53 protein-coding genes and 1 tRNA gene (1 of these 54 running past the window's edge) are annotated in these 57,671 nt (G+C 55.7%); 37 read left to right on the top strand and 17 right to left on the bottom strand.

Going from position 1 to position 57,671, the window contains the following annotated elements:
* Window positions 1–47 (top strand) — tRNA-Pro (locus ACOTYN_RS18625); it begins 30 nt to the left of the window's first position.
* A 506-nt stretch (window positions 48–553) separates the two neighbouring features.
* Here ACOTYN_RS18625 and ACOTYN_RS18620 read toward each other — a convergent pair.
* The 5 genes from ACOTYN_RS18620 to hemC all read right to left on the bottom strand — a co-directional run bounded on the left by ACOTYN_RS18620 (window position 554) and on the right by hemC (window position 6,026).
* On the bottom strand, window positions 554–1,765 hold the full coding sequence (locus ACOTYN_RS18620) for an MFS transporter (RefSeq protein WP_071922791.1): 1,212 nt from the start codon (window positions 1,763–1,765) through the stop codon (window positions 554–556).
* 169 nt (window positions 1,766–1,934) lie between these two features.
* Window positions 1,935–3,134, bottom strand: a complete 1,200-nt coding sequence (hemY, locus tag ACOTYN_RS18615; protein WP_014885656.1) for a protoheme IX biogenesis protein HemY — start codon at window positions 3,132–3,134, stop codon at window positions 1,935–1,937.
* A 2-nt stretch (window positions 3,135–3,136) separates the two neighbouring features.
* Window positions 3,137–4,327, bottom strand: coding sequence for a uroporphyrinogen-III C-methyltransferase (gene hemX / locus ACOTYN_RS18610; RefSeq protein WP_071922792.1), 1,191 nt, complete (start codon window positions 4,325–4,327; stop codon window positions 3,137–3,139).
* Between the two features lie 20 nt (window positions 4,328–4,347).
* Entirely contained in the window at window positions 4,348–5,088 is a 741-nt protein-coding gene (gene hemD / locus ACOTYN_RS18605; RefSeq protein ID WP_014885654.1) for a uroporphyrinogen-III synthase, read from the bottom strand.
* A complete protein-coding gene (gene hemC / locus ACOTYN_RS18600; protein ID WP_071922793.1) occupies window positions 5,085–6,026 on the bottom strand; it encodes a hydroxymethylbilane synthase in 942 nt (313 codons plus the stop codon). The genes hemD and hemC overlap by 4 nt, the downstream gene beginning before the upstream one ends.
* A 350-nt stretch (window positions 6,027–6,376) precedes the next feature.
* Here hemC and cyaA point away from each other — a divergent pair, with 350 nt between their 5' ends.
* Entirely contained in the window at window positions 6,377–8,920 is a 2,544-nt protein-coding gene (gene cyaA / locus ACOTYN_RS18595) for a class I adenylate cyclase (protein ID WP_071922794.1), read from the top strand.
* 91 nt (window positions 8,921–9,011) lie between these two features.
* On the opposite strand, the gene cyaY is transcribed toward cyaA, so the two are convergent.
* Window positions 9,012–9,332 (bottom strand): iron donor protein CyaY, encoded by a 321-nt coding sequence (gene cyaY / locus ACOTYN_RS18590; RefSeq protein WP_014885651.1) that lies wholly within the window; start codon window positions 9,330–9,332, stop codon window positions 9,012–9,014.
* A 135-nt stretch (window positions 9,333–9,467) separates the two neighbouring features.
* On the opposite strand from cyaY, the gene lptM reads away from it, so the two are divergent.
* The 8 genes from lptM (at window position 9,468) to corA (ending at window position 16,427) form a co-directional block, all read left to right on the top strand.
* Entirely contained in the window at window positions 9,468–9,671 is a 204-nt protein-coding gene (gene lptM / locus ACOTYN_RS18585; protein WP_014885650.1) for an LPS translocon maturation chaperone LptM, read from the top strand.
* A 35-nt stretch (window positions 9,672–9,706) separates the two neighbouring features.
* A complete protein-coding gene (gene dapF / locus ACOTYN_RS18580; protein ID WP_014885649.1) occupies window positions 9,707–10,531 on the top strand; it encodes a diaminopimelate epimerase in 825 nt (274 codons plus the stop codon).
* Window positions 10,528–11,235, top strand: coding sequence for a DUF484 domain-containing protein (locus ACOTYN_RS18575; RefSeq protein ID WP_071922795.1), 708 nt, complete (start codon window positions 10,528–10,530; stop codon window positions 11,233–11,235). Before dapF ends, ACOTYN_RS18575 begins: the two co-directional genes overlap by 4 nt.
* Window positions 11,232–12,134: a tyrosine recombinase XerC gene (xerC, locus tag ACOTYN_RS18570; protein WP_014885647.1), complete on the top strand. Its 903-nt coding sequence runs from the start codon at window positions 11,232–11,234 to the stop codon at window positions 12,132–12,134. The genes ACOTYN_RS18575 and xerC overlap by 4 nt, the downstream gene beginning before the upstream one ends.
* Window positions 12,134–12,850, top strand: coding sequence for a 5-amino-6-(5-phospho-D-ribitylamino)uracil phosphatase YigB (yigB, locus tag ACOTYN_RS18565; RefSeq protein ID WP_071922796.1), 717 nt, complete (start codon window positions 12,134–12,136; stop codon window positions 12,848–12,850). Before xerC ends, yigB begins: the two co-directional genes overlap by 1 nt.
* A 107-nt stretch (window positions 12,851–12,957) precedes the next feature.
* Entirely contained in the window at window positions 12,958–15,120 is a 2,163-nt protein-coding gene (gene uvrD, locus ACOTYN_RS18560) for a DNA helicase II (protein WP_014885645.1), read from the top strand.
* Between the two features lie 149 nt (window positions 15,121–15,269).
* Window positions 15,270–15,326, top strand: a complete 57-nt coding sequence (gene ysgD, locus ACOTYN_RS18555; RefSeq protein ID WP_212743980.1) for a YsgD/CorL family protein — start codon at window positions 15,270–15,272, stop codon at window positions 15,324–15,326.
* 150 nt (window positions 15,327–15,476) lie between these two features.
* Entirely contained in the window at window positions 15,477–16,427 is a 951-nt protein-coding gene (gene corA, locus ACOTYN_RS18550) for a magnesium/cobalt transporter CorA (RefSeq protein WP_008501540.1), read from the top strand.
* 84 nt (window positions 16,428–16,511) lie between these two features.
* On the opposite strand, the gene rarD is transcribed toward corA, so the two are convergent.
* Together rarD and yigI are read right to left on the bottom strand one after the other, a co-directional pair.
* Window positions 16,512–17,408, bottom strand: a complete 897-nt coding sequence (rarD, locus tag ACOTYN_RS18545; protein ID WP_014885644.1) for an EamA family transporter RarD — start codon at window positions 17,406–17,408, stop codon at window positions 16,512–16,514.
* Window positions 17,409–17,459: 51 nt separating this feature from the next.
* Window positions 17,460–17,927 carry an acyl-CoA thioesterase YigI gene (yigI, locus tag ACOTYN_RS18540; protein WP_023331568.1) on the bottom strand — a complete coding sequence of 156 codons (468 nt, stop codon included), beginning with the start codon at window positions 17,925–17,927 and terminating at the stop codon, window positions 17,460–17,462.
* Between the two features lie 160 nt (window positions 17,928–18,087).
* Between yigI and pldA the strand changes: the two genes are divergently transcribed.
* From pldA to rhtC, 3 genes are all read left to right on the top strand, one after another.
* Entirely contained in the window at window positions 18,088–18,957 is an 870-nt protein-coding gene (gene pldA / locus ACOTYN_RS18535; RefSeq protein ID WP_014885642.1) for a phospholipase A, read from the top strand.
* A gap of 90 nt (window positions 18,958–19,047) precedes the next feature.
* Window positions 19,048–20,877: an ATP-dependent DNA helicase RecQ gene (gene recQ, locus ACOTYN_RS18530; protein WP_071922797.1), complete on the top strand. Its 1,830-nt coding sequence runs from the start codon at window positions 19,048–19,050 to the stop codon at window positions 20,875–20,877.
* Between the two features lie 61 nt (window positions 20,878–20,938).
* Complete coding sequence (rhtC, locus tag ACOTYN_RS18525) at window positions 20,939–21,559, top strand: threonine export protein RhtC (protein ID WP_023331566.1); 621 nt, start codon at window positions 20,939–20,941, stop codon at window positions 21,557–21,559.
* Here the strand turns inward: rhtC and rhtB are convergent.
* Window positions 21,556–22,176: a homoserine/homoserine lactone efflux protein gene (gene rhtB, locus ACOTYN_RS18520; protein ID WP_014885639.1), complete on the bottom strand. Its 621-nt coding sequence runs from the start codon at window positions 22,174–22,176 to the stop codon at window positions 21,556–21,558. The genes rhtC and rhtB overlap by 4 nt on opposite strands.
* A gap of 111 nt (window positions 22,177–22,287) precedes the next feature.
* Here rhtB and pldB point away from each other — a divergent pair, with 111 nt between their 5' ends.
* The 3 genes from pldB (at window position 22,288) to ACOTYN_RS18505 (ending at window position 25,094) form a co-directional block, all read left to right on the top strand.
* Complete coding sequence (gene pldB, locus ACOTYN_RS18515) at window positions 22,288–23,280, top strand: lysophospholipase L2 (protein ID WP_032629594.1); 993 nt, start codon at window positions 22,288–22,290, stop codon at window positions 23,278–23,280.
* A gap of 31 nt (window positions 23,281–23,311) precedes the next feature.
* Window positions 23,312–24,112, top strand: a complete 801-nt coding sequence (yigL, locus tag ACOTYN_RS18510; protein WP_023331564.1) for a sugar/pyridoxal phosphate phosphatase YigL — start codon at window positions 23,312–23,314, stop codon at window positions 24,110–24,112.
* Between the two features lie 82 nt (window positions 24,113–24,194).
* A complete protein-coding gene (locus ACOTYN_RS18505) occupies window positions 24,195–25,094 on the top strand; it encodes a carboxylate/amino acid/amine transporter (protein ID WP_014885636.1) in 900 nt (299 codons plus the stop codon).
* On the opposite strand, the gene metR is transcribed toward ACOTYN_RS18505, so the two are convergent.
* A complete protein-coding gene (gene metR / locus ACOTYN_RS18500; RefSeq protein WP_023331563.1) occupies window positions 24,982–25,935 on the bottom strand; it encodes an HTH-type transcriptional regulator MetR in 954 nt (317 codons plus the stop codon). The two genes, ACOTYN_RS18505 and metR, sit on opposite strands and share 113 nt — an antisense overlap.
* A 115-nt stretch (window positions 25,936–26,050) precedes the next feature.
* Here metR and metE point away from each other — a divergent pair, with 115 nt between their 5' ends.
* Complete coding sequence (gene metE / locus ACOTYN_RS18495; protein ID WP_071922798.1) at window positions 26,051–28,312, top strand: 5-methyltetrahydropteroyltriglutamate--homocysteine S-methyltransferase; 2,262 nt, start codon at window positions 26,051–26,053, stop codon at window positions 28,310–28,312.
* Between the two features lie 32 nt (window positions 28,313–28,344).
* Here metE and ACOTYN_RS18490 read toward each other — a convergent pair whose 3' ends face one another.
* From ACOTYN_RS18490 to ACOTYN_RS18480, 3 genes are read right to left on the bottom strand one after another with little or no spacing between them, the layout of a single operon-like run.
* Complete coding sequence (locus ACOTYN_RS18490; protein WP_071922799.1) at window positions 28,345–29,427, bottom strand: ABC transporter ATP-binding protein; 1,083 nt, start codon at window positions 29,425–29,427, stop codon at window positions 28,345–28,347.
* The gene (locus ACOTYN_RS18485; RefSeq protein WP_332958443.1) at window positions 29,424–30,812 is read right to left on the bottom strand and encodes a phosphomannomutase CpsG; all 1,389 of its coding nucleotides are present in this window, start codon (window positions 30,810–30,812) and stop codon (window positions 29,424–29,426) included. Before ACOTYN_RS18485 ends, ACOTYN_RS18490 begins: the two co-directional genes overlap by 4 nt.
* Before the next feature lie 29 nt (window positions 30,813–30,841).
* A complete protein-coding gene (locus ACOTYN_RS18480) occupies window positions 30,842–31,882 on the bottom strand; it encodes a LacI family DNA-binding transcriptional regulator (RefSeq protein WP_045281886.1) in 1,041 nt (346 codons plus the stop codon).
* 186 nt (window positions 31,883–32,068) lie between these two features.
* On the opposite strand from ACOTYN_RS18480, the gene ACOTYN_RS18475 reads away from it, so the two are divergent.
* Genes ACOTYN_RS18475 through ACOTYN_RS18455 form a run of 5 tightly spaced genes read left to right on the top strand, consistent with a single transcriptional unit; the run spans window position 32,069 to window position 37,697 of the window.
* Window positions 32,069–33,358 (top strand): ABC transporter substrate-binding protein, encoded by a 1,290-nt coding sequence (locus tag ACOTYN_RS18475; protein WP_071922801.1) that lies wholly within the window; start codon window positions 32,069–32,071, stop codon window positions 33,356–33,358.
* A gap of 8 nt (window positions 33,359–33,366) precedes the next feature.
* Complete coding sequence (locus ACOTYN_RS18470) at window positions 33,367–34,233, top strand: carbohydrate ABC transporter permease (protein WP_081367696.1); 867 nt, start codon at window positions 33,367–33,369, stop codon at window positions 34,231–34,233.
* Window positions 34,234–35,061 (top strand): carbohydrate ABC transporter permease, encoded by an 828-nt coding sequence (locus tag ACOTYN_RS18465; RefSeq protein ID WP_014885628.1) that lies wholly within the window; start codon window positions 34,234–34,236, stop codon window positions 35,059–35,061.
* 10 nt (window positions 35,062–35,071) lie between these two features.
* On the top strand, window positions 35,072–36,655 hold the full coding sequence (locus ACOTYN_RS18460) for an alpha-amylase family glycosyl hydrolase (protein WP_045281884.1): 1,584 nt from the start codon (window positions 35,072–35,074) through the stop codon (window positions 36,653–36,655).
* On the top strand, window positions 36,639–37,697 hold the full coding sequence (locus ACOTYN_RS18455; protein WP_071922803.1) for a glycoside hydrolase family 130 protein: 1,059 nt from the start codon (window positions 36,639–36,641) through the stop codon (window positions 37,695–37,697). Before ACOTYN_RS18460 ends, ACOTYN_RS18455 begins: the two co-directional genes overlap by 17 nt.
* A gap of 41 nt (window positions 37,698–37,738) precedes the next feature.
* Here ACOTYN_RS18455 and ACOTYN_RS18450 read toward each other — a convergent pair whose 3' ends face one another.
* On the bottom strand, window positions 37,739–38,542 hold the full coding sequence (locus ACOTYN_RS18450) for a dienelactone hydrolase family protein (protein ID WP_047626220.1): 804 nt from the start codon (window positions 38,540–38,542) through the stop codon (window positions 37,739–37,741).
* Window positions 38,543–38,797: 255 nt separating this feature from the next.
* Here ACOTYN_RS18450 and udp point away from each other — a divergent pair, with 255 nt between their 5' ends.
* From udp to tatD, 9 genes are all read left to right on the top strand, one after another.
* Window positions 38,798–39,559, top strand: a complete 762-nt coding sequence (gene udp, locus ACOTYN_RS18445) for a uridine phosphorylase (protein ID WP_003860792.1) — start codon at window positions 38,798–38,800, stop codon at window positions 39,557–39,559.
* A 139-nt stretch (window positions 39,560–39,698) separates the two neighbouring features.
* Window positions 39,699–41,156: a DNA recombination protein RmuC gene (rmuC, locus tag ACOTYN_RS18440; RefSeq protein WP_071922804.1), complete on the top strand. Its 1,458-nt coding sequence runs from the start codon at window positions 39,699–39,701 to the stop codon at window positions 41,154–41,156.
* A 66-nt stretch (window positions 41,157–41,222) separates the two neighbouring features.
* On the top strand, window positions 41,223–41,978 hold the full coding sequence (gene ubiE, locus ACOTYN_RS18435) for a bifunctional demethylmenaquinone methyltransferase/2-methoxy-6-polyprenyl-1,4-benzoquinol methylase UbiE (RefSeq protein ID WP_014885623.1): 756 nt from the start codon (window positions 41,223–41,225) through the stop codon (window positions 41,976–41,978).
* A gap of 13 nt (window positions 41,979–41,991) precedes the next feature.
* Entirely contained in the window at window positions 41,992–42,597 is a 606-nt protein-coding gene (ubiJ, locus tag ACOTYN_RS18430) for a ubiquinone biosynthesis protein UbiJ (protein ID WP_014885622.1), read from the top strand.
* A complete protein-coding gene (gene ubiB, locus ACOTYN_RS18425; protein WP_014885621.1) occupies window positions 42,594–44,234 on the top strand; it encodes a ubiquinone biosynthesis regulatory protein kinase UbiB in 1,641 nt (546 codons plus the stop codon). Before ubiJ ends, ubiB begins: the two co-directional genes overlap by 4 nt.
* A 76-nt stretch (window positions 44,235–44,310) precedes the next feature.
* A complete protein-coding gene (tatA, locus tag ACOTYN_RS18420) occupies window positions 44,311–44,565 on the top strand; it encodes a Sec-independent protein translocase subunit TatA (protein ID WP_014885620.1) in 255 nt (84 codons plus the stop codon).
* 3 nt (window positions 44,566–44,568) lie between these two features.
* Window positions 44,569–45,111, top strand: coding sequence for a Sec-independent protein translocase protein TatB (gene tatB, locus ACOTYN_RS18415; RefSeq protein ID WP_023331551.1), 543 nt, complete (start codon window positions 44,569–44,571; stop codon window positions 45,109–45,111).
* A 2-nt stretch (window positions 45,112–45,113) separates the two neighbouring features.
* Window positions 45,114–45,884 (top strand): Sec-independent protein translocase subunit TatC, encoded by a 771-nt coding sequence (gene tatC, locus ACOTYN_RS18410; protein ID WP_014885618.1) that lies wholly within the window; start codon window positions 45,114–45,116, stop codon window positions 45,882–45,884.
* Between the two features lie 41 nt (window positions 45,885–45,925).
* Entirely contained in the window at window positions 45,926–46,708 is a 783-nt protein-coding gene (tatD, locus tag ACOTYN_RS18405) for a 3'-5' ssDNA/RNA exonuclease TatD (protein WP_050863003.1), read from the top strand.
* Here tatD and rfaH read toward each other — a convergent pair.
* Window positions 46,705–47,196 carry a transcription/translation regulatory transformer protein RfaH gene (rfaH, locus tag ACOTYN_RS18400; RefSeq protein WP_014885616.1) on the bottom strand — a complete coding sequence of 164 codons (492 nt, stop codon included), beginning with the start codon at window positions 47,194–47,196 and terminating at the stop codon, window positions 46,705–46,707. The two genes, tatD and rfaH, sit on opposite strands and share 4 nt — an antisense overlap.
* Window positions 47,197–47,366: 170 nt before the next feature.
* Between rfaH and ubiD the strand changes: the two genes are divergently transcribed.
* Together ubiD and fre are read left to right on the top strand one after the other, a co-directional pair.
* The gene (gene ubiD / locus ACOTYN_RS18395) at window positions 47,367–48,872 is read left to right on the top strand and encodes a 4-hydroxy-3-polyprenylbenzoate decarboxylase (RefSeq protein WP_071922805.1); all 1,506 of its coding nucleotides are present in this window, start codon (window positions 47,367–47,369) and stop codon (window positions 48,870–48,872) included.
* A gap of 30 nt (window positions 48,873–48,902) precedes the next feature.
* On the top strand, window positions 48,903–49,604 hold the full coding sequence (gene fre, locus ACOTYN_RS18390) for an NAD(P)H-flavin reductase (RefSeq protein WP_014885614.1): 702 nt from the start codon (window positions 48,903–48,905) through the stop codon (window positions 49,602–49,604).
* Between the two features lie 183 nt (window positions 49,605–49,787).
* On the opposite strand, the gene fadA is transcribed toward fre, so the two are convergent.
* Together fadA and fadB are read right to left on the bottom strand one after the other, a co-directional pair.
* On the bottom strand, window positions 49,788–50,951 hold the full coding sequence (fadA, locus tag ACOTYN_RS18385; protein WP_008501515.1) for an acetyl-CoA C-acyltransferase FadA: 1,164 nt from the start codon (window positions 50,949–50,951) through the stop codon (window positions 49,788–49,790).
* Between the two features lie 9 nt (window positions 50,952–50,960).
* Entirely contained in the window at window positions 50,961–53,150 is a 2,190-nt protein-coding gene (gene fadB / locus ACOTYN_RS18380; RefSeq protein WP_332958451.1) for a fatty acid oxidation complex subunit alpha FadB, read from the bottom strand.
* 190 nt (window positions 53,151–53,340) lie between these two features.
* Here fadB and pepQ point away from each other — a divergent pair, with 190 nt between their 5' ends.
* Genes pepQ through hemG form a run of 4 tightly spaced genes read left to right on the top strand, consistent with a single transcriptional unit; the run spans window position 53,341 to window position 57,335 of the window.
* Window positions 53,341–54,672 carry a Xaa-Pro dipeptidase gene (gene pepQ / locus ACOTYN_RS18375; protein WP_014885612.1) on the top strand — a complete coding sequence of 444 codons (1,332 nt, stop codon included), beginning with the start codon at window positions 53,341–53,343 and terminating at the stop codon, window positions 54,670–54,672.
* Window positions 54,672–55,286, top strand: coding sequence for an IMPACT family protein (locus ACOTYN_RS18370; RefSeq protein WP_014885611.1), 615 nt, complete (start codon window positions 54,672–54,674; stop codon window positions 55,284–55,286). Before pepQ ends, ACOTYN_RS18370 begins: the two co-directional genes overlap by 1 nt.
* 41 nt (window positions 55,287–55,327) lie before the next feature.
* The gene (gene trkH, locus ACOTYN_RS18365) at window positions 55,328–56,779 is read left to right on the top strand and encodes a Trk system potassium transporter TrkH (RefSeq protein ID WP_332958454.1); all 1,452 of its coding nucleotides are present in this window, start codon (window positions 55,328–55,330) and stop codon (window positions 56,777–56,779) included.
* 10 nt (window positions 56,780–56,789) lie between these two features.
* The gene (gene hemG, locus ACOTYN_RS18360) at window positions 56,790–57,335 is read left to right on the top strand and encodes a menaquinone-dependent protoporphyrinogen IX dehydrogenase (RefSeq protein ID WP_014885610.1); all 546 of its coding nucleotides are present in this window, start codon (window positions 56,790–56,792) and stop codon (window positions 57,333–57,335) included.
* Window positions 57,336–57,671 lie beyond the last annotated feature (336 nt).

Raw genomic sequence — 57,671 nt, 5'->3', positions numbered from 1 at the left:
GGTTTGGGACCAGTGGGTCGGAGGTTCGAATCCTCTCTCGCCGACCAATTTTGAACCCCGCTTCGGCGGGGTTTTTTGTTTTCTGTGATGTTTCTTTCCTGTAGTGATTCCCCGACAGCGCCCTTTTTCAGTGTCGCGATTCAGCGACATGTAATCCGTTGAAAATAATAGAAATATTTATTTAAGGGCTTTGCTGTCTCTTTCTGACGACATATTTCTGCATTTAGCGATACGTTATGAAGCTTCAGACAGTGCTTAACAGCATAATTTCCTTTTATCTTAAAATGTTGCGTCATGTAAACGTTTTGCGTGTAACTCTGGCACGTTACGTGCAATAATATACGTGTAGATGCTCATTCCATCTCTTATGTTCGCCTTAGTGCCTCATAAACTCAGGAATGACGCAGAGCCATTTACGGTGCTTATCGTCCACTGACAGATGTCGCTTCGGCCTCATCAGACACCATGGACATAACGTTGAGTGAAGCACCAAATATGTTGTCTTACAGACCTGTTTTAACGCCTGCTTTTATAGCAGGCGTTTTTTTATGCCTTATTCCTGATAAAAGCGCATGATGAGAGCAACTATCAGCAGAGCCGCTGACGAAACCATATATAGCGCCTGTACTGAGCCAACCCCGGAAGCCACCACAGCTGCAATGCCAGTGAAAAGTGAGGCGCTGAGCGTTTGCCAGCGCCAGGCTTTACCGCTGGCAACAGCGATTTGCCTGGCCTGAAAATGGCTGAGCATGCCAAACGTACCCGCTGCAAAAAGCACGTTTGAGGCCAGATGTGCGACAAAGATCATCCCAGGCGCATAACCTGCCCAGTTGGCCATAAACGGCAGCATTCCATAAGCGGCCAGAAAGATGCCAAGGCAAAGTAATAATCGCGGCGTACGAGCCGCAAAACGCGCCAGACTGTCTCTTTTAAGCAGCAAAGGGCCGCAAAGCTGCCCCATGCTCCTCGCAAAAAGCAGGGGCAGAGCAAGGCCAGCCGCATCCTGAGGGCGTAGCTGCTGGGCCAGTGCCGGAAGAAGTGCCATAGCGGGTGACCCGACAGCGGCCAGCGCAGGCAAAATGAGCAAGCTGCGTTTCTGCCGAACGGTCAATGTCTGCCAGCGCAATTTCGTAGAAACCCCCTTTTCTTCAGGGGCGGCGTGTGGAGCTGGTGAAAACAGGCGTTCCGCCAGCCATAACATGACCAGCGACCCGAGGAAACTGATGGCATCAATGGTCAGCAAGGCGAGCACGGGCATCTTCTGAAAAAGCACTACGCCCAGCCCGGTACCTAATAGCACCTGAGACGCAAAAATAACATTTTCCAGACAGGTGGCGGCAGGCAGTTCCGTTTCGCTGAGGCCGCGCTTGAAGAGCAACGTCAGGGCGGGCCAGCTCATCCCGCTGAGTAGCGCTTCGGTGGATTGCACGGCGAGTAACGCGACAACGCTATGATAACCCACGCCAAGCAGGGGAAAGAGCAGGACAAGTAAGCCGAGTCCTTCGGTCAATATCAGCAGGGATATCGGAGAATAGCGCGAGCATAGCCTTTCACCGAGCATGCTGCCGAAAAACCCTGGTACCGTGGCGAAAAGAAAGGCGAGGGTAAGCAGGGCTGGCGGGGCTGACCACGCTAACAGCAGCCCGAAGACTACAACCTGGGTTAACCCATTTCCCAGTGAAGAGAAGATAAAAGCACAGGCAAGCAGGCGCAGCCAGCGATGGCAGCGCAGCGCTACAATAAGCGCATACAAAAGCGAGTTCATGACGATTTCCTTTCAGAAACGATTTAGTCCACGCGCAATTCGCGCATGTGCGAAAAAAAGTTAATGAAAAGGCATCGTTACATTGGCGGGTTCGTTTGTGGCTTGAGGTGTAAAGAATGTAGCAGGAGAAAAGCGATAAAAAAAGGAGGCCGTCTGGCCTCCCTGTTAATTACTGCTGCGTGCCGTTGTTCTGCAACGTTAACAGCAACCCATCTCGCCGCATGGCAGCAGCCTCTTCTGGCTTATGCTGTTTGTCGAGCGTATCGGCAAGCCACGCGTAGTCATAGGCGTCCGGACGCTGTTTCAGTGCCGCACGGAAGGCGAGGCTCGCCTCCTGCCATTCGCCGTGCTTCATCAGCGACTGGCCCAGCGTGCTCCACAGCAGCGGGCGGTCACCGACGGTTTTGATCTGCTGACGCAGCACTTTCTCGACTTGCTCTGGGTTATTGGTTTTCAGGCGCGGGATCACCATGACCAGACGATCGTCGTACTGGCGCTTGAGACCGTCGAGGAGGATCTCCTGGGCGGTGTCATGATCGTCACATTCAATAAGATGTTCCGCCATCGCCACCTGCAGAGGAACCTGCTGACGCGTTTTCCGGCTCTGATTTTTCCACCAGGTCTTCAGGCCGTCGCTACCCAGGTCGGCGCGTGCCTGATCCATCAGGCCAATCCATGCCAGACGCTGAAGCTCGTCACGATGCTCGTCATCACCCACTTCGGCCTTCGCCATTGACGGAATGATGTCCAGCAGCGAGCCCCACGCACCGGTACGAATATAAGCCTGTTCGGCAAGACGCAGGACTTCAGGATGGCGGGGAGCGATTTCCAGCAGGCGGTCAATGCCATGGCGCGCCGCATGGTTCTCATTGCGAGCCAGCTGCAGACGAACGCGGGTGATCTCAACCGGAATCGGGTCACCGGAAGCCAGTTCTGACGCACGTTCCAGATGCTGATTCGCACGGGCTTCATCACCGCGCTGCTGCGCTGCTTCGGCAGCCAGAAGATAGTTCACCACCGGCTGTTCTGCATGGTCGGCATTTTTCGACATCAGCTTTTCAACCTGCTGATAATCGCCTTCGGCGAGCTTAAGCAGCGCCTGCTCGGTTTGCTTACGCGCACGACGACGCTTGCGGCCAACGAACCAGCCGCGCGTATGCGCGCCGGTACGAAAAATACGGCGCAGGATCCATTCGACTGCCAGCAGTACTACGACGCCGAGGATCAGAATAATCACCAGACCCGTTACGCTGGTTTCGATGTTGTAATTATCGGTCTGGATCAGAACGTATCCCTGATGACCGGCAAGCATCGGTCCCAGGACGATCCCGGCGATCAACAAGATGAAGAGTAAGAGAACTTTTAGCATCATTACTCTCCTTGTGGCGCGCTGTCAGGCGCTGGCGCTGGTGCCGCTCCGCCTGTTTGCTCTGCCGGAACGCCCGGCTGTGCCAGCAGGTTACGCACGCGCGTCTGCATCAGTTTCTCCAGAATCGGCTGGCTGGCCAGCTTATCCGGTACGTTCATCGTGATGTTCTGCTGGCTCAGCTTATCGATGTCTTCGAGGAAAGCGGTGGTCGTCGCGTCATCGGTATTGTAATACGCACGCACCCACGTCGAGACGTTATCCAGCGCCTGTTTGTAGGTCTCTTCCTGATGACGAGGCACAGCCTGAGCCGCCACCAGCAGGCGGGAACGGATGTTTTCGCGCAGATAGATATCCTGATTCGGCGCTAACAGCGGTACAGCGGTTTCATCGCGACGACGGATGGTGATAAAGCTGTCCATAAAGTTCTGCCAGCTTTTCTGCAGGTTAATGCGCCATTCGCTCAGAGAGCTGGAAAGCTCGGTACCGTCGGAATCCATGGGGGAGTCGTCGTCGTTGTTATCCGCCAGCTGCAGGTTATCAATCTGATTCGAAAGCTGGTTCACCTTGAGGATAATGCCGTCGTAATCCACCTGCGAAACGGCGGAAAGACTCGCGATATCTTCGGTGATCGCGCGACGTGCGGTAATGAGGCTGGGATCGTTCATGTCTGCCAGGCTTGCATCGGCGCTTTTCAGCAGTGCGGCGGCGGTGGTAACGTCCTGGTCGCTCCAGAGCTTACGCCCGGCGAGTTTTACGAGGAAATCGGCCTGAGAGAGCAGCCAGGTTTTGGCATCGGTACCGGAAATCGTGGCGACTTTCTGCTGTACTTCGTCCAGTTGTTTGGTCAGCTCTTGCTGTTTGTTGTTTGCCTCGGCCAGCGCGGCAGCCTGCTGCTTAATCACCGCTTCCAGCTCGGTTTTCTGCGTTTCCTGCGCTTTTTGCAGGGAGGTAAGCTGATTGACCAGCGTATCGCTGGTGGCCGTCTGGTTAGCGCCCTGTTGCTTCACAAGGCCGTACAGGCCAACACCTGCCGCCAGTGCAATGGCGATGGCAATTGCGCTCAGCGCGAGGCTGGTTTTGTTGCTGCCGTTTTTCTTCTCAGCGGTTTTCTCAGTCGTCTCTGGCTGTGGCGTGGTGTCCACAGTCTCCCTGGTCTCTTCAACCACGGCGGAGGATTTTTCGTGTTCCGTCATTATGGCTTCCCATTTGAGAGTTATTGTAATGCGCGCAGCAGCGCATCGTTGTCGGCGTTATCAGCGATCCGAATATCCTGCCAGCCCAGTTCCCGGGCGAGGTTCGCCAGACGCTCACTGACGACCAGAAGCCGACAGCGGAGTAACCAGTTTTCGCGATACCAATGCGGTATCAGCGACCAAAGCTGTTGTAACATTTCACCGCTGGTGACCACCAGCGTATTAATGCCGCGCGCGTGCCAGCGCATCGCTTCTTCCGCGCCATCGTAGTGCTTTGCGCAACGCTGATAGCACTCAACGAACGTCACGTCGGCACCCCGTTCACGCAGCGTTTCGCCCAGCAGCTCGCGGCCACCATTGCCGCGCAAAATGAGCGCGCGCTTTCCGGCAATAGTTTGTAATTCAGGTAATTGTAGCAAGACTTCGCTAATTTCCCGATCTAACGGGTAGCGAACATCAGCGCCGCTTACGGTATGCAGCGCCAGCGCTGTTGAGCGACCAATGGCGAAATAGCGTGGGGCAGTTGTCCAGGACAGACTTTGCTGTTGCAGCTGGGCGTTGGCGAATTCCACGGCATGTTGCGACAACGCAAACAACAGATCGCCTTCCTGCAGGGTATTTATCCGATCGGCGAGCGCAGAGAGCTCGCGACCGGGGGAGAATTCAATCAGCGGAAAACTCCAGGCCACCTGCCCCAGTGTGCGCAGACGGCTCACTAACTGCTCTCCTGCGGGAGAAGGGCGGGTGACAAGAATACTCATGCAGGGGGTTCTCCGTTATAGACCTCAGCCAGGATTTCACGCGCGCCGTTATTCAGCAGCTCTTCCGCCAGCGACACGCCAAGCTGTTCGGCATCTTGCGGATTGCCACGACGTTCGCCGCGTACCATCTGTGAACCGTCCGGGGCACCCACCAGCGCGCGCAGCCAGAGTTTCCCTTCGGTTAATTCAGCATAGCTGCCAATCGGCACCTGGCATCCGCCTTCGAGGCGGGTATTCATCGCCCGCTCGGCTTTTACGCGGATAGCGGTCTCGTCATGGTTCAGCGGCGCGAGCAGTTCGCGTGTACGCACATCGTCCAGACGGCACTCAATGCCGACGGCACCCTGGCCCACGGCCGGCAGCGACAGTTCTGGTGGTAGCGCCACGCGAATGCGTTCCTCCAGCCCCAGACGCTTCAGTCCAGCGACGGCAAGAATAATGGCATCGTATTCACCGTTATCCAGTTTGCCCAGGCGTGTGCCGACGTTGCCGCGCAGCGAGCGGATGATCAGGTCAGGGCGACGCTCCGCCAGCTGACACTGACGGCGTAAACTGGAGGTGCCAACTACGCTACCTTCGGGCAACGCATCAAGCGAGTCATAGCGGTTAGAGACAAACGCATCACGCGGATCTTCGCGCTCGCAGATGGTCACCAGCCCCAGCCCTTCCGGGAACTCGACGGGCACATCTTTCATGGAGTGCACGGCGATATCGGCGCGGTTCTCAAGCAATGCCAGTTCCAGTTCTTTGACAAACAGGCCCTTGCCGCCCACCTTCGCCAGTGGCGTATCCAGGATCACGTCACCGCGCGTGACCATCGGCACCAGCTCGACGTGCAATCCATTGTGGCAGGCTTCAAGGCGCTGCTTAACATAATGTGCCTGCCAGAGCGCGAGAGGGCTTTGGCGTGTGGCAATTCTCAAAACATTGTCTAACATGCTTGTTACCGTCATTATCAATCGCTAACCATCCTAACATTGTTGACTCTGGGATGGCAGTTTTACGGTTGATGAAGCGCGAGAGGGACACGGTGGCGTATTCGCCAGCCATAGCCGTATTCAGGAATTTACACGTACAGAACGGTGCTACACTTGTATGTAGCGCATCTTTCTTTACGGTCAACCGGCAAGGTGTTAAATTGATCACGTTTTAGACCATTTTTTCGTCGGTACCACCATAATGATAAGGGCGAAAAAAGGGTAACGGTTATCTTTTTGAAATACTGCGGGCTCGCGGTTATTCGTGTTTTGAATGGCTTACGACACCCGGAAACATCAGGCGATACGTCTTGTACCTCTATATTGAGACTCTGAAACAGAGACTGGATGCCATAAATCAATTGCGCGTGGATCGCGCGCTTGCTGCCATGGGCCCTGCTTTCCAGCAGGTATACAGTCTGCTGCCGACATTATTGCACTATCACCATCCGCTGATGCCTGGGTACCTTGACGGTAACGTTCCCAGAGGCATATGTCTTTTCACGCCTGATGAAACCCAACAGCATTATCTGAACGAGCTGAAACTCTACCGCGGTATGCCGCCGCAGGAATCACCGACAGGTGAACTGCCGATTACCGGCGTTTACACGATGGGGAGTACCTCATCGGTAGGGCAAAGCTGTTCTTCAGATCTGGATATCTGGGTCTGCCATCAATCCTGGCTCGATAACGAAGAGCGGCAGCTGCTGCAGCGTAAATGCAGCCTGCTGGAGAGCTGGGCCGCGTCGCTTGGCGTGGAAGTGAGCTTCTTCCTGATTGATGAAAACCGTTTCCGCCATAACGAAAGCGGCAGTCTGGGTGGTGAAGACTGCGGCTCGACTCAGCACATTTTATTGCTGGATGAATTTTATCGTACTGCTGTGCGTCTGGCCGGGAAGCGTATTCTGTGGAATATGGTGCCGTGCGATGAAGAAGAGAATTATGACGACTACGTCATGTCGCTTTATTCGCAGGGCGTTCTGACGCCAAACGAGTGGCTGGATCTGGGCGGCCTTAGCTCCCTGTCCGCAGAAGAGTACTTCGGCGCTAGCCTCTGGCAGCTCTATAAGAGCATTGATTCACCGTACAAAGCGGTGTTGAAAACGCTGTTGCTTGAAGCCTACTCCTGGGAATACCCCACGCCGCGTCTGCTGGCGAAAGATATCAAGCAGCGCCTGCACGATGGTGAGATTGTCTCCTACGGGCTTGATGCCTACTGCATGATGCTGGAACGCGTTACCGAATACCTGAAAGCCATTGATGACTCCACGCGTCTTGACCTAGTGCGTCGATGTTTTTATCTCAAAGTTTGTGAAAAACTGAGCCGCGAGCGCGCCTGTGTGGGCTGGCGTCGTGAAGTGGTCAGCCAGTTAGTGAAAGAGTGGGGATGGGACGAAGCGCGTCTGTCCATGCTCGACAACCGCGCTAACTGGAAAATCGATCAGGTGCGTGAAGCGCATAACGAACTGCTCGATGCGATGATGCAAAGCTACCGTAACCTGATCCGCTTTGCGCGCCGCAACAACCTTAGCGTCTCCGCCAGCCCGCAGGACATTGGCGTACTGACCCGTAAGCTCTATGCCGCGTTTGAAGCGCTGCCGGGCAAAGTCACCCTGGTGAACCCGCAGATTTCGCCTGACCTGTCAGAACCGAACCTGACCTTTATCTATGTACCGCCGGGCCGCGCAAACCGCACCGGGTGGTATCTTTACAACCGTGCGCCTAGCATGGACTCGATCATCAGCCATCAGCCGCTGGAATATAACCGCTACCTGAACAAACTGGTGGCCTGGGCGTGGTTTAACGGTCTGCTGACTTCACGCACCCGCCTGTTTATCAAGGGCAACGAGGTCGTCGATTTAGCCAAGCTGCAGGAGATGGTGGCGGATGTTTCGCACCACTTCCCACTGCGTCTGCCTGCGCCAACGCCGAAAGCGCTTTACAGCCCCTGTGAAATTCGCCATCTGGCGATTATCGTCAACCTGGAATACGACCCGACGGCAGCTTTCCGTAATCAGGTAGTCCATTTTGACTTCCGCAAACTGGACGTCTTCAGCTTTGGCGAACAGCAAAACTGTCTGGTGGGCAGCGTGGATCTGCTGTACCGCAACTCGTGGAATGAAGTGCGTACTCTGCATTTCAACGGCGAGCAGGCGATGATCGAAGCGCTGAAAACTATTCTGGGCAAAATGCACCAGGACGCCGCGCCACCGGACAGCGTCGAAGTGTTCTGCTACAGCCAGCACCTGCGCGGCTTAATTCGTACCCGCGTGCAGCAGCTGGTCTCCGAGTGCATCGAGCTGCGTCTCTCCAGTACCCGTCAGGAAACCGGGCGCTTTAAAGCACTGCGCGTCTCCGGCCAGACCTGGGGGCTGTTCTTCGAACGTCTGAATGTATCGGTACAGAAGCTGGAAAACGCCATTGAGTTTTACGGGGCGATTTCACATAACAAGCTGCATGGACTGTCGGTCCAGGTGGAAACCAACCACGTCAAACTGCCACAGGTGGTGGACGGCTTTGCAAGTGAAGGGATTATTCAGTTCTTCTTCGAAGAGTCGGGCGACGATGCCGGGTTCAACATCTACATTCTGGATGAGACCAACCGCGCCGAGGTGTATCACCATTGTGAAGGTAGCAAAGAGGAGCTGGTGCGCGACGTCAGCCGTTTCTACTCTTCTTCACATGACCGCTTCACCTATGGCTCCAGCTTTATCAACTTCAACCTGCCGCAGTTCTATCAGATTGTGAACGTTGATGGGCGAGCGCAGGTGATCCCGTTCCGTACGCAGGCAATTACCCCTGCGGTGCCCGCAAACCAGGATACCGCACCGCTGTTGCAGCAGTATTTCTCCTGATTTCGTGAGCCCGGTGGCGGCTACGCCTTACCGGGCCTACAACAGCCCGAACCCGTAGGCCGGGTAAGCGCAGCGCCACCCGGCAACAAAACTACCTGAAACTGACGGTCTCACCCGCCTGCGCCGTCGCTGCCTGCTCCAGCAAATCCCAGAACGTTTCGCCGCTGCGGTCGCAAATCCATTCCCCGTCTTTCAGATCGAAATGATATCCGCCCTGTTTTGCGGCCAGCCAGACCTGGTGAAGCGGTTCCTGGCGGTTAATAATAATTTTGCTGCCGTTTTCGAAGCTCAGGGTCAGAATGCCGCCGTTGATTTCACAATCGATATCGCTGTCGCCGTCCCAGTCGTCGAGACGTTCTTCGATGGTCATCCACAGGGTGTCTGCAAGGCGATGGAATTCACTGTCGTTCATGGTTTTGTTCCTGTTTTTCGTGATGCCGGCAGTATAACGCTAAATAATTCCCGTTGCAGGAAAGCGGCAAACTCTTGCTTTTGTGTCTTCTCCTGCGATGATAGAAACAGATTTGAACTTACGGGCAACTTTATAATGAAAAACGCTTTCCGAACGCTTGCCGTTCTCATCACCCTGTTTAGCCTGACGGGCTGCGGACTGAAGGGACCTCTCTACTTCCCACCTGCGGATAAAACCGCGCCGCCGCCGACGAAACCCGTCCAAAGCGGCATTGAGTCTACCACGCCAAATACTAACGATCGTGGCGACAACGGTGGCCCGACTCAGGTTAATCTCTGACGACAACGTTCTGTACCCGCGCAATGGAGCAAATGATGCAGTTCTCTAAAATGCATGGCCTTGGCAACGATTTTATGGTCGTCGACGCGGTAACGCAGAATGTGTTTTTCTCCCCGGAACTGATCCGTCGCCTGGCGGATCGGCATCTGGGCGTGGGGTTTGATCAACTGCTGGTGGTTGAGCCGCCATACGATCCCGACCTCGATTTCCACTACCGTATTTTTAACGCGGACGGCAGCGAGGTTAACCAGTGCGGCAACGGTGCGCGCTGTTTTGCCCGCTTTGTCCGCCTGAAAGGGCTGACCAACAAGCGCGATATTCGCGTCAGTACGGCCAACGGCCGCATGGTGCTCAGCGTCACCGATGACGAACTGGTGCGCGTGAACATGGGCGAGCCTAACTTCGAACCCTCTGCCGTGCCGTTTCGCGCAAACAAAGCGGAAAAGACCTATATTATGCGTGCGGCCGAGCAGACAGTATTGTGCGGCGTCGTCTCGATGGGTAATCCGCACTGCGTGATTCAGGTAGATGATGTGGAAACCGCCGCGGTTGAAACGCTCGGTCCGGTGCTGGAAGGCCACGAGCGTTTTCCGGAGCGGGCGAACATCGGTTTCATGCAGGTGGTGAAGCGTGAGCACATCCGCCTGCGGGTTTACGAGCGCGGCGCGGGCGAAACCCAGGCCTGCGGTAGCGGTGCGTGTGCGGCCGTGGCGGTCGGCATCTCACAGGGGCTACTCGCCGAAGAGGTTCGCGTCGAGTTACCGGGCGGTCGGCTTGATATCGCCTGGAAAGGACCGGGTCATCCACTGTATATGACTGGCCCGGCGGCACATGTCTATGACGGGTTTATCCATCTATGAAACAACCAGGGGAAGAACTGCAGGAAACAGTGACGGAACTGGACGACAGAGCTGTTGTGGATTATCTGCTGCGCAATCCTGAGTTTTTTATTCGCAATGCACGCGTCGTCGAAGAGATGCGCGTGCCGCATCCGGTTCGCGGGACCGTGTCGCTGGTCGAATGGCACATGGCGCGCTCGCGCAACCACATCAATCAGCTTGAAGAGAACATGACGCTGCTGATGGAGCAGGCCAGCACCAACGAAAACCTGTTCTATCGTTTGCTGCATCTGCAGGCGCGTCTGGCCTCGGCGCACAGCCTTGATGAGTTCCTTAGCCGCTTCCACCGCTGGGCGCGTGAGCTTGGGCTGGCGGGTGCAACGATTCGTCTTTTCCCTGACCGCTGGCGCATTGGCGCACCGTCCGGGTTTACCCATCTGGCGCTCAGTCGTCAGGCGTTTGAACCGCTGCGCATTCAGCGTCTGGGCCATGCGCATCACTATCTGGGGCCGCTGAACGGGCCTGAACTGCTGGTGGTATTACCGGAAGCGAAGGCGATTGGCTCGGTGGCGATGTCGCTGATGGGACGCGATGGCGATCTGGGCGTCATGTTATTTACCAGCCGCGACGCGCACCACTACGAGCAAGGCCAGGCCACGCACCTGCTGCAGGAGATCGCCCTGATGCTGCCCGAACTGCTGGAGCGCTGGATTGAACGCGTATGACGGACGGACCGCTTTCCACTGACGTCGCGCGCTTTCTGCGCTATCTGGGGGTGGAACGTCAGCTCAGCCCCATTACGCTGCTTAACTACCAGCGTCAGCTTGATGCCATCATGCAGATTGCCGACGAGATCGGCCTGAAAAGCTGGCAACAATGTGACGCTGCCACGGTACGCGGGTTCGTTGTGCGTAGCCGTAAAAAAAACCTCAGCCCGGCGAGCCTGGCGCTCAGACTCTCCGCGCTACGCAGTTTCTTTGACTGGCTGGTCAGCCAGGGCGGCATAAAAGCCAACCCGGCAAAAGGGATCGCCACGCCGAAAGCCCCGCGCCATCTGCCGAAAAATATCGACGTCGACGACGTAAACCGTCTGCTGGATATTGATCTGAACGATCCGTTGGCGGTGCGTGACCGCGCGATGCTGGAAGTGATGTACGGCGCAGGGCTGCGTCTGTCTGAACTGGTGAACCTCGATTTAAAACACCTCGACCTGGACACCGGCGAAGTGTGGGTGATGGGCAAGGGCAGCAAAGAGCGCCGCCTGCCCATTGGCCGCAATGCCGTCGCCTGGATTGAGCACTGGCTTGACCTGCGCGGGCTGTTTGGCGCGGAAGAAGATGCGCTGTTCCTGTCGAAACTCGGCAAGCGGATCTCGGCGCGTAACGTACAGAAGCGCTTTGCGGAGTGGGGTATTAAGCAGGGGCTGAACAGTCATGTTCACCCGCATAAGCTGCGACACTCCTTTGCGACACACATGCTTGAGTCGAGCGGCGATCTGCGCGGCGTGCAGGAGCTCCTCGGCCATGCGAATCTGTCGACCACTCAAATCTACACCCACTTAGACTTCCAACACCTTGCCTCGGTGTATGACGCGGCGCATCCACGCGCCAAACGGGGGAAATAATGCGTTTTTACCGCCCACTCGGCCAGATCTCAGCCCTGACGTTTGACCTTGATGACACCCTTTATGACAACCGCGAGGTGATTCTGCGTACCGAGCAGGAATCGCTGGCGTTTGTACAGAATTACCATCCGGCGCTGAAAGCGATGCAGAACAAGGACTTCCAGACGCTGCGTCAGTCCCTGCGGGAGACCGAGCCGGACATTTACCACGACGTGACCGAATGGCGTCGTCGCGCGGTTGAGCAGGCGATGCTCAACGCAGGACTCAACGCACGGGATGCGGCCATCGGTGCTGAGGCAGCGATGGAAAACTTTGCCAAATGGCGCAGCCGTATCGACGTACCGCAGGAGACCCACGACACGCTGGCGAAGCTCGCCGAAAAGTGGCCGCTGGTGGCCATCACCAACGGCAATGCCCAGCCCGAGCTGTTTGGCCTCAGCGATTACTTTGAATTCGTGCTGCGCGCGGGCCCGCATGGGCGCGCCAAGCCGTTCAGCGATATGTACCATCTGGCGGCGGAAAAACTGACTCTGCCGCTGGGCAACATTCTGCATGTGGGTGATGACCTCACCACCGACGTGGCTGGCGCTATCCGCTGCGGCATGCAGGCCTGCTGGATCAAGCCAGAGAACGCCGACCTGATGACCACGCTGGATAGCCGTCTTCTGCCGCACGTGGAAATTTCACGGTTGGCATCCCTCACGACGCTGATATAATCACCAGTAATATTGTATAAATTACCAGGGTTTTGCAGTTGTAGGCCCGGTAAGCGAAGCGCCACCGGGCGTTTTGCTCTGTTCCTGAATACTATGTGACGGTGCCAATGGACGTTTCTTACCTGCTCGACAGCCTTAATGACAAACAGCGTGAAGCCGTAGCGGCCTCGCGCACCAACATGCTGGTGCTGGCTGGGGCGGGCAGTGGTAAGACGCGCGTGCTGGTTCACCGTATCGCGTGGCTGCAGAGCGTGGAAAACTGCTCGCCGTACTCAATCATGGCCGTCACGTTTACCAATAAGGCGGCGGCGGAGATGCGTCACCGTATCGCCCAGTTAATGGGTACCAGCCAGGGCGGTATGTGGGTCGGCACCTTCCACGGCCTGGCGCACCGCCTGCTGCGCGCGCACCATATGGACGCCAACCTGCCGCAGGATTTTCAGATCCTCGACAGCGAAGACCAGCTCCGTCTGCTGAAGCGTCTGATCAAGGCGATGAACCTTGACGAGAAACAGTGGCCGCCGCGTCAGGCGATGTGGTACATCAACGGTCAGAAAGACGAAGGATTGCGTCCGCACCATATTCAGAGCTTCGGCAACCCGGTGGAGCAGACCTGGCAAAACGTCTACAAAGCCTACCAGGAAGCGTGCGATCGCGCCGGTCTGGTGGATTTCGCCGAGCTGCTGCTGCGCGCCCACGAACTGTGGCTCAACAAACCACATATCCTTCAGCACTACCGTGAACGCTTTACCAATATCCTGGTGGACGAATTCCAGGATACCAACAACATCCAGTACGCATGGATCCGCCTGCTGGCGGGCGATACCGGTAAGGTGATGATCGTGGGGGATGATGACCAGTCGATCTACGGCTGGCGCGGGGCGCAGGTGGAAAACATCCAGCGCTTCCTCAACGATTTCCCCGGCGCACAAACCATCCGTCTGGAGCAGAACTATCGCTCCACCAGCAACATTCTGAGCGCAGCCAACGCCCTGATTGAAAACAACAACGGGCGTCTGGGTAAAAAGCTGTGGACCGACGGCGTCGACGGCGAGCCGATTTCAATTTACTGCGCCTTCAACGAGCTCGACGAAGCCCGCTTCGTGGTGAACCGTATTAAAACCTGGCAGGATAACGGCGGCGCGTTAGAGCAGTGCGCCATTCTCTACCGCAGTAACGCCCAGTCACGCGTGCTGGAAGAGGCGCTGCTGCAGGTAGGTATGCCGTACCGCATTTATGGCGGTATGCGCTTCTTCGAACGTCAGGAAATCAAAGATGCGCTCTCGTATCTGCGTCTGATTGCGAACCGTAATGATGACGCGGCGTTTGAGCGCGTGGTCAACACCCCAACCCGTGGCATTGGCGACCGCACGCTGGACGTGGTGCGTCAGGCCTCGCGCGACCGCCAGCTGACGCTGTGGCAGGCGTGCCGCGAGCTGCTGCAGGAGAAAGCCCTTGCCGGTCGTGCGGCCAGCGCATTGCAGCGCTTCCTTGAGCTGATTGACGCCCTGGCGCAGGAAACCGCCGATATGCCGCTGCACGTGCAGACTGACCGGGTAATCAAAGACTCCGGCCTGCGCACCATGTACGAGCAGGAAAAAGGCGAGAAGGGTCAGACCCGTATTGAGAACTTAGAGGAACTGGTCACGGCAACGCGCCAGTTCAGCTACAACGAAGAAGACGAAGACCTGATGCCGCTGCAGGCGTTCCTTTCCCACGCCGCGCTGGAGGCGGGTGAAGGGCAGGCGGACACCTGGCAGGATGCGGTGCAACTGATGACACTGCACTCCGCCAAAGGTCTGGAGTTCCCGCAGGTCTTTATCGTCGGGATGGAAGAGGGGATGTTCCCGAGCCAGATGTCGCTCGATGAAGGCGGACGGCTGGAAGAGGAGCGTCGACTGGCCTATGTGGGCGTGACGCGCGCGATGCAAAAGCTGACGCTAACCTATGCGGAAACCCGCCGCCTGTACGGGAAAGAGGTCTACCACCGTCCGTCTCGCTTTATTGGTGAACTGCCGGAGGAGTGCGTGGAGGAAGTGCGCCTGCGTGCCAGCATCAGCCGCCCTGTCAGCCATCCGCGTATGGGATCACCGATCTCTGAAACGGACACCGGCTACAAGCTGGGTCAGCGCGTGCGCCATTCGAAGTTTGGCGAAGGCACCATTGTAAATCTGGAAGGCAGCGGCGAGCACAGCCGCCTGCAGGTGGCGTTCCAGGGGCAGGGGATCAAATGGCTGGTGGCCGCTTACGCTAAGCTGGAAACAGTGTAACTTTCAGAAAAATATCATTATTTTGTAATAATCTGCTAGCCTTATACGTTGAAGGTCAATTAATGCCCTTCAGCGTTCCGTTGCGTGTTGACGCCACAGTTACTGCTGGCGTAACATGCGCGCACGATTACGCTAAGAGGACATTCGCCTTGGACACACCCAGTAGATACTGGCTCAATTCCCTGTCATCCAGGAACAACTCCTAAGGCTATCTCCCCTTGCTGATGGCCTTAGTGGTTGTCAGCGACTGCATTATTCCCGTCGCGCTGAGTCAGGCTGTTTAATGGTCTGAAACCCAATTTGTTTCTGTGTGCCCACCGAACTGTCCGATATTTTTTGCATTGGGAGTCCCGGTCATGTTGAGCGCATTTCAACTCGAAAATAACCGACTGACTCGGCTTGAAGCCGAAGAGTCACAGCCCCTCATTGATGCCGTATGGGTGGATCTGGTCGAGCCGGACGACGATGAGCGCCTTCGCGTACAATCTGAGCTGGGGCAAAGCCTGGCAACCCGTCCTGAACTGGAAGACATCGAAGCATCTGCGCGTTTTTTTGAAGATGAAGACGGCCTGCACATTCACTCCTTCTTCTTCTTTGAAGATGCGGAAGACCATGCGGGCAACTCCACCGTGGCCTTTACCATTCGCGACGGTCGCCTGTTTACCCTGCGCGAGCGTGAACTGCCCGCGTTTCGTCTCTACCGCATGCGCGCCCGCAGCCAGGCAATGGTGGACGGCAACGCTTACGAACTGCTGCTCGACCTGTTTGAGACCAAAATCGAACAGCTGGCGGATGAGATTGAAAACATCTACAGCGATCTGGAAAAGCTGAGCCGCGTGATCATGGAAGGCCATCAGGGCGATGAATACGACGAAGCGCTCTCCACGCTGGCCGAGCTGGAAGATATCGGCTGGAAGGTGCGTTTGTGTCTGATGGATACCCAGCGCGCGCTGAACTTCCTCGTGCGTAAGGCGCGTCTGCCGGGCGGTCAGCTGGAGCAGGCGCGTGAGATCCTGCGCGATATCGAATCCCTGCTGCCGCACAACGAATCCCTGTTCCAGAAGGTGAACTTCCTGATGCAGGCGGCGATGGGCTTTATTAACATCGAGCAGAACCGCATCATCAAGATCTTCTCGGTGGTATCCGTGGTGTTCCTGCCGCCGACGCTGGTGGCCTCCAGCTATGGGATGAACTTCGAGTTTATGCCGGAGCTGAAGTGGAGCTTTGGTTACCCGGGGGCGATTATCTTTATGATCCTCGCCGGGCTGGCGCCGTATCTGTACTTTAAGCGTCGTAACTGGCTTTGAGTATCCGCCCGGTGGCGCTACGCTTACCGGGCCTACTAAATGTGTAGGCCGGATAAGGCGCAGCCGCCATCCGGCAAAAAGGCACTACAGCCCTTTGCGCACTCTGCGCTGGGTGTAAATCGCATCGGCGACAAAAATCGCCAGCGCTACCCAGATAAAGGCGAACGTCACCATCTTATCTGCGCCCGGCACTTCGCCGTAAAACACCACCGCCAGCAGAAACATCAGCGTCGGGCCGATGTACTGGAAGAAGCCCAGCGTGGAGAGACGCAGACGCGTTGCCGCACCGGTGAAGCACAGCAGAGGAATAGTGGTCACCACGCCTGCCGCCATCAGCATCAGATTCAGCGACCACGGGTTGCTGCCCATATGACTGGTGGCGCTGTCGGCGATACCGAAGAGGTAGATCGCCGCCACCGGCAGCAGCCACAGGGTTTCAAACAGCATCCCCGTTTGGGCTTCCACCGCAATCTTCTTACGTACCAGACCGTAGAACGCAAAGCTGAACGCCAGGCCGAGGGCAATAATCGGCAGCGAGCCGAACGTCCAGAGCTGTACCAGCACGCCGCAGAAGGCCAGAAACACCGCCAGCCACTGCATACGGCGGAAACGTTCGCCGAGGAAAAGCATCCCCAGTACGATATTCACCAGCGGGTTAATAAAGTAGCCAAGACTGGCTTCGAGCATGTGGTGGTTATTCACCGCCCAGATAAACAGCAGCCAGTTTCCGCCAATGAGCACCGCCGAGAGTGCCAGCAGGAAAACTTTCTTGGGCGTTTTGAGCAGCGTCTTGACGCCGGACCACTGCCGGCTGAGGCTCATTAGCGCGATCATAAAGAAAAAGGACCAGATGACGCGGTGAGTGAGGATCTCGTCGGCCGGTACATAAGCGATAAATTTGAAGTACGCCGGTGCAATACCCCAAATAAAATAAGCGGCAAGGGCGAGTAAAACGCCCTGCCGCGTCTGTTTAGCATCCATCGGGAAAATCCGTTACAAAAAAGTGAATTAATTTTACCCGATTTTGCCGCTTTACCCCACCATATATGTGGCGGTGGCGCTGGCGATATAGACCTGCTCTTCGTTGTGTAATTCAACGCGCGCCACCGCCACTTTATTTCCCGCACGCAGCAGGCTGCTGGTGCAGGTAAAGCGATTGCCGCGTCCGGGGCGAAGATAATCGACGCGTAAATCAATGGTGCCCATGCGCGCCAGACGCTGGCGGAGTTCGTCTTCATTGATGGTGTCATGACGCGTCAGCGTACTGCCCACGCAGACCAGACCAGCCGCCACGTCCAGCGCGGAAGCAATCACCCCGCCGTGCAAAATACTTTGCGCCCAGTTGCCCACCATCATCGGCTGGTTGTTGAAGCTCAACTGGGCAAACTCTTTCTCGTAACGCTCCAGCTCCAGACCCAGCGCACGGTTAAATGGCATATGGTAAACAAAAATCTCGCCCACGAGCTTTAACACTTCTTCAGAGGTAAGCATGGCTGACATGAGGTTTCACATCCCTATTGTTAATGAAATGTTGATTTTATGCCTCAACAATACGGATTTCCACTTTCAGAAACGAGGAGGCGGAAGTTGGCGCAGAAGTCTGTAGAATGCCCGGATAAAATTATTCATTACACGTCACTATTTCAGGAGAACACCACCGATGCGGACGTATCTGGGTTGGTTACTGGCGGCGGTTGCGCTGCCCCTCACAGCATATGCGCAGGAAGCGACAGTTAAAGAAGTGCACGATGCGCCATCCGTACACGGTAGCATCATTGCTAACATGCTTCAGGAGCATGACAATCCGTTCACGCTTTACCCGTATGACACCAACTACGTGATTTACACCCAGACCAGCGATCTGAACAAAGAAGCGATAAGCTCCTATAACTGGTCTGATAATGCGCGTAAAGATGAGGTGAAGTTCCAGTTGAGCCTCGCCTTCCCGTTCTGGCGCGGTATTCTGGGGCCGAACTCGGTACTCGGTGCCTCTTACACGCAGAAATCCTGGTGGCAGCTTTCCAACAGCGGCGAATCTTCGCCGTTCCGTGAAACCAACTATGAGCCGCAGCTGTTCCTTGGCTTTGCAACGGATTATGAATTTGCCGGATGGACGTTGCGTGACGTCGAAGTCGGCTTTAATCACGATTCTAACGGCCGTTCCGACCCCACGTCTCGTAGCTGGAACCGTGCCTATACGCGCCTGATGGCGCAGAACGGCAACTGGATGGTGGAAGTGAAGCCGTGGTATGTGGTGGGGAGCACCGACGATAACCCGGATATCACCAAATATATGGGTTACTACCAGCTCAAGGTCGGCTACCAGTTAGGCGATGCCGTGCTGAGCGCGAAAGGCCAGTACAACTGGAATACCGGCTACGGTGGTGCGGAAGTGGGCCTGAGCTATCCGGTAACGAAGCATGTGCGCCTCTATACGCAGGTGTACAGCGGTTACGGCGAGTCGCTGATCGACTATAACTTCAACCAGACCCGCGTGGGTGTGGGCGTAATGCTGAACGATATTCTCTAAGCTGCTCGAATGTTTTTGCGTTAAACGTTGAAGTTTCTCTCTCAGGCGCTGAAAATAGCGCCTGTTTCATTTCTGGCATATGGGGTTAACGTGGCGCAGGCGGAAGTATTGAATCAGGAGTCGCTGGTTAAACAGGTTTTGCATGAAACCTTTGGCTACCAGCAGTTCCGCCCTGGCCAGGAAACCATCATTGAAACCGTGCTGGAAGGCCGTGATTGTCTGGTCGTTATGCCGACCGGCGGCGGGAAATCACTCTGTTATCAGGTGCCCGCGCTGGTGCTTAACGGCCTGACGGTCGTGGTATCGCCCCTTATTTCTCTGATGAAAGACCAGGTTGATCAACTGCTCGCCAACGGCGTGGCGGCGGCCTGTCTTAATTCCACGCAAACCCGGGAGCAGCAGCAAGAGGTGATGGCCGGGTGTCGCACCGGGCAGGTTCGTCTGCTGTATATCGCACCGGAACGCCTGATGCTGGACAACTTCCTCGACCATCTCGCGCACTGGAACCCGGTTCTGCTGGCGGTGGATGAAGCGCACTGTATCTCGCAGTGGGGGCACGATTTCCGCCCGGAATATGCCGCCCTCGGCCAGCTCCGTCAGCGCTTCCCGGAACTGCCGTTTATGGCGCTTACCGCCACGGCAGATGATACGACGCGTCTGGATATCGTTCGCCTGCTGGGGCTGAATGATCCCTATATTCAGGTCAGCAGCTTCGACCGCCCTAACATCCGCTACATGCTGATGGAAAAATTCAAGCCGCTGGATCAGCTCCTGCGCTATGTCCAGGAACAGCGCGGCAAGTCGGGCATTATTTACTGCAACAGTCGGGCGAAGGTGGAAGACACCGCCGCGCGTCTGCAAAACCGTGGCTTTAGCGCCGCGGCGTATCATGCCGGGCTGGAGAACCACATCCGTGCGGATGTGCAGGAGAAATTCCAGCGTGACGACCTGCAGATTGTGGTCGCGACGGTGGCGTTCGGAATGGGGATTAACAAGCCCAACGTGCGTTTTGTGGTGCATTTCGATATCCCGCGTAATATCGAATCCTACTATCAGGAAACCGGCCGCGCCGGGCGTGATGGTCTGCCTGCGGAAGCGATGCTGTTTTACGATCCAGCCGATATGGCGTGGCTGCGCCGCTGTCTGGAAGAGAAACCGCAGGGACAGCTGCAGGATATCGAACGCCATAAGCTCAACGCGATGGGGGCGTTTGCCGAAGCGCAAACCTGCCGCCGTCTGGTGCTGCTCAACTATTTTGGTGAAGGGCGACAGGAGCCGTGCGGCAACTGCGATATCTGCCTGGATCCGCCGAAGCAGTACGATGGCCTGATGGACGCGCGTAAGGCGCTTTCGACCATTTACCGTGTGAATCAACGCTTCGGGATGGGTTACGTGGTGGAAGTGTTGCGCGGCGCCAATAACCAGCGTATCCGCGATATGGGCCACGACAAACTGCCGGTCTACGGGATCGGTAAAGATCAGAGCCACGAGCACTGGGTTAGCATTATTCGTCAGCTGATTCACCTCGGATTTGCCACGCAGAACATCGCTCAGCACTCGGCGCTACAGCTGACCGAAGCCGCGCGTCCGGTGTTGCGCGGTGACGTTGAACTGAAGCTCGCCGTACCGCGCGTGGTCGCCCTCAAACCACGCGTGATGCAGAAATCCTACGGCGGTAACTATGACCGCAAGCTGTTTGCCAAACTGCGTAAGCTGCGTAAAGCCATTGCTGATGAAGAGAACATCCCGCCTTACGTGGTGTTCAACGACGCGACGCTGATTGAGATGGCGGAACAGATGCCGCTCAGCGCCAGCGAAATGCTCAGCGTCAACGGCGTAGGCACGCGCAAGCTGGAGCGCTTCGGTAAAGAGTTTATGGCGCTTATCCGTTCTCACGTTGACGGAGATGATGAGGAGTAGTCAGCCGGCCAAAAAAGTGCCAGTATGATGACTCACTGAATTATTTCCCTGCGAGCCAATTATGTTAATGCTATTTCTCACCGTGGCGTTAGTGCACATCGTTGCGCTGATGAGCCCGGGCCCTGACTTTTTCTTCGTATCGCAAACAGCGGTCAGTCGTTCCCGTAAAGAGGCGATGATGGGCGTGCTCGGTATTACCATGGGCGTCATGGTCTGGGCGGCCGTTGCGCTGCTCGGTCTGAACCTGATCCTGGCGAAGATGGCCTGGCTGCATAACATCATTATGGTTGGCGGTGGCCTGTACCTGTGCTGGATGGGCTACCAGATGCTGCGCGGGGCGCTGAAAAAAGAAGATAAAAAGCCGCAAGAGCCTAAGGTGGAGCTGGCAACGGGTGGACGGAGCTTTGTAAAAGGGCTGCTGACCAACCTGGCGAATCCGAAAGCGATTATCTATTTCGGCTCGGTGTTCTCGCTGTTTGTGGGCGACAGCGTTGGCGTGGGCGCACGTTGGGGCATTTTCCTGCTTATCGTCGTGGAGACCTTCGCGTGGTTCACTATCGTGGCAAGCCTGTTTGCCTTACCGGCGATGCGCCGTGGCTACCAGCGTATCGCGAAGTGGATCGATGGCTTCGCCGGCGCGCTGTTCGCCGGCTTCGGCATTCATCTCATCATTTCTCGCTAAGCATGACGCGCTGACGCAAGCAGCGCGCCAACCAGCATAAACAGCGAGCCAAACACTTTGTTCAGGGCCTTCATCTGCTTAGGCCCTTTTATCCATCCGGCAATCCGCTGTGCCAGCGTCGCGTAACCAATCATCACAATAATATCGACAATAATTGTGGTCGCACCCAGCACCACGTACTGCATCACCTGAGGCTGGTGCGGCACGATAAACTGTGGGAACAGCGCGGCGAGGAACACAATGCTTTTCGGGTTGGTTAGGTTGACGAATACTGCCCGCTTAAACAGATGACCACGGTTTTGCGTCTGCGCGAGCGTATTCAGGTTAATGGCGCCAGCCGCGCGCCATTGCTGAATACCCAGCCAGATAAGATATGCCGCACCGGCCCATTTCAGCACTTCAAACGCCAGCACCGAGCGGGAGAACAGCGTTCCCAGCCCAATCCCGACCAGGACGATGTGAATGCCCAGCCCGGTTTGCAAACCGGCAATCGACGCCGCCGCCCCGCGATAGCCGTGGTTGATGGAGGTAGTCATGGTGTTAATCGCACCCGAACCCGGTGAAAGGCTCAGGATGATGGATGTCAGCAGGTAGGCGAACCACCACTCGAAGGTCATTTGAAACTCCCGAATCGTCTGTTTTTATGCCACAATACGCTATTGATGAGTCATTTTGTGACCGGTTACGAAAAAAAACGATATTCCCTGGATTACGTGAGTGGAAACCCAATGTTTCAGCAGAAAAAGGACTGGGAAACACGAGAAAACGCATTTGCTGCTTTCTCTATGGGGCCGCTGACCGATTTCTGGCGGCAGCGTGAGGAAGATGAGTTTACGGGCGTCGGGGGCATCCCGGTACGCTTCGTTCGTTTCCGTGATGAGAAAAATGACCGGGTAATCGTGGTTTGCCCGGGGCGCATTGAAAGCTACGTTAAATACGCCGAACTGGCCTACGATCTGGTCCATATGGGGTTTGATGTGCTCATCATCGACCACCGTGGACAGGGGCTGTCCGGACGCATGCTACAGGACACGCACCGTGGACATGTCGATCGCTTCAGCGATTACGTCGACGATTTTGCCGCGTTCTGGCAGCAGGAAGTGCAGCCCGGCCCCTGGCGTAAGCGCTATATCCTTGCGCACTCCATGGGTGGCGCTATTTCGACGCTGTTTTTGCAGCGGTATCAACACCAGTGTGATGCCATTGCGCTAACCGCGCCGATGTACGGTATCGTCATACGTTTCCCCGACTGGATGGTGCGTCATCTTCTCGACTGGGCTGAGGGCCATCAGCGCATTCGTGAAGGCTATGCCATCGGGACCGGACGCTGGCGTGCGCTGCCGTTCGCCATCAACGTCTTAACCCACAGTCGGCAGCGTTATCGCCGCAACCTGCGCTTTTATGCCGATGAACCGCGCTTACGCGTCGGTGGCCCGACCTGGCACTGGGTGCGGGAGGGGATTCTGGCCGGTGAACAGGTGCTGGCGGGGGTAGGTGATGATGACACGCCAACACTCCTGATTCAGGCTGAAGAAGAGCGTGTGGTCGATAACCGCATGCATGACCGTTATTGTGAATTGCGCGCCGCCGCCGGTCACCCTTGTGAAGGGGGAAAACCGCTGGTCATCAACGGCGCTTACCATGAGATCCTTTTCGAAAAGGACGCTATGCGCTCAGTCGCGCTCAACGCCATTGTTGAATTTTTCAACAGGCATAACTGATTATTGTTTTCCACCAGAGGTTGAAATCCCTATGTACCAGGTTGTTGCATCTGATTTAGATGGCACGCTGCTTTCCCCTGACCACACCCTGTCGCCTTACGCGAAAGAGACCTTAAAGCTTCTGACTGCCCGTGGCGTGAACTTTGTGTTTGCCACCGGACGCCACCACGTAGACGTGGGGCAGATCCGCGATAATCTTGAGATCAAATCGTACATGATCACCTCCAACGGTGCGCGCGTGCATGATACTGACGGTAACCTGATCTTTACCCATAACCTGGATCGCGATATTGCCGCCGATCTCTTCGGCGTGGTGCATAACAACCCGGCTATCATCACCAACGTGTACCGCAACGACGACTGGTTCATGAACCGCCACCGCCCGGATGAAATGCGTTTCTTCAAGGAAGCGGTATTTAACTACTCCCTGTACGAGCCGGGCCTTCTTGAGCCGGAAGGTATCAGTAAGGTGTTCTTCACCTGCGATAGCCATGAAGAACTGCTCCCACTGGAACAGGCGATCAACGCCCGCTGGGGCGATCGCGTCAACGTGAGCTTCTCAACTCTGACCTGTCTGGAAGTGATGGCGGGGGGCGTCTCCAAAGGTCACGCGCTGGAAGCGGTCGCGAAACGTCTGGGTTTCGCGCTGAAAGACTGCATCGCTTTTGGTGATGGCATGAACGACGCTGAAATGCTCTCCATGGCAGGCAAGGGCTGCATCATGCAGAACGCGCATCAGCGTCTGAAAGATCTGCACCCGGAACTGGAAGTGATTGGTTCCAACGCTGATAACGCGGTACCGAAATACCTGCGCAAGCTGTTCCTTGAATAATCTTCATTTGGTTGTTTGTTGACCAGATGTCAACTGAAGAGTCCGCTACAATGCCTGTCCTTCTTTCTGAGAGACAAGCATTGTGGCGCTACTCATTATCACCACTATCCTGTGGGCCTTCTCCTTTAGCCTGATTGGCGAGTACCTTGCCGGTTCGGTCGACAGCTACTTCTCGGTGCTGATGCGCGTGGGACTGGCGGCGCTGGTTTTCCTGCCGTTTCTGCGCACGCGTGGTCAATCGCTGAAAACGATTGTGCTGTACATGCTGGTGGGCGCGATGCAGTTGGGCATCATGTATCTGTTCAGCTTCCGGGCTTACGTCTATTTGTCCGTCTCTGAATTCCTGCTCTTTACCGTGTTGACGCCGCTCTATATTACGTTGATTTACGACCTGCTCAGCAGGCGTCGTCTGCGCTGGGGATACCTGCTGAGCGCGGCGCTGGCGGTGATTGGCGCGGCGATTATTCGCTATGACAAAGTCAGCGATCACTTCTGGACCGGGTTGATGTTCGTCCAGCTCGCCAACATCAGTTTCGCCATCGGCATGGTGGGCTACAAACGCCTGATGGAAACCCGCCCGATGCCTCAGCACAATGCATTTGCGTGGTTCTATATGGGCGCGGCGATTGTCGCGGTGTCGGCGTGGTTTCTGCTCGGTAACCCGCAAAAGCTGCCGACCACGTCGGTGCAGTGGGGCGTTCTGGTCTGGCTGGGCGTGGTGGCGTCAGGGCTGGGTTACTTCATGTGGAACTACGGCGCGACGCAGGTCGACGCCGGAACGCTCGGGATCATGAACAACGTGCACGTCCCGGCGGGGCTGCTGGTCAACCTCGCCATCTGGCAGCAGCAACCGCACTGGCCGAGTTTCCTTATTGGGGGAGCGGTGATCCTGGCTTCACTGTGGGTCCATCGCCGCTGGGTCGCTCCGCGCTCCGCACAAACGGAAGATGGTCGCACGCGTGGTTCCGCGCTGAGCGAATAAACGCTTCTGTCACCGGCTGACGCTGCTCGCCATCGCGCACGGCAGCGTACAGACGGCTCCACAGTCCTTCACCCAGGGTTTTGGTCACCACCAGGCCCTGGCGTTCAAAACTCTCCACCACCCAGTGCGGCAGCGCCGCGATGCCCATATTGGCGGCAACCATCTGAATCAACAGCAGGGTGTTATCCACGCTTTTCAGCTGCGGGCTAATGCCTGCCGGCTGCAGGAAATGACGCCAGATATCCAGGCGACTGCGCTGAACCGGATAAATCAGCAGCGTTTCTGTTGCCAGGTCTTCCGGCGTGATGCGCGTTTTAGCCGCCAGCGGATGATCCGGTGCCAGCACCAGGCGCACTTCAAAATCAAACATCGGCGAATAGTGCAGGCCGCTGCGCGGCAGAATGTCGGAGGTCATCACCAGATCCAACTCACCCTGCTGCAGCGAGGGTTGCGGGTCGAACGTCACACCGGATTTAAAATCCATCTCCACCTGCGGCCACTTCTGGCGGAAGTTCTCAAGCGCAGGGGTCAGCCATTGAATACAGCTGTGGCACTCAATGGCGATGCGCAGTTTTGTCTGCTGCGGCTCGTTACAGGACTGTAGCGCGCTGGCGATCTGCGGCAGGACCTGATTCGCCAGTTGAAGAAGAATTTCACCCTGCGGCGTAAAGCGCAGAGGTTGGCTCTTACGCACAAAAAGACGAAATCCGAGGCGTTGTTCCAGATCGCTGAACTGGTGAGAAAGGGCAGACTGGGTCTGGTGCAGCGTGGCCGCAGCCGCCGCGAGCGATCCGCAGTTCCGCAACGCTTGCAGCGTTTTCAGGTGTTTTATCTCGATCATGAAAGTCCTTCACTTCGCCATGAACATTTTGCGCTTGAGGAATATACAGTACCTGCCAATTATAGATGTGTAAACATCTGGACGTCTAAATAGCGAAATTCACAAGGGGCATAACATGACAATCCGCAATCACACTCTCGGTTTCCCTCGCGTTGGCCTGCGTCGCGAGCTGAAAAAAGCGCAAGAAAGCTACTGGGCGGGTAACGCTACCCGTGAAGAACTACTGACCGTGGGGCGCGAGCTGCGCGCCCGTCACTGGGATCAGCAAAAGCAGGCGGGCATTGACCTGCTGCCGGTGGGCGATTTCGCCTGGTACGACCATGTTCTGACGACCAGCCTGCTACTGGGCAACGTGCCGGCTCGTCATCAGAACAAAGATGGATCGGTAGATATCGATACCCTGTTCCGCATCGGCCGTGGTCGTGCGCCAACGGGTGAACCCGCGGCAGCGGCGGAAATGACCAAGTGGTTTAACACCAACTATCACTATATGGTGCCGGAGTTCGTAAAAGGTCAGCAGTTCAAACTGACCTGGATACAGCTTCTGGACGAAGTCGACGAAGCGCTGGCGCTGGGCCACCAGGTGAAACCGGTGCTGCTCGGACCGGTAACCTACCTGTGGCTGGGCAAAGTCAAAGGCGAGCCGTTTGACCGCCTCAGCCTGCTGAAGGACATTCTGCCCGTCTACAAACAGGTACTGATTGAGCTGGGTAAACGCGGCATTCAGTGGGTGCAAATTGACGAACCTGCTTTGGTGCTTGAACTGCCCCAGGTTTGGCTCGATGCCTTCAAACCGGCGTATGACGCGCTTACCGGGCAGGTGAAGCTGTTGCTGACCACCTATTTCGAGGGCGTGACGCCTAACCTGAGCACGATTGCCGCGCTGCCGGTTCAGGGCCTGCATGTTGACCTGGTTCACGGCAAAGATGACGTGAAGGACCTGCACAAACGTCTGCCCGCAGACTGGCTGCTCTCAGCGGGGCTGGTAAACGGTCGTAACGTCTGGCGTGCCGATCTCACCGAAAAATATGCTCAAATTAAAGATATTGTTGGTAAACGTGAGCTGTGGGTGGCCTCATCATGTTCACTGCTGCACAGCCCGATCGATCTGAGCGTGGAGACCCGTCTTGACCCGGAAGTGAAAAGCTGGTTTGCCTTCGCCCTGCAAAAATGTGAAGAACTGGCGCTGCTGCGCGACGCGCTGAACAGCGGTGACACGGCGGCGATTACCGAATGGAGCGCCCCGATTCAGGCGCGCCGTCATTCGGCACGCGTGCATAATCCGGCAGTGGAAAAACGTCTGGCGGCCATCACCGCTCAGGACAGCCAGCGCCAGAGTCCGTATGAAGTCCGTGCCGAAGCCCAGCGCGCCCGCTTCAACCTGCCCGCATGGCCAACCACGACGATCGGTTCATTCCCACAAACGACCGAGATCCGCGGCCTGCGTCTCGACTTCAAAAAGGGCAATCTGGATGCGAATCACTACCGTACCGGCATTGCTGAGCACATCAGGCAGGCGATCATCGAGCAGGAGCGTTTAGGTCTGGACGTGCTGGTGCACGGTGAAGCCGAGCGTAACGACATGGTCGAATACTTTGGTGAACACCTGGACGGCTTCGTGTTTACCCAGAATGGCTGGGTGCAGAGCTACGGTTCCCGCTGCGTGAAGCCACCGGTGGTGATCGGTGACGTCAGCCGCCCGGAAGCGATTACGGTTGCGTGGGCGAAGTATGCTCAGTCTCTGACCGACAAGCCGGTAAAAGGCATGCTGACCGGGCCGGTGACCATTCTGTGCTGGTCGTTCCCGCGTGAAGACGTGACCCGTGAAACCATTGCGAAGCAAATCGCGCTGGCGCTGCGTGATGAGGTGGCGGATCTGGAAGCCGCTGGCATTGGCATTATCCAGATTGACGAACCGGCGTTACGAGAAGGTTTGCCGCTGCGCCGCAGCGACTGGGATGACTATCTGAAGTGGGGCGTGGAAGCCTTCCGCATCAATGCGGCGGTGGCGAAGGACGACACGCAGATCCACACCCATATGTGTTACTGCGAATTTAACGACATTATGGATTCCATTGCCGCGCTGGATGCCGACGTGATCACCATCGAGACCTCGCGTTCAGATATGGAGCTGCTCGAGTCGTTTGAAGAGTTCGACTATCCAAACGAAATCGGACCGGGGGTGTACGACATTCACTCCCCGAACGTGCCGAGCGTGGAGTGGATTGAAGCCCTGCTGAAAAAAGCCGCTCAGCGTATTCCGGCAGAGCGCCTGTGGGTGAACCCGGACTGCGGCCTGAAAACCCGCGGCTGGCCGGAAACCCGCGCAGCGCTCGCCAACATGGTGAAGGCAGCGCAGAATTTGCGTCAGGGGTAAGTCTGCGCATTTCCCGCCGCCTGATACTCTACTCAGGCGGCATTTTCCGTCATTGCAATCCGCTTGCCTGCCGCGTCAAAGAGATGCAGATGAGCCTCCTGCACGGTCAGCGTGATACGTTGCTGTGCAGGCAGACTCAGTTGCTGGAAGGATTTCAGGCACACGGCATGCCCTGCCACGTCCAGCCACACCAGGGTTGAATCTCCCTGCAGTTCGCATAACCGCGTTTTCCCGCTCAGGCTAAAATCCCCCGGCTGCTGATAACCCAGGTGTTCAGGGCGGATCGCGACAAATACCGATTCCCCCTCCTGAATGTCTGCGGGCTGACGCGAAAGCGGGAAGACGGTATCAGGGTCGATATGCAATGCCCCCTGCTGCCAGACGGCGGGTAACATATTGATTTTTGGCGTACCGATGAATTCGGCCACGAAGCGGTTCGCCGGGGTGTTGTACAGTTCAAGCGGCGTACCCGTTTGCTCAATATTGCCTTTACACATCACCACGATACGGTCGGCCAGCGTCATCGCCTCGACCTGATCGTGCGTGACGTAAATCATGGTGTTTTTCAGGGTATTATGGAGTTGCTGGATCTCCTGGCGCATTTCAACCCGCAGAGCGGCGTCAAGGTTGGAAAGGGGTTCGTCAAACAGGAACAGCGCGGGCTGCTGGACAATAGAACGACCTATCGCCACGCGCTGGCGCTGGCCGCCGGAGAGGTGTTGCGGAAGCCTGCCGAGCAGCTCGTCCAGCCTGAGCATGTTGGCGGCATGGGTGATGCGCTGCGCAATGTCGGCCTCCGGGGTGCGGATATTGCGTAAGCCAAAGGCGAGGTTCTCCCGTACGGTCATATGCGGATAAAGTGCGTAGGACTGGAAAACCATCGATAAGCTCCGCTTGCCCGCCGCCAGGTGGGTGACATCCTCATTGCCCATCATCAGCATGCCACTGTCTGGCGCCTCTAATCCCGCGATCATGCGCAGCAGCGTCGATTTCCCGCACCCGGAGGGGCCCACAAGAACGATAAATTCTCCTGATGCTATCTCCAGTGACAGATCCGCCACGATGACGTTTTTATCGTACTTTTTATGAATATGTCGTAATGAAAGGGCGGTCATAATGTCTCCTGAGCCCCTTGCAGGGCAGAAATCAGCATCAGCACTTCATGAGTTTTATGGACAAGCAGAGCGGTATCTCCCCGCGCTTCAACATTAAGGCGAACCAGCGGCTCGGTATTGGAGGCGCGGAGGTTAAAACGCCAGTCTGCGAAGGACAGGCTCAGGCCGTCGCAGTTGTCGCGTTCGCATGCGACCGGGGCATAGTGCGCGGCGACGTCATTGAGGAGTGCAGCGGGCTCGTTGACCGTCAGGCTGATTTCGCCAGACACCGGATAGCGGGCCTGTGCGTGACGCATAAGATGAGAGAGTGGCTGCGCGTCTGCGCCCAGGATCTGGAGCATCAGGATCAGCGGGATCATGCCGCTATCGCAGTAGCCAAAATCGCGAAAATAGTGATGGCCACTCATCTCGCCGCCGTAAATGGCATTTTCCCTTCGCATCCGGGCTTTCAGGAAGGCATGCCCGGTTTTACTCACGATTGCGCTACCGCCGCAACGGGCGACCGTGTCGAGCGTGTTCCAGATTAAGCGGGGATCAAGAATGATGCGGCTGCTGGGATAGCGTCGCAGAAAATGTTCGGCAAACAGCCCCACGAGATAATAGTTCTCAACGTAATCCCCGCGCTCGTCGAAGAAAAAGCAACGATCGAAATCGCCATCCCAGGCGATGCCAGCATCGGCGTGATGTTCGATGACGGCCAGTCGGGTGCTTTGCCGGTTTTCAGGCAGCATCGGGTTAGGTACGCCAGCGGGAAAGCGGCCATCTGGCTGGTGATGAATACGGATAAAATCGACCGGTACACCGGCACGCTTTAAGCCCTCATCAAGCGCATCTAGCGCCGGACCTGCGGTGCCGTGCCCGGCGTTGACCACCAGGCGTAACGTTCGCGTTGGGGACGTAGTGATAAATCGCAGCAGAGCGTTCACCCAGGCCGGGCGATTGTCGAAGGGAAAAATGCCCCCACGACGCACGCAGGGTGGAAAGCGGTTCTGTTCTGCCAGTGCTTTGATCTCCAGCAGACCGTTGTCATTACTGATCGGGCGCGCCTCAAGGCCAACCAGCTTAAAGCCGTTGTAATGGGCGGGATTGTGGCTCGCCGTCACCTGGATCCCTCCGTCTGCCCGCAATTCCCGGGTGGCGAAATAGACCTCTTCCGTACCGGTCATGCCCAGGTCGATAACATCGACGCCGCCTGCGGTAAGCCCGTCGATCAGGGCCGTTTTTAGCGCCTCCGAGCTGAGGCGGACATCAGCGCCTACTACCACGCGCCGGGGATGCAGCCAGACGGCGTACGCCCTTCCGATGCGACGCGCAATGTCAGGGGTGAGATTGACGTCAACTTCGCCACGAATGTCATAGGTTTTAAAGCACGTTAGTTCATCCATAGTTCACTCTTATCTTAAGCAGGGTAATCTCATGCCGTATCACGCTCGATAAGCCGGTGTTCCAGCGCAACGTGGGTGACGGGGCCATTGTTCAGAAGCAGATCAACCGCGATTTCACCTTTACGTTCGGCATCCTGCGCGATGGTGGTAAGTCCAGGCCCGTTATACTGCCGGGCGGTATTGTCGAATCCGGTAATGGCGACCCGGCCAGGTATAGCAAGACGCTGTCGCTGGCAATAATTCACCGCGCCGATGGCAAAACGATCGGATAAGCAGATCAGCGCCGTGATCTCAGGGTGTGCCGTCAGCAATGCTTCCGCTGCCCGTTCGCCGTGTGGCTCATCGTGATGGGTTTCACACAGCCAGCAGTCACTGAGCCTAATACCGTGCTCTTGAAACGCGTCGCGGCAGGCATTCACGCGGGTCAGCATGAGTTGGTTATCCCCCGTCACGCGGTGCGTCAGAGGCCGCATCCCGCGCGCGTTCGGGTGAGACGGGAAGGCAATAATGCCGAAATGGCGATGACCCTTTTGTATCAGGTAGTGGGTGATATCACGCATGGCGCGTGTGTTATCCACCGACACGCTGCTGAACTGCGGAAGCTGAAAATCGAGCGTCACCACAGGCAGATTGCGGGCCAGGGTTTGTTGAATAATGGCGGCGCTGTTATGCGTGGCGTTGAGAATATACCCGTCCACCAGGGTAGTGAGCGATGAAGGCCCTTTTTGAAGCGGTATCAGCACCAGATTAATATTACGGTCTTCGCAGCGGGTCGCGACGCCGCGCATCAGGCTGACGTCATGCGGATCGATAAAAACATAGCTCATGGCATCGTTAAAAATGACGCCTATGGCCCCGGATTTTCCGGTGCGTAAAGCCCGGGCGAGTTTATCCGGCCCCTGAAATCCAACCTGACGGGCGTACCCAAGTATCTTTTCACGTAATTCAGCAGACAGCTTTTCGGGATTATTCCACGCGTTAGATACCGTGGTATGTGAAATACCCATCTCCGCTGCCAGCGATTTAATCGTCACGTTTTTATTCTTTCTTTTGCTAAATGAATTAGGCATTTTATATTCACGTAAATTATTTATGAGGCGTAATTAAATAAATAATAGCGGCTGAGTTTATCGTTAAATATAAATAGTTTTGTGATTTGTTTAACGTTAAACATAAAAAAGGGGTGTTAGCTTACGCACCATTCACAGAGTGCAGCAGTGAGCGATTAACACTTATCGACATCAGGGAGATATAACGTGAGAGTTGCAGAAGCAGCAAAATTAATAGCATCGGTAATATTCCTCTTTTTTCTTACCGGTTGCGGGCCTGATGATAAAAAAGAGACACAATCCGGGGCGCGTGAAACAATCAAAATGTGGGTCACACCCACCGTCAATGAAGAAGCCTTCTGGAGTAAAATAGTGGCGGAATGGAATAAAGACCCTGCCCATATGCCCGTCGAATTTACCGCTATTCCTGCCGCAAACAGTTCAGAAGAAGCGATAATGAACGCGCTGGCATCAGGGACTGAACCGGATATTTCAACCAATATATTTATCGGTTTTGCCAGCCAGCTTGTTGATGTCGGGCAGATAGAAGATCTCTCCAGAATGCCGGGTTTTCAGGAAACGATTCAGAAACGGCAAATGGCTTCTCTGCTGTCAGCCTGGGAATTAAACGGCAAACAAACGGTACTGCCGGTATATATCAACCCGATTGTCTGGTGGTGGCGCGGCGATTTACTGAAGCAATACGGTTTTGATCGGGTACCGGTTAGCTACGATGAACTTTACGCGCTGGCGAAGCGTCGGGCGGCGGATAATCACGGCTATGTGATACAGCTTACGGCAGGTAAAAACTGGTGGGAACGCTGGTTCGACTTCATTCCGCTGTTCTACGCCCAGAGCCACGGCAAGCCGTATCTGGTCGACAAAAAACCTGCGCTGACCACGCCTGCTGGCGAGGCCGTGCTGACCTTCATGGGCAACGTTTTTAACAATAAGTGGAGCAGCTACGACTTCACCTCTGCCGAGGATCCGCTCGCAACGGGGCAGGTTATCGCCTCAGCGCGCGGACCGTGGGATTTAGCCCGCTATCGCAAGCAGTATCCGGACATATTAAAAACGATTCAGATCGGTCCGATGCTGACCGAGACGGGCATTGAACACCCCTATACGTTCGGCGACAGCAAAGGTCTGGTGATCTTCAGTTCCAGTAAGCGAAAGGCGCAGGCCTGGCAGTTTATGCAGTGGGTCTTCAGTAACCCTGATCATGACCGGCTGTGGCTTGAGTTGACAGGGATGCCGCCCGCCCGCGCGGATTTAATGAGTAATCCGATCTTTGTCAGTTACTTCAAACAAAATCCGCTAGAGAAACAAATCGCCTCGTGGGTGGACGTCGCGCTTCCTCCTGCAGCAACAAACCAGACGACAGAAGTACAGCGCAGCATGACGCAGATGCTTGAGCGCGTGATATTCAAAACCAGTACGCCTGCCGACGCGCTGAAACAATCTCAGCAGGAAATCAGCGCCCTCACGGGCCAGTAGGGGGCATGATGGCTGGATATGAATCCCGAACCGGAGGCCTGCTGGCCTCCACCTGGATTGGCTATTCGCTGCTATTTTGGTTCTACCCGCTTGCCTGGCTGATGGTGCTGAGCGTGACCCGCTGGCAGTTTATCGGCGCACCGCAATTTACCGGTTTGCAGAACATTATTGGCGTACTGCACGATGCGTTATTCTGGACATCCATGTGGAACATTTGCCGCTTTTTAATGTGGTATGTCCCGATCGTGTTTATTACCGCGCTGCTTTTTGCTGCCGGATTACGCAGAATTAACTACGGCCGGGGGTTTATCGCCCTGAGTTTTTTACTGGCAAATATCTCGTCAGGGGTGGCGTACTCAATTGTCTTTTCCCGTCTCTTTAATGAGTACGGCCCGGTTAACCGCTTATTGTCTGCGTGGTTTGGGATTTCCGTGCCGTGGTTTACCAACCCTGACTGCGCCATGCTATCCATTGCGCTTATCGTGACCTGGAAATTTGTCGGTTATTACGGATTAATTCTCTATTCCGGCATGCAGGCTATTCCATCGGATATTTATAGTGCGGCTATTCTCGATAAAACCGGGCGTTTTCAGAAAGGCTGGGCAATAACGCTGCCGATGATGAATCCGCAAATTGTGATGGTGATGGTGCTGGCTATTACGGTGGCGTTCAGTATTTTTACAGAGCCCTATTTAATTACCGGTGGTGGGCCACTAAACAGTACCACCAGTCCCATGGTGGTCATGTACGAAGCCGCGTTTCAAAATATGAAACCTACCTGGGCCGCTGCCATGTCGATTATCGTCGCTGCCTGCAGTTTCCTGATGATCTGGCTATTTCGTCGGTTATTCGAAAAACACATTGAGATTGTATGAATGAAAAAACTCACGCCCCTGAGCCTGCTAATTCATGCGCTGATGTTTATTCTGGCGTTAAGCTGGCTCTATCCGTTTGTCTGGATGGTCGTGTCATCCCTGAAGCCTACGGCACAGATTTATACCACGGATCTCTTTTCGGGCACGCTGACGCTCGAAAATTACACTTTCCTTTTCGATAACAGCAACCGGGCCGATAAGCCGTTTCTGCGCACGCTGTTTAACTCGCTTTTCGTCTCTGTCACCGTGACCGCGAGCGTGACCGTCACCTCCATGCTGGTGGGCTATGCACTGGCAAAAACGGAATTCTGGGGCAAAAACGCTTTCCGTAATCTGTTGATTGTGCAGATGGTTTTCCCGGTTTTCATGTTCATCATTCCACAGTTTGTGCTGATGCGTGAGCTCGGGCTGATCAACCGTTACAGCGCCATGATCCTGCCTTATGCAATGAGTGCCTGGGGGATCTTTATGGTGTCTCAGAGCTTCAAGGGTACGCCCAACGATTACCTGTACGCCGCGCGTCTGGATCATGCCAGCCTGTGGGCCATTCTGCGGCACGTCATGATGCCGCTGAACAAGTCCATTCTGGCGATCGTGGCGCTATTTACCTTCTCAAGCTCGTGGGACAACTTCCTCTGGCCGCTGATTGTCATGCGCGATGCCGACAAAATGCCGTTTTCGGTGCTGCTGGCCACCTTCAGTAAATCCTACGGCGTTTATCTGGGGCCAGTGATGGCGGGAGCCGTGGTGCAAATGCTGCCGGTCATCGTGTTGTTTATCCTGTTCCGGAAATATTTCCTGCAGGGCATGTCGTTATCACTGAAATAAGGAATGTACGGTGAACAAACAACCCTGGTGGCAGGCCTGTACCTGCTACCAAATTTATCTGCCGTCGTTTTGCGATGGTAACGGTGACGGGCTGGGTGATTTCCCCGGCCTGCTCTCAAAAGTGGATTACCTGAGCGCGTTAGGCATCGGTGCCATCTGGATCACGCCGTTTTACCCCTCTCCTCTGGTGGATAACGGGTATGACATTAGTGATTACTGCGCCGTCGACCCACGATTCGGCACGCTGACCGATTTTCGCGACGTCGTTCATCGCTGCCATGAAAAGGGGATCCGGGTCATTATCGATCTGGTGCTTAATCATGTCTCTTCGCAGCATCCGTGGTTTCAGGATGCCTGGAATAATCCCGCAAGCCGCTATCGGGACTATTTTCTTTTCAGCGCGCACCCTAACAACTGGGAGTCATTTTTTTCCGGCAGCGCCTGGAGCCCGGAGCCGGACACCGGCGAGTTTTACTACCATAAATTCGCGCCTGAGCAGGTCGATCTTAACTGGGCGAACCCCGCGGTAGAGCAGGAAATGCTTCAGGTCATTGATTTCTGGCAGGCACAGGGCGTGGATGGCTTCCGCTTCGACGTGATTAATTTCCTCAGCACGCGCGGCATCGGGCCTGACAATCCGGAGAAAGCGGGAGTACAGCAGCATGAGCATGACGTGAACCAGCCGGGACTCATCGGCACGTTGCAGCGCGTATGCCAACATGCCAGGCAGCAAGGGGATGTTTTCCTGATCGGCGAAATCGGCAGCGAGGAGAGGGAGACCCTGGCCCGTTATCAGGCCCCGTCGCTGATGGACGTGGTCTTTAACTTCAATATTGGCAGCCAGAAAACCTTCGATGCGGCACGCCTGTGCGACGAGATTAACGCCACGCTGGCGCTGCAGTCTGGCCTGCCGACGCTATTCTTTTCCAGCCACGATATGCCGCGCATGATTAGCCGCTTTGGTGAAGGCCCGCATGACGCCGCCCGGGCGTTGGCCGTTCTGGCGCTACAGCTGACCGTGCGCGGCGTACCGTTTATTTTTCAGGGTGACGAGTTGGGGATGCCCGACTATGTGCCTCAGACGGTCGGGCAGATTTTTGATATTCAGGGAAAAACCTTCTACGACACGGCCATGCGGCAGGGGTGCAGTGCCGCCGACGCGCTGGCGCAGGCCATTGAACATTCACGGGATGGGTCCCGTGCCCCCTTCCTCTGGTGCGACGCACCGTTTGCGGGCTTTTCCACATCCACGCCGTGGATGCCCGTCAGCCAGGACTATCCCTTGCTCAATGCCGAACATCAGATATCGACGCCCGGCTCGTTGTGGCGTCAGTACCAGACCTTCATTGCGCTTCGGGCCGCCATCGGGGCGCTACAGCATGGGGAGTGCAGCCTGCTGAAGCGCCATAAGGCGTGCGTCTGGTTTACCCGAACAACGGCGCAGGAACAGGTCTGGGTGGCCGTGAATTTTGGCCAGCCGGTACAAAACCCATTGTGGGCCATTGAAGCGGATGTCCTGTACGGCCAAAACGCGCAGCAGCTGGACAAAAATCAAATTCTGATAAAAAGGAGTGTATATGAACAGACACGGTAAGAATCCGTTGATCACCCCCAGCGACGTGGCGCCTTCTCTGCCTGGACGGAAAGTGGAGTGCGTCTTTAACGCCGGTGTAACGGAGTATCATGGGGAGATTATCCTGCTGCTTCGGGTTGCCGAGAGCGTGATAAATGATGACCCACAGAAGATCGTCGTTCCGCTTCTGGTGCAGCAGTCCGGCGGCTGGCTGGCGGCAACAAAAACGTTCGACCGCAACGACCCGCGCTATGATTTTAGCGACCCGCGTACCATTGTGCTGAAAAGCGACCCGGCTCAGGTCTGGCTGACGTCAATGTCCCACCTGCGCCTGGCGCGAAGCCAGGACGGTGTAAATTTCACCATCGATCAACAGCCGTTTATTACCGCCGACAGCCGCTATGAGGAATTTGGCTGTGAAGATGCGCGTATCACCCTGATTGACGATGTCTGGTACATCAATTACTCCGCCGTGTCATCGCTGGGTATTTCCACCGCGCTGGCGACCACCGTTGATTTTATCTCCGTCGACAAGAAAGGGCTGATTTTCTGCCCTGATAACCGCGACGTCTGTTTCTTCCCGGAGAAGGTTGGCGGATCCTTCCGGGCGCTTACCCGGCCCGCGCCCTGCCATTTCGGCCACCCGGAAATCTGGATCTGCGAATCGCCCGATATGCTGCACTGGGGAAACCACCGGCATCTGCTGGGACGCTCGGGAGACGAATGGGATGCGCTGAAGTCGGGTGGCGGCGCGCCGCTGATCAAGACCGCGCGCGGCTGGCTGGAGATTTATCACGGCGTTGACGCTAGCCAGCGTTATTGCCTGGGCGCTCTGCTTCTGGATCTTGAGGATCCGCTCACCCTCATCGGCAAATCTTCCGTACCGCTGCTGGAGCCGAGCGCGCCCTATGAGCGTGAAGGCTTTTTCGGTAACGTCGTCTTTACCTGCGGGGCGCTGGTGCGTAATGACACGTTGCATATCTGGTATGGTGCGGCGGATGAGCGTATCGCCCTGGCCACGCTGCCGATGGACGAGCTGTGGAAACATCTGGGCCTGGAGTAAGCCCTGACGCAGCCCCGGCTTTCGCCGGGGCTGCGAAGTGTTTATTTCTTCCCGCCGTACTGGCTAAACCACGCCAGCATTCTCTGCCAGCCATCTTTCGCCGATTCCGCGTGATAACTCGGACGGTAATCTGCGTTAAACGCATGTCCGGCATCCGGATACACCACAATCTCCGCATTGGCATTGGCTGCCCGTAGCGCATGGCGCATGGTTTCTACCGAATCAAGCGAAATACCGGTGTCCTGGCCGCCATACAGACCCAGCACCGGGGCATTGAGCTCAGTGGCGATGTCCACCGGATGTTTTGGCGAATTCAGCGTTTTCTCGCCCACCAGTTTGCCATACCAGGCGACAGCCGCTTTGAGCTGCGGATTGTGTGCGGCATACAGCCAGCTAATGCGTCCGCCCCAGCAGAAGCCGGTGACCATCAGACGGTGCGGGTCGCCGCCGTTACGCGCCGCCCAGCTGGCAACGTGGTCGAGATCGGCCAGCACCTGCGCGTCCGGGACTTTGCTGACCAGATTGCTGAACAGCGTTGGAATATCGCTATAGTCGTTCGGATCGCCCTGACGGAAGTAGAGTTCTGGCGCAACGGCCAGATATCCTTCAAGTGCCAGGCGACGGCAGAGGTCGCGAATATGTTCATGAACCCCAAAAATCTCCTGAACCACAATCACGATGGGCAGCGGACCGTCTGCCGATTTTGGTCGTGCGTGATAGGCAGGCATATTCTCCCCCTGAGAGGGAATGGAGGTCTCTCCCGCCGTAATGGCCTCTTCTGAGGTTGAAACGATGGTTGAAGCAAGCGGGGCTGCAGCAGGTGCAAAACCGGTTTTTTCAGTCATGGCATTCTCCGTACCAATGAGTTAGCGCAAAGGTAAATATAGACACCAGGTTAACAACTCACAGTGCCTTAAACGGTCTATCTTTTGTGCAGCACCTGACGATATAACTTGTTAATGTGATGTAAATCACTTTTTGATGGAAATTCACTGCAATCATTTTCATTCATGGTGAGATGCATCACGAAATTATGCCTACTGCTTCTGTAAAGTACCGTTTTACTTCTTCTGACTAACCGACCCACAGAGGAGTCACCTATGTCTAAGTCTGATGTTTTTCATCTCGGCCTCACTAAAAATGATTTACAAGGGGCTACGCTCGCTATCGTCCCTGGTGACCCTGAGCGTGTGGAAAAGATCGCCGCGCTGATGGATAAGCCGGTCAAACTGGCTGCCCATCGTGAATTCACCACCTGGCGTGCAGAGCTGGATGGCAAAGCGGTGATTGTGTGCTCCACCGGTATCGGCGGTCCGTCTACCTCTATTGCTGTTGAAGAGCTGGCGCAGCTGGGCATTCGTACTTTCCTGCGTATCGGCACGACCGGCGCGATTCAGCCGCACATCAACGTGGGCGACGTACTGGTGACGACGGCATCCGTTCGTCTGGACGGGGCAAGCCTGCACTTTGCGCCTATGGAATTCCCGGCAGTGGCTGACTTCGAATGCACCACCGCGCTGGTTGAAGCCGCGAAGTCCGTGGGCGCGACCACCCACGTTGGCGTAACCGCCTCTTCCGACACCTTCTACCCGGGCCAGGAGCGCTACGACACCTTCTCTGGCCGCGTTGTGAGCCGTTTCAAAGGCTCAATGGAAGAGTGGCAGTCCATGGGCGTAATGAACTACGAAATGGAATCCGCGACGCTGCTGACCATGTGTGCAAGCCAGGGTCTGCGTGCTGGTATGGTGGCGGGCGTTATCGTCAACCGTACTCAGCAGGAGATCCCGAACGCCGAAACCATGAAGCAGACCGAAAGTCATGCGGTGAAAATTGTGGTGGAAGCGGCTCGTCGTCTGATCTAGCCCTCTCTTCTCAAATCAAAGGCCGACGCGTTCGGCCTTTATTTTTTGCGTAGCGCCTCGCAGGAAAACCCTTTCAAACTGGACGTTTATACAGCACAATTCTATTTTGTGCGGGTAATACGTTGATGCAGGGGGCATTGTGGATATCTCAATCCTGATTTATGCGGTGATTGCGCTGGCGGGCGTTGCGATAGGCTGGCTGATTTCCAGCTACCAGCATGCGCAGCAGAAGGCCGATCAGCTGGCGGAGCGCGAAGAGATCGTCGCCGAGCTCAGCGCGGTAAAGCAACAGCTTGCGCTAAGTGACCACTGGCGCGACGAGTGCGAGCTGCTCAATAACGAACTGCGCAACCTGCGTGATATCAACACGTCGCTGGAGGCCGATCTCCGCGAAGTGACTACCCGCCTCGAATCCACGCAGCTGCATGCGGAAGACAAAATCCGTCAGATGATTAACAGCGAGCAGCGCCTCAGCGAGCAGTTTGAGAATCTCGCCAACCGCATTTTCGAACACAGCAACCGCCGCGTTGACGAACAGAATCGCCAGAGTCTGAACAGCCTGCTGACGCCGCTGCGTGAACAGCTGGACGGTTTTCGCCGTCAGGTGCAGGACAGCTTTGGACAGGAAGCCCGCGAGCGGCACACGCTGGCGCACGAGATTCGTAATCTTCAGCAGTTGAATGCGCAAATGGCGCAGGAGGCGGTCAACCTCACTCGGGCGCTAAAAGGGGATAACAAAACCCAGGGTAACTGGGGAGAAGTGGTGCTCACCCGCGTGCTGGAGGCCTCTGGCCTGCGCGAGGGGTATGAATACGATACGCAGGTGAGTATCGAAAACGATGCGCGCTCGCGGATGCAGCCAGACGTCATTGTGCGTCTGCCGCAGGGGAAAGATGTGGTGATCGACGCCAAAATGACGCTGGTGGCGTATGAGCGTTACTTTAATGCGGAAGACGACTACACGCGCGAGTCGGCGCTGCAGGAGCATATTGCCTCCGTGCGTAACCATATCCGACTGCTGGGCAGAAAAGATTATCAGCAGCTTCCGGGGCTGCGCTCGCTGGACTATGTGCTGATGTTTATTCCGGTCGAACCGGCGTTCCTGCTGGCCCTCGACAGACAGCCCGAACTGATCACCGAAGCGCTCAAAAATAATATTATGCTGGTGAGCCCCACCACCCTGCTGGTGGCATTACGTACCATTGCTAACCTGTGGCGCTATGAGCACCAGAGCCGCAATGCACAGAAGATTGCCGAGCGTGCCAGCAAGCTGTACGACAAAATGCGCCTCTTCGTGGACGATATGTCCTCAGTCGGGCAAAGCCTGGACCGTGCGCAGGATAACTACCGTCAGGCGATGAAAAAACTCGCCTCCGGGCGGGGTAACCTGCTTGCTCAGGCTGAAGCATTCCGCGGCCTGGGGGTGGAGGTCAAACGCGAGATTAATCCGGAACTGGTGGAGCAGGCCACGGCGCAAGACGAAGAGTTCCGTCTGCGTGAAGGCGCAGATGAACAAAAGACACCCAGCGAAGACAACGAGTTAACGACGGATTTATCGTCTGACGAGCCGCCGACACGTTTCTATCACGGCGGTTGAATCGTAGGGCAAACGCGCCCAATCTGTTACACTTCACGAACATTTGACTGATTAGCAGGCTCTGAGATGGTTGACGATTCACAAGACACGACGCACTTTGGCTTTCAGACTGTCGCCAAAGCGCAGAAAGCTGACATGGTGGCCCACGTATTTCATTCCGTGGCGGCGAAGTACGATGTGATGAATGACTTGATGTCGTTCGGCATTCATCGCTTGTGGAAACGCTTCACCATTGACTGCAGCGGTGTGCGCCGTGGACAAACCGTGCTGGATTTAGCCGGTGGAACAGGCGATCTGACGGCGAAGTTTTCCCGTCTGGTGGGTGAAACTGGCCGCGTTGTTCTGGCCGATATTAATGACTCCATGCTGAAAATGGGACGCGAAAAGTTGCGTAACATCGGCGTGGTGGGCAATGTGGAATACGTGCAGGCAAACGCCGAAGCGCTGCCATTCCCGGATAATACCTTTGACTGCATCACGATCTCCTTCGGCCTGCGTAACGTCACTGACAAAGAAAAAGCGCTGCGCTCCATGTACCGTGTACTGAAGCCGGGTGGACGTCTGTTGGTGCTCGAGTTCTCTAAACCGATCATTGAGCCGCTGAGCAAAGCCTACGACGCCTATTCCTTCCACGTGCTGCCGCGTATCGGTGAACTGGTGGCGAACGACGCGGAGAGCTACCGCTATCTGGCGGAGTCCATTCGCATGCACCCGGATCAGGACACCCTAAAAGCCATGATGCAGGATGCGGAATTTGAGAACGTTGAATACTTCAACATGACGGCGGGTGTCGTTGCGCTGCATCGCGGTTACAAATTCTGAGTGGAGGTGTCCCGTGCCCTTTAAACCCTTAGTCACCGCAGGCATCGAGAATGTGCTCAATGCCTTCCTGTATCGCGCGCCGGCGCTAAAAGCTGCACGTCAGCGACTTAACGGGAAGGTCCTGCGCATTGTATTAAAAGAGTTCTCAACGCCGCTCGTGCTGGTCTTCAGCGAACGCCAGCTCGATGTTCTGGGTGAGTGGGAAGGCGAGGCGGATTGCTCGGTCATTACCCATATGAGCGTGCTGCCAAAACTGCGCGATCGCCAGCAATTGACGGCGCTTATCCGCAGCGGTGAGCTGGAAGTGGAGGGCGACATCCAGGTCGTACAAAACTTCGTTGCGCTCAGCGATCTGGCGGAGTTTGACCCGGCAGAACTGCTCGCGCCTTTTATTGGTGACATCGCCGCTGAAGGGATCGGGAAAGCTATTCATGGCGGCACGGCGTTCTTGCGCAAAAATCTGCAACGGCAGCAGCGCTATGCCGCAGAAGTCCTGACTGAAGAGTGGCGCATGGCCCCCGGTCCGCTGGAAGTGGCATGGTTTGCGGAAGAAACCGCTGCTGTTGAACGTGCGGTTGATGCATTAACCAAACGGCTGGAAAAACTGGAGGGCAAATGACGCCTGGTGAAATTCGGCGCCTCTATTTTATCGTCCACACCTTTTTGAGTTACGGGCTCGATGAGCTTATCCCCAAAATGCGTATCACGCTGCCGCTTAGAATCTGGCGGCGGATGTTGTTCTGGATGCCTAATCGTCATAAAGGTCAGCCGCTGGGTGAACGTCTGCGTCTGGCGCTGCAGGAGCTTGGCCCGGTATGGATTAAGTTCGGACAGATGCTCTCAACCCGCCGCGATCTCTTCCCGCCTCATATTGCCGATGAACTGGCAATGCTGCAGGACCGTGTTGCCCCGTTTGACGGAGTGAGGGCAAAGAAACAGATCGAAGAGGCAATGGGTAATCTTCCCGTTGAAACCTGGTTTGACGATTTCGAAATAGCCCCGCTGGCGTCGGCGTCTATTGCTCAGGTGCATACCGCGCGTCTGAAAGAGAACGGCAAAGAGGTGGTGATCAAGGTGATCCGCCCGGATATCCTGCCGGTCATCAAAGCTGACATGAAGCTGATTTATCGTCTGGCGCGCTGGGTACCACGTTTGTTACCTGATGGCCGTCGTCTGCGTCCGATGGAAGTGGTGCGGGAATACGAAAAAACGCTGATTGATGAGCTTAACCTGCTGCGCGAGTCGGCAAACGCCATTCAGCTGCGTCGTAACTTTGAAAACAGCCCGATGCTTTATGTGCCTGAGGTCTATTCAGACTACTGCAGTCAGAACATGATGGTCATGGAGCGCATCTACGGTATTCCGGTTTCGGATGTGGCGGCGCTGGAGAAGCAGGGAACGAACATGAAGCTGCTGGCCGAACGTGGCGTTCAGGTCTTCTTTACTCAGGTGTTCCGCGACAGCTTTTTCCATGCGGATATGCACCCGGGCAATATTTTTGTGAGCTACGAGCATCCTGAGGATCCGAAGTATATCGGTATCGACTGCGGGATTGTGGGGTCGCTGAATAAAGAAGATAAGCGTTATCTGGCCGAGAACTTTATCGCGTTCTTCAACCGTGACTACCGTAAGGTGGCTGAGCTGCACGTTGACTCCGGCTGGGTTCCGCCGGACACCAACGTCGAAGAGTTTGAGTTTGCTATTCGTACCGTCTGCGAGCCGATTTTTGAAAAGCCGCTGGCAGAAATCTCCTTCGGGCACGTGCTGTTAAACCTGTTTAATACGGCTCGCCGCTTTAATATGGAAGTTCAGCCGCAATTAGTTTTACTTCAGAAAACATTACTTTACGTTGAGGGTGTAGGTCGCCAACTCTATCCTCAGTTAGACTTGTGGAAGACGGCTAAACCGTTCCTGGAATCCTGGATTAAGGATCAGGTAGGTTTTCCAGCGCTGGTGCGCTCATTGAAAGAGAAAGGCCCGTTCTGGATTGAAAAAATGCCCGAAATTCCTGAACTGGTTTACGACAGTTTGCGTCAGAGCAAGAACCTTCAGCACAGCATGGATAAAATCGCCCGCGAGCTTCAGTCCAGTCGCGTGCGCCAGGGACAATCACGCTATCTCTTTGGGATTGGTGCAACGCTGCTGTTGAGCGGTACGTTGCTGCTAATCAATCGTCCGGACTGGCAGATGATGCCCGCCTGGCTGATGGCTGGCGGGGTTGTTGTCTGGCTAGCCGGATGGAGAAAAACGCGCTGAGTTTGCGTCGCCATCGACGGGTCGCATACGTATAATGCGACTTGACCAATTAATCATCTATTCCTGAGGAATTTGTATGGGTGGTATCAGTATCTGGCAATTAGTCATTATTGCCGTCATCGTCGTGCTGCTGTTTGGCACTAAAAAGCTCGGTTCTATCGGTTCCGATCTGGGCGCGTCTATCAAAGGCTTCAAGAAAGCAATGAGCGATGATGAGAACAAGCAGGATAAAGCCAGCCAGGATGCTGATTTTACTGCAAAATCCATCTCCGATAAGCAAGAAGAAGCCAAAAAAGAAGACGCCAAAAGCCACGATAAAGAGCAGGTGTAAGTCGTGTTCGACATTGGTTTTAGTGAGCTGCTGCTAGTCTTTGTGATTGGCCTGATCGTGCTGGGTCCGCAGCGTCTGCCCGTGGCGGTGAAAACCGTTGTGGGCTGGGTGCGTGCGCTGAGATCGCTGGCATCGACCGTTCAGAATGAGCTGGCACAGGAACTTAAGCTCCAGGAGTTTCAGGAAAGCCTGAAAAAGGTCGAGAAGGCGAGCATGGATAACCTGACGCCGGAACTGAAAGCCTCAATGGATGAACTGCGCGAAGCGGCGGAATCCATGAAGCGCTCTTACAGCGTTAACGATCCTGAAAAAGCGAGCGATGAAGCGAACACCATTCATAACCCGGTGGTGAAGGACAGCGAAGCGCAACGTGAGGGCGTGACGCCAGCGAGTGCTGAGCACCAGGCCGCCGCGCCAGAACAGACGCCGCAGGAAACCGAAGTGAAAAAACAGGCGCAGCCGGAAGACCCCACGATAAAAGTGGCGGAAGCGAAACCCGTCGCGCCTGTTTCCGAATCATCCCCCTCGTCGAGTGATAAAGCGTAACCATGGCAGTAGATGATACTCAACCGCTTATTACGCACCTTATTGAGCTGCGTAAGCGCCTGTTAAACTGCATTATTGCGGTTCTGGTGATATTCCTGTGCCTGGTCTATTTCGCCAACGATATCTATCAGGTGGTCTCTGCACCGCTGATTAAGCAGATGCCGCTGGGGGCAACGATGATTGCAACAGATGTTGCCTCACCGTTCTTTACCCCTATTAAGCTCACCTTTTGGGTGTCGTTGATTGCGTCTGCACCCGTCATCCTTTATCAGGTATGGGCGTTTGTGGCACCAGCGCTGTATAAACATGAACGTAAACTGGTGATCCCGCTGCTGGTCTCCAGCTCGTTGCTGTTCTATATCGGTATGGCGTTTGCCTACTTCGTTGTCTTCCCGCTGGCCTTTGGCTTCCTGACGCATACTGCGCCGGAAGGGGTGCAGGTGTCGACAGATATCGCCAGCTATCTCAGCTTCGTCATGGCGCTGTTTATGGCGTTTGGCGTGGCATTTGAAGTGCCGGTCGCCATTGTGCTGCTTTGCTGGGTTGGGGTAACGACCCCTGAAGACCTGCGTAAAAAGCGTCCGTATATCCTGGTAGGTGCATTTGTGGTCGGCATGCTGCTCACGCCGCCGGATGTTTTCTCGCAGACGTTACTGGCCATACCGATGTATTGCCTCTTTGAGGTTGGCGTATTCTTCTCGCGTTTCTACGTGGGTAAAGGACGCCGATCGGACGATGAAGACGATGCGTCTGAAAAGACCACTGAAGAGTAAAACCAGCCGCCCGTCAGGGCGGTTGTTATATGGGGATTCGCATGTTTGATATCGGACTCAACCTGACCAGCTCGCAGTTTGCAAAAGATCGCGATGACGTTGTTGCGCGTGCTTTTGACGCCGGCGTTAAAGGACTCCTGCTGACCGGAACTAACCTTCATGAGAGCGAGCAGGCGCAGCTTCTGGCGCAACGTTATGAACACTGCTGGTCAACCGCAGGCATCCACCCTCATGACAGTAGCCAGTGGACCGAGGAGAGCGCACAAATCCTTTACAGGCTGGCGAAAACCGCTGAGGTGGTGGCCATTGGCGAGTGTGGGCTCGATTTTAACCGCAACTTCTCCACGCCTGACGAACAGGAAAAGGCATTCACTGCCCAGCTTGCTCTGGCGGCAGAGCTTGAAATGCCCGTCTTTATGCATTGCCGCGACGCGCACGAACGTTTTCTCGCGCTTCTGGATCCCTGGCTGGATAAACTCCCCGGCGCGGTGCTGCACTGCTTCACCGGTTCAAGGCAGGAGGCGCAGGAGTGCCTGGCGCGCGGGCTGTTTCTCGGCATTACCGGCTGGGTTTGTGATGAGCGCCGCGGGCTTGAGCTACGCGAGCTGTTACCGTTGATTCCGGCCGACCGTTTGCTTATTGAGACCGATGCGCCTTATCTGCTGCCGAGAGATATGACGCCCAAACCGTCATCGCGGCGAAATGAGCCTGCATACCTGGGGCACATTGTTGGGCGCGTGGCGCGATGGCGTGGAGACGATCCGCACTGGCTTTCTGCGCAGACGGATGACAACGTGCGCCATCTCTTCAGGATCAGTTTTTAAACTTTACGGAAGTCGGTATTTTTGACGCTCTGCAACACCTGCTTGTTCAGCAGGTTGAGCAACAACATGGAGCGTGCTTCACCGTCCGGCTCGGCGAAAATTGCCTGCAGGCCTTCGAATGCACCTTCCGTAATGACGACGTTATCACCCGCGTAAGGGGTTTCCGGGTCGGTGATCCCTTCGGGCTGTTGATACACCGAAAGCTGATGAATGACCGTCGACGGAACGGTGGCCGGGTGGGCGCCAAAACGAACGAAGTGGCTGACGCCGCGCGTTGCGCTGATGGTGGTGGTGTGGATCACCTCAGGGTCGAACTCCACGAACAGGTAGTTCGGGAATAACGGCTCACTGACGGTTGTGCGCTTCCCGCGCTGCATTTTTTCAAGCGTGATCACGGGTGTCAGACAATTTACAGACTGACGTTCAAGATGTTCCTGCGCGCGCTGAAGTTGCCCGCGTTTGCAATACAGTAAATACCAGGCCTGCATAATCACTCTTTCCCTTAGTTCGGGGCGCAAGCATATCAAAACCCTGGAGGGATCGCTAAGTTGATTATAATGGGTGAGCCTGGAACAGAACGCATAAGTTCACGCTAATTTAACAAAATTACAGCATCAAGCAGGCTTACGCCGTATAATGAAGCGCTTACAGAGAGGCCATGACTAACTGCATGAAATACCACGATCTCCGCGACTTCCTGACGCTGCTGGAAAAGCAGGGCGAACTCAAACGCATTACACTTCCTGTTGATCCTTATCTGGAAATGACAGAAATTGCTGACCGCACCCTGCGTGCCAGTGGCCCCGCGTTACTCTTTGAAAATCCGAAAGGTTACTCCATGCCGGTGCTGTGCAACCTGTTTGGTACACCGCGTCGTGTCGCATTGGGGATGGGGCAGGAAGATGTTACCGCGTTGCGTGAAGTGGGTAAGCTGCTGGCATTTCTGAAAGAGCCAGAGCCACCGAAAGGCTTCCGCGATCTGTTCGACAAGCTGCCGCAGTTTAAGCAGGTGCTGAACATGCCAACCAAACGCCTGCGCGGTGCGCCGTGCCAGCAAAAAGTGCTGGAAGGCGATGCGGTTGATTTGACCAAAATTCCCATTATGCAGTGCTGGCCTGAAGATGCTGCGCCGCTGATCACCTGGGGTTTGACCGTCACGCGCGGTCCGCATAAAGAACGGCAAAATCTGGGTATTTACCGCCAGCAGTTGATTGGTAAGAATAAGCTCATCATGCGCTGGCTGTCGCATCGCGGCGGCGCGCTGGATTTCCAGGAGTGGTGCGCTGCGCATCCGGGTGAACGTTTCCCGGTCTCTGTCGCCTTAGGCGCTGACCCGGCCACTATTCTGGGAGCCGTCACACCCGTGCCGGATACGCTCTCTGAATATGCGTTTGCCGGCCTGCTGCGCGGGACAAAAACCGAAGTCGTGAAGTGTATTTCGAACGATCTCGAAGTTCCGGCCAGTGCGGAAATTGTGCTGGAAGGTTACCTTGAGCAGGGCGAACTGGCACCGGAAGGCCCTTACGGCGACCACACCGGTTATTACAACGAAGTGGATAACTTCCCGGTGTTTACCGTTACGCACATTACGCAGCGTGAAGATGCGATTTATCACTCTACCTACACCGGTCGTCCACCGGATGAACCCGCAGTACTGGGGGTGGCGCTGAATGAAGTGTTTGTGCCGATCCTGCAAAAGCAGTTCCCGGAAATCGTTGATTTTTACCTGCCCCCTGAAGGGTGCTCGTATCGCCTGGCGGTAGTGACGATGAAGAAGCAGTATCCCGGTCATGCGAAACGCGTGATGATGGGCGTCTGGTCTTTCCTGCGCCAGTTTATGTATACCAAATTTGTTATTGTCTGCGATGATGACGTTAACGCTCGCGACTGGAATGACGTCATTTGGGCGATTACCACGCGAATGGACCCGGCGCGCGATACGGTGTTAGTCGAGAACACGCCGATAGATTACCTGGACTTTGCCTCGCCGGTTTCCGGTCTTGGCTCAAAAATGGGACTGGATGCCACAAATAAATGGCCTGGCGAAACCGACCGTGAATGGGGTCGCCCGATCAAAAAAGATCCTGCCGTGACCGCGCGTATTGACGCGATCTGGGATGAACTGGCCATAATGAATAACGGTAAACCTGAAACAGGCCGTTAAGCCCTATAGACTTCACGACAGAGAGAGCGAATGACAACCTTAAGCTGTAAAGTGACCTCGGTAGATGCCATCACCGACACCGTATATCGCGTCCGTTTAGTGCCAGAAGCGGCATTCTCTTTCCGCGCTGGTCAGTACTTAATGGTAGTGATGGATGAGCGTGATAAGCGTCCTTTCTCTATGGCCTCTACGCCAGCAGAGAAAGAATTTATTGAGCTGCATATTGGTGCGTCTGAGCTTAACCTGTACGCGATGGCCGTTATGGACCGCATCCTGAAAGAACGTGAGATTGTGGTCGACATCCCTCATGGCGAAGCGTGGCTGCGCGATGACGAAGATCGTCCGCTGATCCTGATCGCTGGCGGTACGGGCTTCTCTTATGTGCGCTCTATTCTGTTGACCGCTCTGGCACGTAACCCGGACCGTGACATCACCATTTACTGGGGTGGCCGCGAAGAGAAGCATCTGTATGACCTGTCTGAGCTGGAAGCGCTGAGCGTAACCCATCCTAACCTGCGCATTGAGCCGGTGGTTGAGCAGCCGGAAGAGGGCTGGCGTGGGCGTAGCGGTACCGTGCTGACGGCGGTATTGCAGGATCACGGCACGCTGGCAGGACACGATATCTATATCGCAGGTCGTTTCGAGATGGCGAAAATCGCCCGGGACCTGTTCTGTAACGAACGTGACGCGCGTGAAGATCGCCTGTTTGGCGATGCGTTTGCCTTCATTTAAATAAAAAAACCCGCCCCTGACAGGCGGGAAGAACGGCAACTAAACTCTCTCTCTTCGCCAATGACGCCATAACTGCGTTGGCTGCGCTCGTTCACCCGAATCACTTACTTGAGTAAGCTCATCGGGATTCGCTCGCTTGCCGCCTTGTTCTGACGTCATTGGCTTTGAGATACTTTTCCTGATTTACACTCTCTCAAACACCGTCGCGATACCCTGACCCAACCCGATGCACATTGTTGCCAGTCCGAACTGGGCATCTTTGCGCTCCATCAGATTAATCAGCGTCGTGCTGATACGCGCCCCGGAGCAACCGAGTGGGTGGCCGAGGGCGATCGCGCCGCCGTTGAGGTTAATTTTCTCGTCGATCTGTTCCATCAGCCCCAGATCTTTAATGCACGGCAGGATCTGCGCGGCGAAGGCTTCGTTCATCTCGAACAGATCGATGTCGCTGGCGGTTAGTCCCGCTTTTTTCAGCGCCAGCTTCGAGGCCGGAACCGGGCCGTAACCCATGATTGAAGGATCGCAGCCTACGACAGCCATCGAACGTACCCGAGCGCGTGGGGTTAACCCCAGCTCACGGGCGCGGCTTTCGCTCATCACCAGCATCGCCGCTGCTCCGTCGGACAGCGCCGACGAGGTACCTGCCGTGACCGTACCGGTGACCGGATCAAATGCCGGACGCAACGTAGAAAGTGCTTCCACCGTTGTTTCCGGGCGGATCACTTCGTCGTAGCTGAACTGCTTCAGAACGCCGTCCGCATCGTGACCGCCGGTAGGGATGATCTCGTTTTTAAATGCGCCGGACTGCGTGGCAGCCCAGGCGCGGGCATGGGAACGTGCGGCAAACGCATCCTGCATTTCACGGCTGATGCCGTGCAGGCGGGAGAGCATCTCCGCGGTGAGACCCATCATTCCCGCAGCTTTTGCCACGTTACGGCTCATCCCCGGATGGAAATCGACGCCGTGGCTCATCGGGACGTGCCCCATATGCTCCACACCGCCGACCAGGCAGGCCTGAGCATCGCCGGTCATGATCATACGTGCCGCATCGTGCAGCGCCTGCATAGACGAACCGCACAGACGGTTAACGGTGACGGCCGGAACCGAATGCGGGATCTCCGCCAGCAGTGACGCATTACGCGCGATATTGAAGCCCTGCTCCAGGGTCTGCTGCACGCAGCCCCAGTAGATATCGTCGAGCGCGGCGGGGTCCAACGCCGGATTACGCGCCAGCAGGCTACGCATCAGGTGTGCGGAGAGGTCTTCCGCGCGCACGTTACGGAATGCGCCGCCTTTTGAACGGCCCATCGGGGTGCGAATCGCATCAACAATGACAACCTTTTCCATTGTGACTCCTTAAGCCGTTTTCAGCTCGCCAACCGGACGGGCTGGCTCAACTGCTGGGTAATAGGGTTCGTTATGGCGCGCTTTGTTGCGCAGCCCTTCAGGCACTTCATAGAGCGGGCCGAGGTGCTGATACTGCTGAGCCATATCGAGATAGCGGGCGCTGCCGATGGTGTCCAGCCAGCGGAATGCGCCGCCGTGGAACGGAGGGAAGCCCAGGCCGTATACCAGCGCCATATCCGCTTCGGCCGGGCTGGCGATAATGCCTTCTTCCAGACAACGCACCACTTCGTTGATCATCGGGATCATCATGCGGGCGATGATCTCATCGTCGGTGAAGTCACGTTTTGACTGGCATACGTCGGCCAGCAGGCCATCCACCGCCGCATCCTCTTCTTTCTTCGGTTTGCCTTTGCTGTCTTCTTTATAGCGCCAGAAGCCCAGGCCGTTTTTCTGACCGAAGCGGTTAGCGTCGAACAGGGCGTCAATCGCGTCGCGATAATCTTTCTGCATGCGCTGCGGGAAGCCTGCCGCCATCACCGCCTGGGCGTGATGGGCGGTATCAATACCGACCACGTCCAGCAGATACGCCGGGCCCATCGGCCAGCCGAACTGTTTTTCCATCACTTTGTCGATTTTGCGGAAGTCTGCCCCATCGCGCAGCAGCTGGCTGAAACCGGCGAAGTAAGGGAACAGTACGCGGTTGACGAAGAAGCCCGGGCAGTCGTTAACAACGATCGGCGTTTTGCCCATCTTGCTTGCCCACGCCACCACTTTGGCGATGGTTTCGTCAGAGGTTTTTTCCCCTCGGATCACTTCGACCAGTGGCATACGGTGTACCGGGTTGAAGAAGTGCATTCCGCAGAAGTTTTCCGGACGCTTCAGTACGCTCGCCAGTTCGCTAATCGGAATAGTCGATGTATTAGAGGCCAGTACGGTATCCGGACGAACTTTGTCTTCCGTTTCCGCCAGCACCGCTTTTTTGACTTTAGGGTTCTCTACGACCGCCTCAACGACCACGTCCACACGATCAAAACCGCTGTATTCCAGCACAGGCTGAATGGTGGAGATCACGCCAGCGAGCTTCAGCCCGTCAATTTTGCCGCGCTCCAGCTGTTTATTCAGCAGCTTGGCCGCTTCGGTCATGCCCAGCGTCAGGGATTTCTCGTTAATGTCTTTCATCACTACCGGCACGCCTTTCCAGGCTGACTGGTAGGCGATGCCGCCACCCATAATGCCCGCCCCGAGTACCGCCGCGTGTTTTGGGGTCTCAACGTTTTTGGTCAGCTGTTTAGCTTTGCCTTTCACGAACTGATCGTTCAGGAAGGTGCCAACCAGCGCGCGGGCTTCGTTGGTGTGCGCCAGCGGGACGAAGCTCTGATTTTCCAGTTTCAGGGCTTCGTCACGGCCCAGACGGGCGGCCGCTTCAATGGTTTTCACTGCCGTGATCGGCGCCGGGTAGTGTTTACCCGCCGTCTGCATCACCATGCCTTTGGCGATGGTGAAGCTCATGGTGGCTTCTATCTTGCTGAGTTTTAACGGCTCAAGCTTCGGCTGGCGTTTGGCTTTCCAGTCGAGATCGCCATTAATGGCCTGACGCAGAATAGCCAGAGCGCCTTCAACCAGTTTTTCTGGCTTAACCACGCCGTCCACCAGGCCGATTTTCTGCGCCTGTTCCGCGCCGACATCTTTACCGGCGGCGATGATCTCCAGCGCGCTGTCAGCACCCAGCATGCGCGGCATACGGACGGATCCGCCAAAGCCCGGCATGATCCCCAGTTTGGTTTCCGGCAGGCCGATACGCAGATCCGGCGTGGCCAGACGGTAGTCGGTTGCCAGCACGCATTCGCAGCCACCGCCTAATGCGTAACCATTAACGGCGGAAATAGTCGGAACAGGCAGGTCTTCCAGACGGTTAAAGACGCTGTTTGCAAAGTGCAGCCACTGGCTCAACTGTTCTTCAGGCACCTGGAACAGGGAAAGGAATTCGGTGATATCGGCACCGACAATAAAGGCTGCTTTGTTTGAGCGCAGCATCAGCCCTTTTAATTCAGTTTGCTTTTCAAGTACTTCCAACGCCTGGCCAAGACTGGCCACCGTCGCGGTATCAAGCTTGTTCACTGAGCTGGGGGCATCGAACACCAGTTCGGCAATGCCATCTTCCAGCCAGTTGAGGTACAGGGTGTCGCCTTTGTAGAGCATGTCAGTCTCCTGAATCCAGCAATTGGATCTGGTCATACCAGATGAAACGGAGTGTGGGATTTATGTTAATAAAATGCAAATTACTCATTAAGAAATTGCTGCATTGATCACGGTCGGTGGAAATCACGCAGCCGGAGTGAGGTGTGCTAAGATGCGATGACTTGAGGTCAAAAAAACGAAAGGAAGAATGATGGACTCACTGGCTTCGCTTTATAAAAATCATATCGTTACCCTACAGGAACGTACCCGCGATGTACTGGCCCGCTTCAAACTGGATGCCCTGCTTATCCATTCCGGCGAGCTGATAAACACATTTCTTGATGACCATGCCTATCCGTTCAAGGTTAACCCGCAGTTTAAAGCCTGGGTGCCTGTTACTCAGGTTCCTAACTGCTGGTTGCTGGTGGATGGCGTGAACAAGCCGAAACTGTGGTTCTACCTGCCGGTCGATTACTGGCACAACGTGGAACCGCTGCCGACCTCTTTCTGGACGGAAGAAATTGATGTGATTGCGCTGCCAAAAGCGGACGGCATTGGCAGCCAGCTACCTGCTGCACGCGGCAATATCGCCTATATTGGCCCGGTTCCGGAGCGTGCATTGGGTCTGGATATTCCCGCGGACAAACTCAACCCGAAAGGGGTGCTGGACTTCCTGCATTACTACCGCGCGTACAAAACCGATTACGAACTTTACTGCATGCGTGAAGCGCAAAAAACGGCGGTGAATGGCCATCGTGCCGCACACGAGGCGTTCCAGTCCGGCATGAGCGAATTCGATATCAACCAGGCGTACCTGACCGCGACCGGCCACCGTGATACCGACGTGCCATACAGCAATATTGTCGCGCTGAATGAGCATGCTTCTGTTCTTCACTACACCAAACTGGACCATCAGGTTCCGTCGGAAATGCGCAGCTTCCTGCTTGATGCCGGCGCTGAGTACAACGGTTATGCGGCTGACCTGACCCGTACCTGGGCGGCTAATGCTGACACCGATTTCGCGCAGCTGATTAAAGATGTGAACGATGAGCAACTGGCGCTTATTGGTACCATGAAAGCCGGTACCAGCTACGTGGATTATCACGTTCAGTTCCATCAGCGCATCGCGAAGCTGCTGCGTAAGCATCAGATTGTGAAAGACATGAGCGAAGAGGCAATGGTCGAGAACGATCTCACCGGGCCATTCATGCCGCACGGTATTGGTCACCCGCTGGGCCTGCAGGTTCACGACGTCGCTGGCTTTATGCAGGATGATACCGGTACGCATCTTGCGGCACCGTCTAAATATCCTTACCTGCGCTGCACCCGTATTCTTGAGCCTCGTATGGTGTTGACGATTGAACCGGGGATCTACTTTATTGAATCCCTGCTGGCGCCATGGCGTGAAGGTCAGTTCAGCAAACACTTCAACTGGGAAAAAATTGACGCACTGAAACCGTTTGGCGGTATTCGTATCGAAGATAACGTGGTGATTCACGAGAACGGTATCGAGAATATGACGCGAGACCTGAAGCTGGCCTGATGGAAAGCTGGCTGATACCGGCTGAACCGGTCACCTTTGTTGAGGAAATCAAGAAAAGCCGCTTTATTACGCTGCTGGCACACACCGACGGCGTTGAAGCGGCAAAGGCATTTGTTGAGTCTGTCCGGGCTGAGCATCCTGACGCACGTCACCACTGTGTGGCGTGGGTGGCAGGGCCCCCGGACGATTCGCAACAGCTTGGCTTTTCCGATGACGGTGAACCCGCGGGAACCGCCGGTAAACCCATGCTCTCGCAGCTGATGGGCAGCGGCGTGGGTGAAATTACCGCCGTGGTGGTGCGTTACTACGGCGGCATCTTGTTAGGCACGGGCGGGCTGGTGAAAGCCTATGGCGGTGGCGTTCAGCAGGCACTGAATATATTGACGACCACCCGCAAAACGCCGCTCACCGAATATACTCTATTGTGCGATTACGCCCAATTATCCGGCATCGAAGCGTTGCTGAAACAGTTTAATGGCGTTATCGCGCACAGTGACTTTCAGGCGATGGTGCAATTACGCGTGGCGCTTCCTCAGGCGGAGCTGGCTGCTTTTTCAGCAAAACTGGCAGATTTTAGTCGCGGTTCGTTGCAATTACTGCCGATTGAAGAATAATCCCCACCTCACTTTTTTGAATACCAAAGGAAGCGGCAGAGATGCATTTTCGTGCCATAACCCGAATCGTTGGACTGCTGGTCATACTTTTTTCCGGGACGATGATTCTCCCAGGACTGGTGGCGCTTATCTACCGGGACGGCGCGGGGCGGGCATTTACCCAGACCTTTTTTGTCGCATTGGCAATTGGCTCGCTGCTGTGGTGGCCGAATCGTCGTCAGAAAGGTGAGCTGAAATCCCGCGAAGGCTTTCTGATCGTGGTGCTGTTCTGGACGGTGCTGGGGAGCGTGGGTTCGCTGCCCTTTATCTTCTCCGAGCAACCTAACCTGAGCATCACGGATGCCTTTTTTGAATCGTTCTCGGGGTTAACGACCACCGGGGCGACGACGCTGGTGGGTCTGGATTCATTACCCCACGCCATCCTCTTTTATCGCCAGATGCTGCAGTGGTTCGGCGGTATGGGGATCATCGTCCTGGCGGTAGCTATTCTGCCCATTCTGGGCGTCGGTGGGATGCAGTTGTACAGGGCTGAAATGCCCGGGCCGCTGAAAGATAACAAGATGCGCCCGCGTATTGCCGAGACGGCGAAAACCCTGTGGCTGATTTATGTCCTGCTGACGGTGGCCTGTGCGCTGGCGCTCTGGTTTGCCGGGATGCCTGCTTTTGATGCCATCGGACATAGCTTTGCGACAATCGCTATCGGCGGGTTCTCCACCCACGATGCCAGCGTAGGCTACTTCGATAGCCCAACGATCAACACCATCATTGCGATTTTCCTGCTGATTTCTGGCTGTAACTATGGCCTGCACTTCTCTTTACTGAGCGGGCGAAGCCTGAAGGTGTACAGGCGCGACCCTGAGTTCCGCATGTTTATTGGTGTCCAGCTTACGCTGGTCGTCATCTGTACCCTGGTGCTGTGGTTCCATGATGTTTACAACTCCGCGCTGACGACCCTAAACCAGGCGTTCTTCCAGGTGGTATCAATGGCGACGACGGCCGGATTTACCACGGACAGTATTGCGCGCTGGCCGCTGTTCCTGCCGGTACTCCTGCTGTGCTCTGCGTTTATTGGTGGCTGCGCCGGGTCGACGGGCGGTGGCCTGAAGGTGATTCGTATTCTGCTGCTGTTCAAGCAGGGCAACCGTGAGCTGAAACGACTGGTCCACCCGAACGCGGTCTACAGCATTAAACTGGGGAACCGCGCGCTGCCGGAACGTATTCTCGAAGCCGTATGGGGCTTTTTCTCGGCGTATGCGCTGGTCTTTATCGTCAGTATGCTGGCGATCATCGCGACGGGGGTGGATGATTTCTCCGCCTTTGCGTCCGTCGTCGCAACATTGAATAACCTCGGGCCAGGCCTGGGGGTCGTGGCGGATAACTTTGCCAGTATGAACCCGGTCGCGAAATGGATCCTCATTGCCAATATGCTGTTTGGTCGTCTTGAGGTCTTTACGCTGCTGGTGCTCTTCACCCCAACATTCTGGCGCGAATAAGGAGCCGTTGATGAAAACACTGATTCTTTTCTCTACGCGAGACGGACAAACACGTGAGATTGCCGCGTATCTGGCGTCGGAATTAAAAGAACTGGGTATTTACTCGGATGTGGTGAACCTGAATCGCGCGGAGCAGATCACATGGCAGGAGTACGATCGCGTGGTGATTGGCGCCTCTATTCGTTACGGGCATTTCCATCCAGCGCTGGATCGTTTTGTGAAAAAGCACACGGCGGTGCTCAACAAATTGCCCGGCGCGTTTTACTCGGTCAATCTGGTTGCGCGTAAAGCCGAGAAGCGTACGCCGCAGACCAACAGCTATACGCGCAAGTTTTTACTCAGCTCACCGTGGCAGCCAGACCTGTGCGCGGTTTTTGCTGGTGCGCTGCGTTACCCTCGATATCGTTGGTATGACCGTTTCATGATCCGCCTGATTATGAAAATGACCGGTGGTGAAACCGATACCCGTAAAGAAGTGGTTTATACCGACTGGTCGCAGGTGGCCAGTTTTGCGCGGGAAATCGCACATTTAACGGACGATTCGCGACTTAAATAAGCGTTAAGTTTGAAAAGTGAGCGAACGAAAAGTTTTTTGTATTTTGTGCTTGTCACTGTGAAATAACTCCCTATAATGCGCCTCCACTGACACGGAACAACGGCACACACGCCGCCGGGTCAGCAGAGAAAAGCAAAATAAACGCTTGACTCTGAAGCGGGAAAGCGTAATATGCACACCCCGCGCCGCAGCGAAAACGAAGCGGCAACTGCTCTTTAACAATTTATCAGACAATCTGTGTGGGCACTCAAAGTGACATGGATTCTTAACGTCGCAAGACGAAAAATGAATACCAAGTCTCTGAGTGAACATACGTAATTCATTACGAAGTTTAAT

The organism is Enterobacter cloacae complex sp. IR5458, from assembly GCF_049238025.1.
In the GTDB taxonomy this organism is placed as follows: domain Bacteria; phylum Pseudomonadota; class Gammaproteobacteria; order Enterobacterales; family Enterobacteriaceae; genus Enterobacter; species Enterobacter kobei.
The sequence above is the reverse complement of the archived record's forward strand: the minus strand, read 5'-3'. Positions and strand labels throughout refer to the sequence as shown.

Excerpts from the sequence above, each read along its gene's own strand:
- hemG (WP_014885610.1), top strand. The coding sequence starts at position 56,790 with ATGAAAACACTGATTCTTTTCTCTACGCGAGACGGACAAACACGTGAG.
- xerC (WP_014885647.1), top strand. The coding sequence starts at position 11,232 with ATGACGGACGGACCGCTTTCCACTGACGTCGCGCGCTTTCTGCGCTAT.
- ACOTYN_RS18490 (WP_071922799.1), bottom strand. The coding sequence starts at position 29,427 with ATGACCGCCCTTTCATTACGACATATTCATAAAAAGTACGATAAAAAC.
- ACOTYN_RS18370 (WP_014885611.1), top strand. The coding sequence starts at position 54,672 with ATGGAAAGCTGGCTGATACCGGCTGAACCGGTCACCTTTGTTGAGGAA.
- lptM (WP_014885650.1), top strand. The coding sequence starts at position 9,468 with ATGAAAAACGCTTTCCGAACGCTTGCCGTTCTCATCACCCTGTTTAGC.
- tatD (WP_050863003.1), top strand. The coding sequence starts at position 45,926 with ATGTTTGATATCGGACTCAACCTGACCAGCTCGCAGTTTGCAAAAGAT.
- yigI (WP_023331568.1), bottom strand. The coding sequence starts at position 17,927 with ATGTCAGCCATGCTTACCTCTGAAGAAGTGTTAAAGCTCGTGGGCGAG.
- yigB (WP_071922796.1), top strand. The coding sequence starts at position 12,134 with ATGCGTTTTTACCGCCCACTCGGCCAGATCTCAGCCCTGACGTTTGAC.
- hemY (WP_014885656.1), bottom strand. The coding sequence starts at position 3,134 with ATGCTAAAAGTTCTCTTACTCTTCATCTTGTTGATCGCCGGGATCGTC.
- rhtB (WP_014885639.1), bottom strand. The coding sequence starts at position 22,176 with ATGACCTTCGAGTGGTGGTTCGCCTACCTGCTGACATCCATCATCCTG.
- hemX (WP_071922792.1), bottom strand. The coding sequence starts at position 4,327 with ATGACGGAACACGAAAAATCCTCCGCCGTGGTTGAAGAGACCAGGGAG.
- ubiD (WP_071922805.1), top strand. The coding sequence starts at position 47,367 with ATGACTAACTGCATGAAATACCACGATCTCCGCGACTTCCTGACGCTG.
- rarD (WP_014885644.1), bottom strand. The coding sequence starts at position 17,408 with ATGGATGCTAAACAGACGCGGCAGGGCGTTTTACTCGCCCTTGCCGCT.
- corA (WP_008501540.1), top strand. The coding sequence starts at position 15,477 with ATGTTGAGCGCATTTCAACTCGAAAATAACCGACTGACTCGGCTTGAA.
- fadB (WP_332958451.1), bottom strand. The coding sequence starts at position 53,150 with ATGCTCTACAAAGGCGACACCCTGTACCTCAACTGGCTGGAAGATGGC.
- ACOTYN_RS18620 (WP_071922791.1), bottom strand. The coding sequence starts at position 1,765 with ATGAACTCGCTTTTGTATGCGCTTATTGTAGCGCTGCGCTGCCATCGC.
- fre (WP_014885614.1), top strand. The coding sequence starts at position 48,903 with ATGACAACCTTAAGCTGTAAAGTGACCTCGGTAGATGCCATCACCGAC.
- cyaY (WP_014885651.1), bottom strand. The coding sequence starts at position 9,332 with ATGAACGACAGTGAATTCCATCGCCTTGCAGACACCCTGTGGATGACC.
- ACOTYN_RS18575 (WP_071922795.1), top strand. The coding sequence starts at position 10,528 with ATGAAACAACCAGGGGAAGAACTGCAGGAAACAGTGACGGAACTGGAC.
- tatC (WP_014885618.1), top strand. The coding sequence starts at position 45,114 with ATGGCAGTAGATGATACTCAACCGCTTATTACGCACCTTATTGAGCTG.
- metR (WP_023331563.1), bottom strand. The coding sequence starts at position 25,935 with ATGATCGAGATAAAACACCTGAAAACGCTGCAAGCGTTGCGGAACTGC.
- dapF (WP_014885649.1), top strand. The coding sequence starts at position 9,707 with ATGCAGTTCTCTAAAATGCATGGCCTTGGCAACGATTTTATGGTCGTC.
- ACOTYN_RS18480 (WP_045281886.1), bottom strand. The coding sequence starts at position 31,882 with ATGCCTAATTCATTTAGCAAAAGAAAGAATAAAAACGTGACGATTAAA.
- udp (WP_003860792.1), top strand. The coding sequence starts at position 38,798 with ATGTCTAAGTCTGATGTTTTTCATCTCGGCCTCACTAAAAATGATTTA.
- tatA (WP_014885620.1), top strand. The coding sequence starts at position 44,311 with ATGGGTGGTATCAGTATCTGGCAATTAGTCATTATTGCCGTCATCGTC.
- hemC (WP_071922793.1), bottom strand. The coding sequence starts at position 6,026 with ATGTTAGACAATGTTTTGAGAATTGCCACACGCCAAAGCCCTCTCGCG.
- trkH (WP_332958454.1), top strand. The coding sequence starts at position 55,328 with ATGCATTTTCGTGCCATAACCCGAATCGTTGGACTGCTGGTCATACTT.
- pldA (WP_014885642.1), top strand. The coding sequence starts at position 18,088 with ATGCGGACGTATCTGGGTTGGTTACTGGCGGCGGTTGCGCTGCCCCTC.
- rhtC (WP_023331566.1), top strand. The coding sequence starts at position 20,939 with ATGTTAATGCTATTTCTCACCGTGGCGTTAGTGCACATCGTTGCGCTG.
- ACOTYN_RS18470 (WP_081367696.1), top strand. The coding sequence starts at position 33,367 with ATGGCTGGATATGAATCCCGAACCGGAGGCCTGCTGGCCTCCACCTGG.
- hemD (WP_014885654.1), bottom strand. The coding sequence starts at position 5,088 with ATGAGTATTCTTGTCACCCGCCCTTCTCCCGCAGGAGAGCAGTTAGTG.
- ACOTYN_RS18485 (WP_332958443.1), bottom strand. The coding sequence starts at position 30,812 with ATGGATGAACTAACGTGCTTTAAAACCTATGACATTCGTGGCGAAGTT.
- ubiE (WP_014885623.1), top strand. The coding sequence starts at position 41,223 with ATGGTTGACGATTCACAAGACACGACGCACTTTGGCTTTCAGACTGTC.
- metE (WP_071922798.1), top strand. The coding sequence starts at position 26,051 with ATGACAATCCGCAATCACACTCTCGGTTTCCCTCGCGTTGGCCTGCGT.
- ACOTYN_RS18465 (WP_014885628.1), top strand. The coding sequence starts at position 34,234 with ATGAAAAAACTCACGCCCCTGAGCCTGCTAATTCATGCGCTGATGTTT.
- yigL (WP_023331564.1), top strand. The coding sequence starts at position 23,312 with ATGTACCAGGTTGTTGCATCTGATTTAGATGGCACGCTGCTTTCCCCT.
- ACOTYN_RS18455 (WP_071922803.1), top strand. The coding sequence starts at position 36,639 with ATGAACAGACACGGTAAGAATCCGTTGATCACCCCCAGCGACGTGGCG.
- ACOTYN_RS18450 (WP_047626220.1), bottom strand. The coding sequence starts at position 38,542 with ATGACTGAAAAAACCGGTTTTGCACCTGCTGCAGCCCCGCTTGCTTCA.
- ubiB (WP_014885621.1), top strand. The coding sequence starts at position 42,594 with ATGACGCCTGGTGAAATTCGGCGCCTCTATTTTATCGTCCACACCTTT.
- pepQ (WP_014885612.1), top strand. The coding sequence starts at position 53,341 with ATGGACTCACTGGCTTCGCTTTATAAAAATCATATCGTTACCCTACAG.
- rfaH (WP_014885616.1), bottom strand. The coding sequence starts at position 47,196 with ATGCAGGCCTGGTATTTACTGTATTGCAAACGCGGGCAACTTCAGCGC.
- fadA (WP_008501515.1), bottom strand. The coding sequence starts at position 50,951 with ATGGAAAAGGTTGTCATTGTTGATGCGATTCGCACCCCGATGGGCCGT.
- uvrD (WP_014885645.1), top strand. The coding sequence starts at position 12,958 with ATGGACGTTTCTTACCTGCTCGACAGCCTTAATGACAAACAGCGTGAA.
- pldB (WP_032629594.1), top strand. The coding sequence starts at position 22,288 with ATGTTTCAGCAGAAAAAGGACTGGGAAACACGAGAAAACGCATTTGCT.